The sequence below is a fragment of the Alloprevotella sp. oral taxon 473 str. F0040 genome (genome assembly GCF_000318095.2).
In the GTDB taxonomy this organism is placed as follows: domain Bacteria; phylum Bacteroidota; class Bacteroidia; order Bacteroidales; family Bacteroidaceae; genus Alloprevotella.
In genome coordinates this window covers 624,048-673,420 of sequence record NZ_KB290717.1, presented here as the reverse complement: position 1 = coordinate 673,420, position 49,373 = coordinate 624,048, and the positions used below count along the sequence as shown (strand labels likewise).

At 45.0% G+C, this 49,373-nt stretch carries 29 protein-coding genes and 1 pseudogene; 16 read left to right on the top strand and 14 right to left on the bottom strand.

From position 1 onward, the window contains the following. From HMPREF9999_RS08325 to HMPREF9999_RS08300, 6 genes are all read right to left on the bottom strand, one after another. Positions 1–2,122 (bottom strand): Ig domain-containing protein (locus tag HMPREF9999_RS08325; protein WP_009752277.1); only part of this gene is annotated, 2,122 nt, incomplete at its 3' end. Positions 2,123–2,794: 672 nt separating this feature from the next. Continuing rightward, positions 2,795–3,856 carry a relaxase/mobilization nuclease domain-containing protein gene (locus HMPREF9999_RS08320; protein WP_009752276.1) on the bottom strand — a complete coding sequence of 354 codons (1,062 nt, stop codon included), beginning with the start codon at positions 3,854–3,856 and terminating at the stop codon, positions 2,795–2,797. Further along, entirely contained in the window at positions 3,846–4,271 is a 426-nt protein-coding gene (locus HMPREF9999_RS08315) for a plasmid mobilization protein (RefSeq protein WP_009752275.1), read from the bottom strand. Before HMPREF9999_RS08315 ends, HMPREF9999_RS08320 begins: the two co-directional genes overlap by 11 nt. Positions 4,272–4,630: 359 nt before the next feature. Next, complete coding sequence (locus HMPREF9999_RS08310) at positions 4,631–5,101, bottom strand: DUF3408 domain-containing protein (protein WP_009752274.1); 471 nt, start codon at positions 5,099–5,101, stop codon at positions 4,631–4,633. A gap of 4 nt (positions 5,102–5,105) precedes the next feature. Further along, on the bottom strand, positions 5,106–6,098 hold the full coding sequence (locus HMPREF9999_RS08305) for a toprim domain-containing protein (RefSeq protein WP_004344883.1): 993 nt from the start codon (positions 6,096–6,098) through the stop codon (positions 5,106–5,108). A gap of 236 nt (positions 6,099–6,334) precedes the next feature. Further along, a complete protein-coding gene (locus tag HMPREF9999_RS08300; RefSeq protein ID WP_004344881.1) occupies positions 6,335–7,768 on the bottom strand; it encodes a VapE domain-containing protein in 1,434 nt (477 codons plus the stop codon). Positions 7,769–8,283: 515 nt separating this feature from the next. Here HMPREF9999_RS08300 and HMPREF9999_RS08295 point away from each other — a divergent pair. The 7 genes from HMPREF9999_RS08295 (at position 8,284) to HMPREF9999_RS08265 (ending at position 15,673) form a co-directional block, all read left to right on the top strand. Beyond that, positions 8,284–8,586, top strand: a complete 303-nt coding sequence (locus HMPREF9999_RS08295) for a helix-turn-helix domain-containing protein (RefSeq protein ID WP_009752272.1) — start codon at positions 8,284–8,286, stop codon at positions 8,584–8,586. 12 nt (positions 8,587–8,598) lie between these two features. Continuing rightward, entirely contained in the window at positions 8,599–8,889 is a 291-nt protein-coding gene (locus HMPREF9999_RS08290) for a helix-turn-helix domain-containing protein (RefSeq protein WP_004344878.1), read from the top strand. A gap of 284 nt (positions 8,890–9,173) precedes the next feature. Then, positions 9,174–11,573, top strand: a complete 2,400-nt coding sequence (locus tag HMPREF9999_RS08285; RefSeq protein WP_004344877.1) for a T9SS type A sorting domain-containing protein — start codon at positions 9,174–9,176, stop codon at positions 11,571–11,573. A gap of 59 nt (positions 11,574–11,632) precedes the next feature. Further along, the gene (locus HMPREF9999_RS08280; RefSeq protein WP_021583969.1) at positions 11,633–12,694 is read left to right on the top strand and encodes a radical SAM protein; all 1,062 of its coding nucleotides are present in this window, start codon (positions 11,633–11,635) and stop codon (positions 12,692–12,694) included. 5 nt (positions 12,695–12,699) lie between these two features. Further along, complete coding sequence (locus HMPREF9999_RS08275; RefSeq protein WP_004344873.1) at positions 12,700–13,761, top strand: Gfo/Idh/MocA family protein; 1,062 nt, start codon at positions 12,700–12,702, stop codon at positions 13,759–13,761. Positions 13,762–13,765: 4 nt separating this feature from the next. Then, positions 13,766–15,025 (top strand): methionine adenosyltransferase, encoded by a 1,260-nt coding sequence (metK, locus tag HMPREF9999_RS08270; protein WP_004344871.1) that lies wholly within the window; start codon positions 13,766–13,768, stop codon positions 15,023–15,025. Between the two features lie 9 nt (positions 15,026–15,034). Beyond that, the gene (locus tag HMPREF9999_RS08265; protein WP_004344870.1) at positions 15,035–15,673 is read left to right on the top strand and encodes a hypothetical protein; all 639 of its coding nucleotides are present in this window, start codon (positions 15,035–15,037) and stop codon (positions 15,671–15,673) included. A gap of 283 nt (positions 15,674–15,956) precedes the next feature. On the opposite strand, the gene HMPREF9999_RS08260 is transcribed toward HMPREF9999_RS08265, so the two are convergent. The 6 genes and pseudogenes from HMPREF9999_RS08260 to HMPREF9999_RS08235 form a co-directional block, all read right to left on the bottom strand. Further along, a complete protein-coding gene (locus HMPREF9999_RS08260) occupies positions 15,957–16,382 on the bottom strand; it encodes a hypothetical protein (protein WP_004344869.1) in 426 nt (141 codons plus the stop codon). Beyond that, the gene (locus HMPREF9999_RS08255; RefSeq protein ID WP_198144638.1) at positions 16,379–17,701 is read right to left on the bottom strand and encodes a site-specific integrase; all 1,323 of its coding nucleotides are present in this window, start codon (positions 17,699–17,701) and stop codon (positions 16,379–16,381) included. The genes HMPREF9999_RS08260 and HMPREF9999_RS08255 overlap by 4 nt, the downstream gene beginning before the upstream one ends. Before the next feature lie 65 nt (positions 17,702–17,766). Next, positions 17,767–18,996, bottom strand: coding sequence for a site-specific integrase (locus HMPREF9999_RS08250; RefSeq protein WP_004344866.1), 1,230 nt, complete (start codon positions 18,994–18,996; stop codon positions 17,767–17,769). Between the two features lie 1,011 nt (positions 18,997–20,007). Then, a complete protein-coding gene (gene glgP / locus HMPREF9999_RS08245; RefSeq protein WP_009752270.1) occupies positions 20,008–22,647 on the bottom strand; it encodes an alpha-glucan family phosphorylase in 2,640 nt (879 codons plus the stop codon). A gap of 22 nt (positions 22,648–22,669) precedes the next feature. Continuing rightward, positions 22,670–24,324 (bottom strand): annotated as a pseudogene (locus HMPREF9999_RS08240) (glycosyltransferase). A gap of 285 nt (positions 24,325–24,609) precedes the next feature. Next, complete coding sequence (locus HMPREF9999_RS08235; protein WP_009752266.1) at positions 24,610–25,569, bottom strand: M23 family metallopeptidase; 960 nt, start codon at positions 25,567–25,569, stop codon at positions 24,610–24,612. A 485-nt stretch (positions 25,570–26,054) separates the two neighbouring features. Between HMPREF9999_RS08235 and HMPREF9999_RS08230 the strand changes: the two genes are divergently transcribed. The 5 genes from HMPREF9999_RS08230 (at position 26,055) to HMPREF9999_RS08210 (ending at position 34,249) form a co-directional block, all read left to right on the top strand. After that, positions 26,055–28,001 carry an ABC-F family ATP-binding cassette domain-containing protein gene (locus HMPREF9999_RS08230; RefSeq protein ID WP_009752265.1) on the top strand — a complete coding sequence of 649 codons (1,947 nt, stop codon included), beginning with the start codon at positions 26,055–26,057 and terminating at the stop codon, positions 27,999–28,001. A 151-nt stretch (positions 28,002–28,152) separates the two neighbouring features. Continuing rightward, positions 28,153–30,177, top strand: a complete 2,025-nt coding sequence (locus tag HMPREF9999_RS08225) for a M13 family metallopeptidase (protein ID WP_009752264.1) — start codon at positions 28,153–28,155, stop codon at positions 30,175–30,177. Positions 30,178–30,332: 155 nt separating this feature from the next. After that, positions 30,333–31,337 carry a homoserine O-acetyltransferase/O-succinyltransferase family protein gene (locus HMPREF9999_RS08220; protein ID WP_009752263.1) on the top strand — a complete coding sequence of 335 codons (1,005 nt, stop codon included), beginning with the start codon at positions 30,333–30,335 and terminating at the stop codon, positions 31,335–31,337. A gap of 153 nt (positions 31,338–31,490) precedes the next feature. After that, positions 31,491–33,128: an ABC-F family ATP-binding cassette domain-containing protein gene (locus HMPREF9999_RS08215; RefSeq protein ID WP_009752262.1), complete on the top strand. Its 1,638-nt coding sequence runs from the start codon at positions 31,491–31,493 to the stop codon at positions 33,126–33,128. Positions 33,129–33,139: 11 nt separating this feature from the next. After that, a complete protein-coding gene (locus HMPREF9999_RS08210; RefSeq protein ID WP_009752261.1) occupies positions 33,140–34,249 on the top strand; it encodes a nucleotidyltransferase family protein in 1,110 nt (369 codons plus the stop codon). 156 nt (positions 34,250–34,405) lie between these two features. Here the strand turns inward: HMPREF9999_RS08210 and galE are convergent, their stop codons facing one another. Next, a complete protein-coding gene (galE, locus tag HMPREF9999_RS08205) occupies positions 34,406–35,446 on the bottom strand; it encodes a UDP-glucose 4-epimerase GalE (RefSeq protein WP_009752260.1) in 1,041 nt (346 codons plus the stop codon). 334 nt (positions 35,447–35,780) lie between these two features. Here galE and HMPREF9999_RS08200 point away from each other — a divergent pair, with 334 nt between their 5' ends. Both HMPREF9999_RS08200 and HMPREF9999_RS08195 read left to right on the top strand, forming a co-directional pair. Further along, complete coding sequence (locus HMPREF9999_RS08200) at positions 35,781–38,573, top strand: PD-(D/E)XK nuclease family protein (RefSeq protein ID WP_044063286.1); 2,793 nt, start codon at positions 35,781–35,783, stop codon at positions 38,571–38,573. Between the two features lie 13 nt (positions 38,574–38,586). Then, a complete protein-coding gene (locus tag HMPREF9999_RS08195; RefSeq protein ID WP_009752258.1) occupies positions 38,587–39,252 on the top strand; it encodes a B3/4 domain-containing protein in 666 nt (221 codons plus the stop codon). Positions 39,253–39,384: 132 nt separating this feature from the next. Here HMPREF9999_RS08195 and HMPREF9999_RS08190 read toward each other — a convergent pair whose 3' ends face one another. Next, positions 39,385–41,538: an elongation factor G gene (locus HMPREF9999_RS08190; RefSeq protein ID WP_009752257.1), complete on the bottom strand. Its 2,154-nt coding sequence runs from the start codon at positions 41,536–41,538 to the stop codon at positions 39,385–39,387. 1,435 nt (positions 41,539–42,973) lie between these two features. On the opposite strand from HMPREF9999_RS08190, the gene HMPREF9999_RS08180 reads away from it, so the two are divergent. Together HMPREF9999_RS08180 and HMPREF9999_RS08175 are read left to right on the top strand one after the other, a co-directional pair. After that, entirely contained in the window at positions 42,974–47,899 is a 4,926-nt protein-coding gene (locus HMPREF9999_RS08180) for a DEAD/DEAH box helicase (RefSeq protein ID WP_009752254.1), read from the top strand. A gap of 40 nt (positions 47,900–47,939) precedes the next feature. Then, on the top strand, positions 47,940–48,854 hold the full coding sequence (locus HMPREF9999_RS08175; RefSeq protein ID WP_009752253.1) for a hypothetical protein: 915 nt from the start codon (positions 47,940–47,942) through the stop codon (positions 48,852–48,854). Positions 48,855–49,373 lie beyond the last annotated feature (519 nt).

Below are 49,373 nucleotides of genomic sequence, written 5' to 3'. Positions count from 1 at the left end.
GGACTTCCCACACGATGGTACTCGTAGCTTCTTTAGGAGACACTTGCGCCGTTAAGTTGAACTCGCTATTAAGCTGTTGGGTCAATGTCGCAGGCAATTCGATGCGTGCCACATTGGGCGCAAGCACAGTCACTACACATTGTGCCGTCACTCCGCCTGCATCCTGTGCACGCGCTATGATGGTCGTCTTTCCTGGTTTGATGGCGCGGAATTTGCCATCAGCAAGCATGGCGACAATGTTCTTGTCTTGGACTTCCCACACGATGGTACTCGTAGCTTCTTTGGGAGAAACTTGCGCCGTTAGGTTGAATTCGCTATTAAGCTGTTGTGTCAATGTCGCAGGCAATTCGATGCGTGCCACATTGGGGGCAAGCACGGTTACTACACATTGTGCCGTCACTCCGCCTGCATCTTGAGCATGCGCAGTGATAGTCGTCTTTCCTGGTTTGATGGCGCGGAATTTGCCATCAGCAAGCATGGCGACAATGTTCTTGTCCTGGACTTCCCACACGATGGTACTCGTAGCTTCTTTGGGAGAAACTTGCGCCGTTAGGTTGAATTCGCTATTAAGCTGTTGTGTCAATGTCGCAGGCAATTCGATGTGTGCTACATTGGGGGCAAGCACAGTCACTACACATTTAGCCATAGCTCCTCCTGCATCCTGTGCACGCGCTATGATGGTCGTCTTTCCTGGTTTGATGGCGCGGAATTTGCCACCACCCAGAGAGGAGATAATGGTATTGTCTGCTACTTCCCATACGATGGCACTGGTTGCTTCTTGGGGGAAAGTCTTCGCTTGCAGTGTAAATTCGTTGTTGAGTTGTTGTATTTGATTCTCAGGCAAGATGATTTTCTGCACATTCGGAACGGGCACTGGATCTTTAGGGAATGGTTCAATTTTGTCTCCGACTACGCAACGTTCTGCATTGATGATCTCTCTGGTTTTTGGGTCAATTACAAGAACGATGGCGTGGACTTTCGTATCTTTTTTGACAAAGCGAAACCCTTTGTAATAAGGCAAATTTCCAAAAAGATGGGTGTGCTCGAAAGACTTATCAAGCGACATCTTATTGGGAAGGCTGTTTATAATGCCATTGTCGATACCTGTAGCACTAAGTACAACATCATTAAATGGCATGCCTCTAACTACCCGATCTGCATGATAGAAGAATTGCATTTCAGGTACACTATTGGCCCACTCTGAATCATGAGAAAAATTGTTGTACTGAAAGAATGAAGGGTCTTTTAGATTGTCGGCGGTCAGCGCATAGGCCAAGCGGTAGGGGTTTTCTTCTATTGGGCAGCGAAATGTGGTAGAACTGCGCACTTCTATAGATTTGCGATCTGCAGACCAGGCAGCCTGTATTTTGACCTCTACAGGTGTTTGCTGGAATCCCGACACTTGCTCTACATCATTTAGCAAACCGAAAGAGTATTGATTGGTACTACTTTTGCCCATATAGGCAGAAACTACGTCTTTGCCATTCAATACAATTTTGGGGCGACCTGGAAACTTTCTGAATACATTATAGTAATCTCCAGCCCCCAATAAGTGGTCAGCATGTGCAGCTAGGCCAATAACACGGTCGGAAGCAATATGATTGAGACGTTCTAAAGATGCTATACCACTTGGGCAATGTGGGCAATCCATTGCTGTTAGTTCTTCGACTACGGCCTTACGCCATACTGCGCGTGACAAAGTGAATCGCTCACTTCCGCTTGTGGCGAAACCATTACGATTAGGTTGACCATTGACTTTGACTATTGTTACTGAGAATGCATCAAAGCCTGGTCTATTAGCCGCTGGAACTTCAATGTCAATAGAGACATTTTCATCGTAGGTCAATGGTTTAGACAATTCTATATTGCGCTCTTCGCTTGTGGTTCCATTCAAATATAGGGTATAGCTGATACTCTTTACCGGGTAGTTGCGTTCCCAATTGTTTAATAAGACACGGGCTTTCCCTGTTTGACCAGAAGCTACATATACTTTGTTAGAGACTGAACAACTGACGTTTTGGGCTTTAATAGGAGAAATGAGCAGACAAAATAATATTATCACGGCAAAACGAATGCGTGATGAATATAAACGATGCAAAAGGCTCTGCAAAAAGAGTTTCATAGTGAATCTGGAATGATTGTATTGATGCAAAGTTAGCAATTTACAGAAAAATGGAGCTTCTTGATGCCATGTATAATCTCTGTTTTTTTATTCTTTTAGCAGTAGGACTTGCGATTTTCAAACGGTGTAGGCTATGCAGTTCCTTTCGATTATAAGGGTGAGGGTTCTAAATTCTTGGTGATTTGAAGGTTGCGAAAGTATCCTCAGAGTTTGGGAATCAATCTTCCTAGTTGTCGATCAAAAGGTCGGAGTTTTTCTCAAAATCGTGGGAGAAATTCTGAATTATGTCGGATGTTTTTTGGGAAAAAGTCGATGTTTCTTGACTTCTACTTGGAGAAACTATGAATAGTGCCCTAAGGGGCCGAAACACGCCTGTGGTTTTCTTTAACAATCGTGGAATGGACAATCTCCCTCGCGCGCGTACGTACAGCAATTTCGCACTTTTTGCTTTCAAAGATAATTATAAAAATATATCTGTCTGAAAATAAAGAAGTTACCTTGTTTGTACAACTAAACTGGTAACGATTTGGAAACGAGCGAACTACTTGGCTTCGCTGTTTTCTGCCTAACAAAGAACGCTTGTTATTCTGTTTGCAAAGATAATACTTTGTTACCGAATAGCAAGCGTTTTTGATGAGATATTCTTTATTATGCACTTTTTGTATGCTATGTTTATATTCCCCTTCCACGTTTCTTCTTTCTGTTAGCTTGGTATCTGAGTTTGCGCTGCCATGCAGCTTCGGTTAAGTCATTGCCTTGTGTACTTGGTGTAATTAAATCGCCTAACCCTTCCACCACTTCATCGGCTGCGCTAACGATGGTGTCTGCCACTGCACCAATGGGATTCTGCACTTGTGAGGTATCATTGTCTCGTGAGATAGAGGAGCGGCTTGGAGGTACAAGTTGGTAGCCTGTATCAGATTGTTCTTTCTTTTCTGTAGGCTCTTGTACTGTTAGATGTGGTTTCCTTGATTCTTCCTTGTTGGTTGTTTCAAAGTTCTTCTGCAAGGAATGGTAGCCGAACTCCCTGCCGATTTCGGAAGCCTTGAAGGATTGCCCTGCGTATGAGAACTTCAAGCCATATACCTTGCCCTGCTTGTTCTTCATACGCTTTATGGTAATGCCGTTTTTGTTCAATTCATAAAGGAACATGGAATGCCCCGTGACACCTGTTCCTTTGTACTTGTCAAGCAAGGTGTAGCAAATCTTCTGCACCTGCTGCTTTGTTTGCTCTCTTGTAGGGCTGGCTTTTTCCTTTTGGTGTTTCCTTTCTGCCTTGACCTCTTTTGCAATGGTCAAGCCTTTCTCCCTGCTGATTTCCTCTGCCACCCTTGCAGCCCTATTGCTCACAAAGGTGGTATCATAGACTTCTCCATACAGACTGATACGGTTAGCAATTATGTGAATGTGTCTATTATCGGTGTCCTTGTGCGTTACTGCCACCCATTGGTGGTTGTCAAGTCCCATTTGCTTGGCAAACAAATGTGCTATCCACATATATTCGGACACAGACAGCTTTTTCTCGTCCTGCGGTGCGATGCCAATTTCGATACGGAGAAACTTGTTCCTGCAACGGCTGTTGTAGTTACTGACCACTTTCATTTCCTCATAGATAGTCTTTGGATCTCTGCTGCAAAGATTGTGGAATGCAAGCCGACTACCGAGTTTGCCTTCCCTGAAAATATAGTCCAAAGCTGTGCTTCCGTGCGCTATCGCCTTGCATTTACCTATCATTTCTTGTTAGATTTAAGACCTTATATATTTCATCATCCACCCGAAAATGCGGGTCGTAAAACCGCTTAAATGCCTCTTTGGCACATAGCGAAAGGTTCTTGGTGATATGTAGCCAATCCTCGTCCTTGAGCTTGATGAGATTGGAAATCTGCCCATAGAACCTTCCTGTATGTTGGAGAATGGCAATGGCTTCCCTCTCATTGTCTGTCATCTTGGGAACGGCTGTTACTTCTCCGTTAAGGAGTATTTCCCGACAATAATCGGAGAATTTCCGTCCCGTGCTTTCCGCCCTTGATTTGATACGTTTCTTCTCTTCACTGGTACATCTTACCTTGATGAACTCCGTTTTGTTCATCCGCTGTTCTTCTTTATCCTGTTGCTGCCATCGGGCAGCTTTTCCTTTATATCTGTTCATATAAGTTTCCTTGAAAGTTAATCATTGTAGATGATTCGTTGTTGCTTAATTCCTGAACGCTGACCGATGAGAACGGAGTGATTACGGTCTTATCTCCCCGACAGTAGGACAAGGGGAGCAAGCGCAGTTTGTGGGTACAAACTGACGTCTTGCTGGTGTCAGCTAACGAAACGTTTACGCATAAAGCGTTTTGTTGCTTGAAAGCGAATGCCGTGCATTCCATGCATAACTGTATTCGTGGCATTCCCACCGTTCAGTATGTTCAGTAAGTGTCCGTTGGCATGTTCTCTGAAAAGGTTGAGGGGTTTGAATGGAATGCTTGTCCCTTTCCTTAAAACCCTCGACCTTGTTTCTGTGACTCACAGCCTTCTCCATTTTTCTATGTCCTCACCGTATTCCTTCAGATGCAGGCGCACGATATTCTCCACGAAACTTGAGAGGTTGCTGCCCCTGTCACCCAGCCTGCGCACGATGAAGTCGGCACGTTCCTGTGTCTCCCTGCTCAGATAGACCGCCTTTCGGTCACTCAACTTGGTCGGCACAAGATAGGCTTGCTTGTAGGATTCGAGTGTCTTTTTCCTCATCTTGGCACTGACGCGTCTTTGAACGGTTACGTTCTCCGTGTTCAGTGTATGCTCGGATTGCTCTGAAGCGATGTCCGCTTCTCCTTGAGTAATACGGTCCTTCTTCATTTCTGCGTTTGTTGTTGTTTCCTCCACAGGAACGGATTGTGCTTCCGTCTGTGAGATTACCTCATTGTCCATTTTATCATCTTGGCATTCCAAGAACCATGAAAGGTCTTTGTCATTCATCATTGTTTTCTTTTTCATTTCTCTATCTCATTTTATGTTTGACTTGTTTTGATTTATTGCTTTGATTTTGTTCTGTAACCGACATGTGTGCCAGTATCTGCTCTTTATGATTCTGTCGCTCACGGACACGACTGACATGAAAATCGTTGAGATCCTTGAAGTCTTTGTAATGTATGTTCATGTCCTCAACATGGAAGCCTGCCTTTATGAAATCTTGAACAGCCCTCCGCCCAGCATCGTCATTATCAAGGAAGGTACGAATGGAAGATATTCCCTGCGCATTCATATACCGAATTGCTTTGGCGGTATTGCTCACGGAGTTTAGCACAAGGCAGGCACTTGTTACTTCTTCTTTCATTGAAAGAAAAGAAAGAAAATCCATAAATCCCTCGAACACACAAGTTGGCTGCATTTGGTTTATTATCTTGTCGGTGAATATAGGAGTAATGTCCTTCGGAGCTATCGTTCCCTTGAACGTGCCATTGTCCCGAAGTTCATGCCCTCCTGATTGATTGGCAAAGCCGATGGATTGATAGCGCCTGCCCCTTACCTCATAGCTGATACATTTAAGGAAAGGCTTTGCCTTTTCCAAATCAATGCAGCGTACCTTTGTAAGATACTCCTGCAAATGTGGCGGTAGGGTGTCTGATATACTTATCAGTTTCCTTGTCTCGTTTGCAGCCATCGTTGGTTGGAGATTGTTTTGTGAGAAGTCTTTGTGAGAACTATATACTGTATTATCGGGAGCGTTCTGCCCCAAGTGGTGGATGGCTTCCGATAGCGTGCAGCCCTCCAAACGCATACAGAGGTCGATGATACTTCCGCCCCTGCATTCGGCATAGTCTATCCAAAGGTTCTTCTCTGTGTCCACTTTGAAACTCGGATGTGTTTCTGCACGCAGCGGTGAGCGGTACAACGCATAGACTGATGTTCTGCGTACAGGCTTGATGCCTTTACTTTCAAGATACTCCACGATGGGGTATTGCTTGATGCGTGATAAATCTTCTTCTTTCATTGTGATATGTTTTAATTGAATGGATTGAATAATTTGTGTTTGAATGACAATGGTGTATTTGAATGATATTTGAATGGTAGGTGAATGCTTATTGAAAGAAAATCTTTTTTCAGAAGTTTTTCCCCTCCAAACTTTTTCATCTTTCTTCTTACTACATACTATTTTGACATAAGTAGTTGATTTCCAATATTATTTTTTAGTCCCAAGTTATACTACCAACCTACTACATGTGCCTACTACATCTGATAGTTGCAACTGCCTAATAAAGGACAAGGCAATATCTTCCTTACCTTATATACATAGATGGGACTGCCACCCTCTCGCCTCTTGCTCACTTTCTCAAAGCCTGCCCTTTTCAGGGCTTCGCCCATGTGCTTTAAGGACAAGGGATGATGCGTGTAAAGTCCCAAGTAGGTGATTATCTCTGTGGTAGTCATATAGGTACAGTTGGGACTATCCTCCGTAGGTTTCTCAAAACAGCGCAACAGTAGTTCCATTTCTGCCGTCTGTACTTGGAAATCCTCACTCTCCCTGTATAGTTCCGTTATCTCTTCATCGTCAAACCAATAGCGGAAACCTATGCTCAGCAAGGCTTTCGCTTCCGCATAGACATTATCCATAGAAACAGCCTTTGCTCTCTCAATATCTATGGAAAGCACTTCAAAGGGCAGAAACCGTCTGCTGCCTGTGGGGTCGGTAAGGAAATCGTTACCATTTACCGATGCAACGAAACTCGCCAAGTGTGGGTGTTCCTCCACATACTTGTCGTAAGGCATACGGTACTTGACCATCGGACAGGTGATGAGGTTTTTCAGTTCGTTCTCGTCACGCTTGTTGAGGGCTTTGAGCTGGTCGTCAATGTTTACGATGAGGTTTTGCCCTATATAGGTAAGCGTGTCCTTCTCTTGCGGATATATCTTTCCCGTGTAGCTGTAACCATGCAGGGCAGGTGGGCAGAGCAAGTCAAGGAAAGTTGTCTTGAACTTGCCCTGCTCGCCTGTCAGTACAAGACAGGTATGGTTACGGCATTCACGGTCGTCCATGGCGTTGGCGACCACTGCCACGAGCCATTTGGTAAGGTATGGCAGCCACTTGTCAGAGTTGCGCACAACTACGCAACTTGCCAATTCGGGAATGGCTTTCAGTGAAAGGGAAGAAATATCACAATGGTTATTGTGTTCATTATTACCATTACCACTACTGCCATGACTACAACTATCGCTATTGCCACTATAATTACCTCTGCTATTACCAATATCCACCAAAGGCAATCCATTGAAATACTCCTGTATGGGATTGACACGTGGAGAGAAGCTGCTCTCTATAATGGAATAGAGGTTGTCGGAAGATGTGATAATCCCCACATCGTTGTCAAGTTCCCTGCGGAGCGTGTTGCTTTCATAGCGACCCACTTTTGAGAAGTGAGCATCTTCCTTACTTCGGTATTCGGTTCTACCTAACACCGTGTTGTACCTAAACTCATAATAAGAGGAGAGATAGGTTTCTATCTCACCATTTTTGGAGGAAGTCTTCCTTTGCTTGGGCGTATTATTTTCGTCCACTGAATTGCCTTTATCTGCATTCCTTTTCATTATATGCTTGGTTTGGTTTCCGAGAGTGAAGTTATGAAGAGAACTGGAAAGTTCCAAGCATTCGGAGAGTGCTTGCATAATGTTGCGTTCATTCGCAATAAAGTTCGCACGGATTTTTGAAGAGACAGGAAAAGAAATAACTGATTTAAGCCCGAATTAAATCAAAACAGGGGATAAAATAGCAAGGAAAGATAGAGGTAGAAGTGTACCCTTTTGCACACGTTTGCGGTATTCTGCACCGATATTGCAAACAATAAGAATCAGCACAGAAATAGGGTAGCTTTTGTCCACACCAAGAGTGCTACAAGGTGCCACTTAAAAGAAGTATGATAGAATAGGACATGCACCGCCCTATCTTTGCGCCAAACAGACGGCGAAAGAAGAAAACAGGGAAAGAATGCGCAAACGGCTGCCGATAAAATGCGTTAGTTTTTCCTTGAAGTTCCCGATATTTCCCTGCTGTTCCCTGCTGCTTTGAAGTGTGACAAACTCATCATACCTTTGCAGGCATAAACGTGCAGTGAAACGTAGAACAGACAAAGGTGTTGTCAATACCAATAAGACAGAATTACAAACAAAATAACAATAAAACTATGGGATATTTTATCATTACGGATTCAAATTGGGCAAGGTTGAGAAACGAGATACTCAGTCTTGCCGAGACCTGCCACAAGGCATTCGGAGAACAGAGCAGACACACCGATTGGCTGCACAACGGCGATGTATGCAGGTTGCTTAATATCAGCAAGCGTACATTGCAGCACTATCGGGATACAGGTGTGCTGCCGTTTACGCAAATAGGGCATAAGTGCTATTACAGGCGTGAGGACGTGGAGCGGCTGTTGCAGACTAAATCGGAGAAGACAAAAACAGACAGATTAAAGAATAACAAATAAGACAAGGGTATTATGGAATCAGTAAAGGACTTGAATATGGAAGCGGATGATATGCAGGTGGTGCTGTCCGCACTTGAAGGAATGAACAGACGGATAAAGGAAGTGGCACAGACACACAAACCGCTGTTTGGCGGTGAGCATTTCCTGACAGGCAAGGAAGTATGCGAACGGCTGTATATCAGCCCTCGTACCTTGCAGGACTATCGGGACAGGAAAGTTATCCCCTACACGCAATTCGCAGGGAAAATACTATACAAGGCTTCGGATTTGGAGAAGTTATTAGAAGAAAATTCCATTGCGTAGATGTTATGAAATATTTAAGGGAAAGATACAGCCTTAATTATAGAAATATTTTGTAACATAATGTTTGGGTCAGGAGGTATTTCTCCTTGACCTTTTCTTTTTTTATAGGAATGAAACACAGTGCCATCAAACGCATTAACAAACTCCTTTCTTCGTAATTCTGTTTATATGTACCTAAAACGCAGTATTTTTCTCAGAAATCATACTAAAAACTTGGAAATGTCACACAAATTCCCTAAATTTACACCGTCTAATTTAGTATAAACCCTTTTAATAAAGAACTTATGAAAAAAGGTATTACTACATTGTTAATTTTATTTGCAACAACAGTTGCTGCTTTCTCACAAAGTGTGGAGAGCATTAGTTATTACGAGAAGAATCCAAGCTTAGGTGGCGATGTGAAGATTCTCAAGTGTACAAAATCAATTACAGAGGCTCAGACTTTCACCACCTTTGAAGTCGAAGCTCCAGTTTCGGGGCTTCATTATGCCAACTTCTGGGTGTTAGGGACGAAGAAAGCAGATGGCACACTATCTGTTTACAAAGTAATGGTAAACAACGAGTTGCAAGATGATGTCTTAGCCCCTGTGTCAAACGACTGGCAGGCGATAGGCTTGAAGAAGTCTTCAAAGGTGTTCCTGAGAAAAGGCAAGAACACCATCTCTATTGTTGGGACTGCTCCTGACGTTCCAGAGGTTGAATTTGTCAGACTTTCTAAGGATTTGGGAAATTCTACCATTTCGTCTCAAAATTACAATGACTATAAGGTAGAACTTAAGACCTTATCTCATGAGAATGCACTCAGTAATGCAGAACCGTCTTTGAATTTCTGTGGCAGAGACACATTGGCTATACCTTTGTTTGCAAAAGCAAGAAGTGTTTCCTACGACTCTCCTTTGTATGATTTTGAATACATTAGAAATTGCAAAATAAAGTACTCTTTTTTCAAGACAGTTTCTTTCCAGAGAGGACAGCAAATATTTATAGCGACAAACGGAATTGACAACTATGACCATGTTCTTGAGTTGTTCAGTGCAAACAATCCTGAGCGATACACATGGAATGCACATTCCAACAATCAATGCCTTGCTTCCTTGAATGTCAACATTCCTGAGACGGGACTTTACTACGTCAGAGTACGTTCATGGCTCAATGCCACAAGCGGACTTGCTAATGTCAATATCAACGGAGAAAATTATTACAGCAATGTCCCTTTGTTTAGTTTGGGAATAGTATGTAATCAAGGAACAGATCAAGTATATAACACTTTTGTATGCTCCAAGGGAGGTGATCCGATGGTTTGGATAGAATCTTACGGAAATCCATCTGGAATTATCGCTTACAATGATGATTATCAAGGGAATGGAGACTTTGATTGGGGAAGATGGGCGCGAATTAACAAAAAGTACTCAGTAGCAGGCAATGCCGTTTTGTTGTCGCAGTACAGCTCTTATCAGCCAGAAGTTCTTTGCAATGTTTACATAAAATGTAAAAAAAGCAGCGTAAATAACGTTACATATGCTGGCTCTTTTCCTTACTTGAAGGAAGACGATGCGATTATGTCCGCTCCCGAGTCTCGAACCTATAACTGTATAAGCTGGTCTGGAGGAATAACATCCTATTGGGAATGGCCTCCTTCGACGCATTCTAACTTCTACGACCCTGACCCGTTGAGGGCTTTTGACAAATTCTATGCGTCAAGAGGACTTACAAGGGTTGGTGCAAATGCTGAAAACGGGACAGTTGCTTTATGGGCTATCGTGCGGAATGGAAAAAGAGAATATACACATGCTTCTGTTCGGGATGGGGCTGATGGCAATTTGCATGGATATGACTGGGAAAGTAAGCCTGGTGCTTTGGCACGAACTTTCCATCCTAGAAACGGAGTGAGAGGTAATTCCTATGGGGAAATCGTAGAATATTACCGTAAAGACACTTCGTTGGGAACAAAACCACAGTTAAGTGCCGATGCAAAAGTAGCACAGGTTTCGTTTACCGATTTGGAGCAAGGTCTCATTGAAAGCAGAATTGCCTTGCTGCCTGCTGGAACAGAAAGCAAGTTCAAGAGTTTAGTTGCACTTTGGGATAAGGATATAAACCAATCTCCTTATAGCAGTTTTGAACAATTAGGAGAATATGACAGTTATCGTCAGCTTAAATCTTATTGCGCATCTGTTCCGTCCAGTCAATTCTTGGTATATAAGGAACTGGGAGAAGGCAACATCTTTATGACTAAACTGTTGGAAGATTTGGTACCACAAATTCCAACAATCAAAAAAGAGACAAAATTTGGGGCTAAGCCTGTGCTGACCGCTCCTGTGGTCATTACGGAAAGCGAGCTGGTTTCTCCTTATGCAAACACGATGCTATATGTGAAAGGATTGCTCAGCGGTATGGATTTAACTCCTGTGGTTCAAGAGGATTCAGCCAATCCTACAAAAAATGGCAGCAGCTTTGGTGTAGAAGTCTCAGGGAACACTCTTAGCATAAGCTACACCCTTGAGAATGATTGTCAATTCTCGATGACTATAACAGATGTTTATGGGCATGTTGTTACCTCTTATAAACAGAATAAGTACAAGGGTTCTTATTCATACAAGGCGACATTGCCTCATAGCGGTACATACGTTATAAGTTATAGTGAAAATAACAAGACAAAACAGCAAAAGATAATCGTTGAATAATTCTTTTTCTCCGCATACCAAGTTAACTTGGTATGCGGAGAATACTATAAACATAATCAATGTATAACGTTTTAGACTATCTCGTAACTGGAGGTGCATTTGTAAAAAACATAACAGTACCTACAGATAAGACTTTATCATCCTTGATGATTTATTCCACATCACTTTGTCAGTCACGGTGTAAACATTGCTCTATTTGGAAAAAGCCAATAGAGCATTTGTCATTATCGGACATCATTCGGATAATGTCGAGCAAGTGCGTAACAAAACGGACAACCGTCGGTCTGGAGGGGGGGGAATTTATTTTACATCCTGAAGCTGATGCAATACTGAACTGGTTTCACAACAACCATACAAACTACACCCTGCTATCAAATTGCCTTGCACCCTCTAAAGTTATCGAAGCTGTAAAGAAATACAAGCCCAAACATCTGTATATTTCCTTAGATGGGAACAAGGAAACATATAAAACTCTAAGAGGGCGTGACGGATATGACAAGGTCATTCAGGTGGTGGAAAGCTGTAAGGACTTTGTTCCCATATCGTTCATGTTCTGCCTTACTCCATGGAACACGTTTGAGGACATGGACTATGTTATTCAGCTTGCCAAACACTATAACATTGATGTCAGAATAGGCATTTACAATACGATGGATTTCTTTGATACCACCGAGGACCTAATGGAGGTCGGAAATGACTACATAAAAAAGATTCCGCAATCTATCCATAAAACACAGGAAAATTTTGACTTTGTGGCTCTGTACGATGAATGGAAAAAAGGAAATCTGCGCCTAAGATGCCACAGTATATACAATGAACTGGTAATCCATTCCAATGGGAATGTTCCCCTGTGCCAAAATCTGGATGTGATTCTCGGCAATGTTCACAACAATACTCTTGACGAAATCTTCAATTCACAAAGGACTGCTAAGATTCAATGTGAGTATTCCCATGACTGCAACAAATGCTGGATTAACTACCATCGTAAATTTGACATAATACTTCTCCGTACAGCCGAGAGGTTTTTCCCTAAAAAACTTATCGAAGCGTTTTACGGGAAATATCAGTGGACTGCTGATGAAAAATGCACGTACCGCAAATATTTCAAAGGATTAATATAGCCTAAATGACAGACATTCAGAAAATCATCAGACTTTACAAGCGCAGAAGGGATAATAAATATCTCTCCGACTGTTATGAGAAGAACTATGCTATAATTGGTTTTGGAAACCACACCATCCACAACCTTTTCCCCGTCATCCAATTTCTACAAGTCAACGTGAAGTATGTGTGCTGTTCTTCCACGAAAAAGGCAGAACTGATAGGGAAAAAATTCAAGGGCATAATAGGGACAACATCTATAAAGGATATTCTCAATGACGAGACAGTCGCAGGAGTGTTTGTGTCAGCCACACCTGCGTCACATTTTGAAATTGCATCAGAAGTTATAAAATCGGGGAAATCTCTTTTTATAGAAAAACCTCCCTGTATGTGTTTAAAGGAACTAAACAGCCTTATTGACAAGCAAAGGTTATTTGGATTTAATACCACAGTTGTCGGAATGCAAAAAAGACATTCTCCGCTTGTTTCCAGATTGAGAAAGGAAATAAAAGGCAGGGAATTAAATAGTTACAGCCTACGTTACCAAACGGGATTGTACCCCGAAGGCAATGAGATATACGATTTGTTTATACACCCTATCGACTTGGTCGTTTTTCTTTTTGGAGGGGCTAAGATACTGGCGATGCATAAAGTCAAAAGTACAAAAAAAGGTGGTGTGACCTACCTGCTGATGCTGGAACATGACAATATTATTGGTACTTTGGAATTATCCACACTTTATTCTTGGAAAGATGCTAGTGAAAATGTCAGAGTGAACACGCAGGACGGAACGTATGAAATAGACCAGATGGAGCGACTGTCATTTGTGCCATCAGTATGTACCATAGGTGGAGTACCAATCGAAAAAGTGCTCCCCACCAAATTATCCAACGAGTGTCTTTTATCAAGAAACAACTTCAATCCCATTTTGGCAAACAACCAGATTTACACACAGGGATATTTTAACGAGATAAAGATGTTCGTGGAAATGACGGAAATGAAAAATGGTACAGCAGAAGAATATACGGATTTCATGACGCTGCGTTCCACATACGCTATATTAGAAGAATTAAACAATATAAGATAAAAAGATGAGACATTTATTTACATCGGAGTCCGTTTCAGAAGGACATCCCGATAAGATTTCAGACCAGATTTCAGATGCGTTGCTTGACTATTTCCTTGCTTATGACAGAAATGCTCACTGTGCAATAGAAACATTCGTAACGACGGGGCAGGTGGTCATTATGGGTGAAGTGCGTTCCAGTACATACATCGACCTTCAGAATGTTGCCCGCGAAACAATAAACAAGGCTGGTTACACAAAAGCTGAATATCAGTTTGACGGTGATTCATGCGGTATCCTCACGGCTATTCACGAGCAGAGCGATGATATAAACAGAGGCGTTTCCAATAAAGATACGGACGAACAGGGTGCAGGTGACCAAGGTATGATGTTCGGCTATGCTACCAATGAAACCGAAAATTATATGCCAGTTTCTCTTGATTTGGCACATCTCATTATGAGAACACTCTCCGACATACGCAAGGAGGGCAAGGAAATGACTTATTTACGCCCCGATGCAAAAAGTCAGGTAACAATAGAATACACCGAGAACAAAAAACCTCTGCGCATTGACACAATAGTGGTAAGTACTCAGCATGACGATTTTGACGTGGACGACAAGAAGATGCTGGACAAGATTAAGAACGATGTGATTAACATTCTTATGCCTCGTGTCATTTCCCAATGTGATTCCAAAATACAAAAGCTGTTCAACAGTAACATAAAGTATCTTGTAAATCCAACAGGAAAATTTGTTATAGGAGGTCCGCATGGGGATACGGGGCTTACTGGGCGAAAAATAATTGTGGATACATATGGGGGACGAGGAGCACATGGCGGAGGTGCTTTCTCTGGAAAGGATCCAAGCAAGGTAGATCGCAGTGCTGCTTATATGGCACGATATATTGCCAAAAATATGGTAGCAGCAGGGGTTGCGGACGAAATTCTTGTGCAGCTGGCTTATGCCATCGGTGTGGCTGCTCCTGTCAGCGTATCGGTTGATACATATGGACACAATAATGTCGGAATGTCGGACGGAGAAATTGCACAGAAGATTTTTGAAATGTTCGACCTGCGCCCTAAAGCCATTGAAAGGCAGCTTAAACTAAACCAGCCGATGTACACGGAAACGGCAGCCTATGGTCACATGGGACGGAAAAATGAAGTTGTGAACAAAACATTTACAAGCAGGTATCATGGAACAAAAAACATTCAGGTGGAATTGTTTACATGGGAGAAATTAGACATGGTGGATACGATAAAAGATAGTTTCCGCATAAAATAATTAGGGACGATGATAAGGACTAAGGGACTCTCTGTCATGTTGCTTATTTTGGAATTGCTTTTGGGACTCGTGGAATTTCTTTGTCTCTCCGGGTGTGGAAACGACAGGGAAGAATATGAGTACATCTATTACCCTGAAGGCACTTCATGGAAAGAAATAGTGACAGACCCTTTCCGTCCTTTTTTCTATCAGATTTATCTATATACTGTCAGGGAAGACACCATCATTAAGGGAGTCGAATACAGGAAAGTTTATGTAAATGGCAAGAAAAATGCCGTTTTCTACCTCCACGAGCAGGGAAAACAAATTTTTTATTACGACAAGTTCATTCCCAAACCCTTACTTGTCTATGATTTTGAATGGAAAATAGGCAAGCCTGTTTCAGCATTTTTGGTTGATGACAGAAGTTTCCATATAATTGATACCATCAGGCAAATCAGCAGAGAAAAGTTGTCGCTTCATCAGGAATACAAATACATAGACACTCCGCTGGGCAGATATGTAAACTCTATAGGATTTGTTGACCAATCTCTCTTTCCGTATTCGATGTCCAAAGCAAGGGAAGGTTTCATTATTAAGACAATATATTTTGAGCGAGGGGAAAATGAGATGTTTAGTAACCATAATTACGACTATTTGTGGCAATAGAATTGTTGCCTTCAAGGAATATGCACGACAGCTAAGAAAAACCTTCTTGTATTTGTCAATCTTATCTACATAGCCATATCCGAAAGTTCACAATCCTCTCTGACCGCATTCCACGGCTAAAAAACATATCCTTTCCGTTCATGGATTGGTAGTATGTAGTCATACCGTAGTTGCACATATAGTCATCTACCAACTACAACGTAATACCTTCTCTGTCACTGTGTTACCTTGTTTTGTAGTAATGTAGTAAGATAACAGTGAAAGAAAAAGGATTGGTACATATTCAGCTATTGACACCCCTGTCATATATGATGATAGGAATGACAGAACTCCTTGGATGCATCAACTCACTGCACACATGCTTTCTGAACAGGTGGGCTTCTACGCTGTCAAGCAAGAAGGAAAGGGCGATAATTGTAGGTAATGGGTAGAGCGGTGCGTAGCCCCTTACCTCCTTATCCGTGACTATTTTCCTTTCGTCTGCGTCCCTTTCTTCTGGATGCAGGACGGATTCTTCGGTTATCGTCCGAAGTCTGCCATTGACTTTTCTCCATGTAACTCCGAAGAACCTTGCAAGCTCGCCCTCGGTCATGGCTACTTCGCCTTTTCCCCTGCGGATAACCTGCATACCATTTCCCCACTCGAAGTAGCTGCGCCCCGTGTCCAGACGGATTGCAGCCTTGGTCTTTATTCCATCTTCCGTATTCATGCCGTTTCCTCCATGCTTTTGTTTCTGCCTGTGTTGGCAATAGCCATTGTACCTATGGTAATAGTTTCCTTTACCGTTACCTTATCATCCTCTTTGTTCTTTTCCTGATGTTTGGCGATGAGTCTGTCCATATCCTCTGATATCTTTTTGTCCGTCACCTGCGCATAAACTTGAGTGCTTGATATGGAGGCATGCCCCATCATCTTGGCTATGCTCTCAATGGGAATACCTGCGCTTAGGCTCATCGTGCCGAATGTATGTCTTGCCATGTGGAAGGAAAGTCTTTGGCAGATACCGCAAGCCTTTCCCACAATACTCAGTTTGGCATCCATGACACTGCGGCTGCAATCACGGTGAAAGACAAGGTGATCCCCTTTTTCTTTCACCAGCAGATATTCTTCACTTCTTTCCTGCTCTTTCTGGCAATGACTGATGATGGCTTCCGCTATGGGATGTAACGGCACGATGAACTCAACCTTGGTCTTCTGACGTTCCTTTCTTATATACATCTGTTCGTCCGCTGTCGTTTGGATATGCTTGTTTTCTAAATTCTCCATGTCTGAGATAGCCAAGCCTGTGAAGCATGAAAAGACAAACATCAGTCTTGCCAGCTCCGCTTCCTTGTCGTTCATCTTCATTGCCATAAGTTTCATCACATCGCTCTTTTGCAGAAAGCGTATCTTCTTTTCCTCTTTCTCATACTTGGTATTCTCAAACGGATTGCAGCGGATAATCCTCTTGCTGACCGCACGGAACATCAGTCGGCTCAGCCAGCAGAGGTTGCTGTTGATGGTGGATGCTTTCAGTCCACGCTTTTTGAGAAAGAAACGGTATTCCTCGAACAAGTCCTCTGTAATTGTTCCGATGGATATGTCTTGTACTCCTTTGTTTTCTACAAATTCACGGAGATTTCTGTCAGAATAAAACAAATTCAGGTAAGTTCCCTCTGCCCTTGATCTGCCAACACTTTCCTTGACTGTTTGGAGTTCCGCCCAGCTCATGGCAAGGAGCGTGGTCGGATTGGTGGCAATACCCTGTAAGCGGTTCTTGATAAGCTCCACACTTACCACTCCATCCTTTACAAGAATGTCCCGATAGGTCTTTTCCACCAAATCCCTGAATTCTTTGATTCTTTGGTTTGTCTTCTTGTTGGTTGTCAAACCCTGCTTGGTGTTCCACTCGACAGGATGGCACTCTTCGCCTGTGGTAATGGCTGTGTTCTTTCCGTCGATGGTGATACGGCAGAGAATGGCGGTATTGCAGTCTGCCTTTGTTTTCTGTCTGTTAATATAGAACAGTATCTTGAATGTACTTCTCATAATGGTCTTGATTGAATTGTTCATGTTTTATTTAACGATAAAACAATGTTGAATGAAAGAAATGGTCAGATAGCCAACTGCATATCTTCAGTGAAAGAAAGGAAACGGTCAAATTCCTCAAAGAGTTTCCGCGGTGTTACCTTTGCATAACGCTCGGTCATGCTCACGTTGGAATGCCCCAGCATCTTGCTTACCGTTTCAATAGGCACACCCTGTTCAAGCGTGATGAGCGTGGCAAATGTGTGCCTTGCTGTATGTGTGGTAAAAGGAAACGAGATGCCAGCACGAAGCCGCAGGGCTTTCAAATAAGATTGGTAAGTGGCATATCCCATGAAAGGGAGCAATGTTTCCCTTTCATCGCTGTGGAGCTTCTCCATCAGCCATATGGCTTCAGGCAGCAGTTTGACACGACAAGGCACACCTGTTTTTTGGCGGTTGAACTTCAGCCAAAGGCTACCCTCGTCATCACGCACAAGATGGGACTTGTCCAGTTCCATCAAATCACAATATGCAGCACCCGTATAACAGGCAAAGAGGAAAATATCCCTTGCCGTTTCCATTTCCTCCTCCAAGTCCTCCAAGTGGAGAGTCTTTAACTTCTCAAATGCCCCTCTGTCAAGTGCTTTGGGGAGTTTCTTGTTACCCTTGCTGATTTTGACTTTGTCGAAAAGCAGGATGTCTGCCAATCCCTCACGGTAAGCCAGCCTGCATACCGTCTTCAAATGGGTGGCGACATTGTAGAATGAGCTTTCCTGAAATCCACACTCCCCTAAGAAGTACTGCTGAAACTCATGGATGAAGTTCTCTGTCAGTTGTGAGAGGGCTAAGTCAGAAACCTTATACTTCTTTTGGATGAACTCCTGCAAGTGGATTCTCGTGGAGTGATAGTTTGCCATTGACTCTTTTCTGATGTCTACACCGACATGACTTTCTTTCTCCTTTATGAGCATATCAAGTCTTTCGATGAGCATGCACCGTGTCTGCACACTTCCTTGAAACTGTTTCTTCACATCGGTTGCGTCAAATGGGCAACCTCTTGCAAGCAAAGACTGATAGGCTGACTGAATGGACAGCAGCAAATTCTCCAACCTGCCATTCACTTCCACCGCCTCACGACTTTTTCCGTCCATTCTGCTCTCACGGGGATTCCACAAGTCAGGATTGCAGGAGAGCTTGCAACTGAACTGTGCGATGGAACGCCCAATGGTTATCCGTCCCATAATCGGAGCCTTGCCCGACTTGTCCAGACCGCTCTTTTTGAGGTAGAGCAACACCTTCATTTTTTCTGTTTTCATACGCTTTGATGTTTTGTGGCAAAATTACCAATTTCAAAGCGTTTCTCTCTTATGCAGAAAACTGCCGACCGCAGCAACAGCCACACGAGTAAAAATAATTCAGTTACCGAATATTACTCCATCGTTACCTATGGCAAAATCGGGTAACGCTCTGGTAACTGAACTTCTGCCTAAATCTGCATATTATAACTCTTTTTGAAAAGAGCACTTCTATGCAAATTATTTCGTTTCCTGCTCATTATCAGTCAGTTTACACCAACTTCGATATTTCTTCATTTTCGTTGATTAGTTGCTACACCAACCTTCACACTTTGCTTTGTAATAGCTTGAAAAATAGAGCGATATAGCAGTGAATTTAGGGGATTTTAAAGAATGACGAATTACTAGTTTGAAAATGTTGGAAAAATGCTTGTTTCTCTCTTTGAGAAGAAAGGGGAGTTTTTTTAAGAAGTAGGGAGACGATGGCTTAATCACACTATACTTTTGGGGATAGAAGTAGACTTTTTCTGTACATCGCATTTTGGATTGCTGAATAGCTCTGTTACTAGTTGATAAACAGTGATTTATGATAGGGCCTGTGAAGGTTGTGAAAGCAAAAAGTGCGAAATTGCTGTACGTGCACACGTGACATGCGCACGCGAGCTGCATGCAATAATCAGAGCTTACTGATGAGGTGAGCGAATAGCACCTGGGTAATCTTCCCCATTGGCGAGGAAAACTGTTGCAATGCGGTAGGTTAGTTAATCGCAGTTGCCAAGTCAATGGACTAATAGTTTTTTCTGTTTGAAGTGAACTGGTGATAGAATAACGAAAACTGCCCTGATAATATAAATAACTTTAATTTTCAGCGAAAAGCAACGAATGTTATATTTGAGAGTTCCACTTTTGTGTTTTATTAATGCTGTATATAATAGGGGCATGAAAAAGAAACTCCCCACTGCGTGGCAGTGAGGAGCAAAAGGGGATGTCCTGTGCGAGAGAAGTGGAGTTGCTGTCGCACGGAAAATTAGATTAGTTGAACCAACGAACGTAGCAGAGGTCTTGACGAGAAGACAAGTGCTTGTTTTTGGGGTACATGCGGAAGGCAGTGCGGAACGAACCAGCCACGTCGATAGCGGTCTTGAGTTCGAAGGTGTAGAGATTGCCTTCGTTCTTAACTACCTGCATGGGGTAGGTCTTGTAGATTACATCATTGCCAGTTTCAGGATCTTGACGCATCACTACGAGGTCAATGCCGATAGCATCGTCCAAACCTTGTTCGTCAACAACGTGGCGCACGGTGAATTCAGTGTCGCTCACGAGATTGCCACCATAGAGGCTGTCGCAAAGCTGAGATTCAACCACACGGATATTGTCCCAACGCTGGGTCACGGCTTCCTTCCAAGCTGCGATTTCACGAGCGAGGCGGTTGTTTTCGGCTGAGATGATGGTGTAGCGGTCGCGGAGAGGGTTGTAGAAGCGATCGTAGTAGTCATCGAGCTGACGCTTCATCGTGTAGTGAGGAGCGATTTGCGCGATAGAGTTCTTCACGGTCTTCACCCAACCTTCGCTGTAGCCCTTAGATGCGCTGCGGCTGTAGTAGAGAGGAATGATTTCGTTTTCGAGCAAGCTGTAGATGGTAGCTGCGTCGAGTTTGTCTTGCTGACCTTGGTCTTGGTAAGTGCGCACATCGGTGAGTGCCCAACCTGCACCTTCGCGGTAGCCTTCGTACCACCAACCGTCGAGTACAGAGAGGTTTACAACACCATTCATGAGTGCCTTCTCGCCAGAAGTACCAGAGGCTTCGAGAGGACGTGTGGGGGTGTTCATCCAGATGTCCACACCGCTCACGAGGCGACGAGCCAACTCCATGTCGTAGTTGTCGAGGAAGATAATCTTACCGATGAACTCAGGACGTTGAGAGATGTCGTGGATGTGCTTGATGAGACCTTGACCTGCACCGTCAGCGGGGTGTGCCTTACCAGCGAAGAGGAACTGCACAGGGTAGTCAGGGTTGTTGACAATCTTAGCCAAACGATCGAGGTCGGAGAAGAGGAGGTGCGCACGCTTGTAAGTCGCGAAACGACGAGCAAAACCGATGATGAGGGCGTTGGGGTTGATCTTGTCGAGGAGTGACATCACACGTGCAGGGTCACCTTGGTTTTTGAGCCAGTTGTCGCGGAAACGATCGCGGATGTAGTCGATGAGCTTCTTCTTGAGGGCAACACGAGTTTCCCAAACTTCCTTGTCTGAGACCTTGTAGATGTTTTCCCAAAGAGATTGGTTGCTCTGATCCTTGATGAATCCCTCACCGAAATACTTCTTGTGAAGATTTTTCCACTCGCTAGCACACCAAGAAGGGTAGTGGACACCATTGGTGACATAGCCCACATGGCTTTCATCGGGATTCACATTGTAAACTTCCGCATACTCATCGTGAGTGAGAATCTTGTGGTCGCGGTGGCATTCAGCAGGGAGATAGCCAGGCCAGATTTCTTGGAACATGAGCTGTGACACCTTACCATGCAACCAGCTTACGCCATTGACTTCTTGACAAGTCTTGCAGAGGAAGGTGGACATGCAGAAACGTTCGCCCTTGTCGTTGGGATTTTGGCGACCAAGACCCATGAAGTCGTCCCAGCTGATGCCAAGGCGGCCAGGGAATTGACCAAGATACTTACCACAAAGGGCTTCATCGAAGTAGTCGTGTCCAGCAGGCACGGGAGTGTGCACAGTGTAGAGTGAGCTAGCGCGAACGAGTTCGAGAGCTTCGTCGAAGTTGAGACCACTTTCTACGAAATCAGCGAGGCGTTGCAAGTTGGCAAGTGCTGCGTGACCTTCGTTGCAGTGATATACGTCTTTTTCGATGCCGAGCTTCTTGAGTGCGAGGATACCACCAATACCGAGGAGGTACTCCTGCTTCATGCGGTTTTCCCAGTCACCACCATAAAGGGCGTGAGTGATTTGACGATCGAACTCAGAGTTCATCTCATTGTCAGTGTCGAGAAGATAGAGAGGGACACGACCTACATTGACACGCCAGATGAGGGCATGAACTGTGAAGGTAGAGAAGGGAACATCTACGACTACTTGATTGCCGTTGGCATCGAGCACGCGCTCGATGGGCATGCGGTCGAAATCCTGAGCTTCGTAGTTGGCAATTTGCTGACCATCCATAGAGAGGGTCTGTGTGAAGTAGCCATAACGATAGAGGAAGCCTACGGCACACATGTCTACGTTGGAGTCTGAAGCCTCTTTTACGTAGTCACCAGCGAGTACGCCAAGACCACCAGAATAGATCTTCACATTGTGGTTCATACCATACTCCATGCAGAGGTAAGCCACAGAAGCGCGTTTAGCATTGGGCTTCTCATCCATGTAGTCACGGAAGAGTTTGTACACTTTTTTGATGCGTGCCAAAACTTCTTTGTCTTCGCTCAGTTCTGTGAGACGCTTGTAAGAGATGCGATTGAGGAGCTCAACGGGATTTTGATCTACTTCATCCCAAATTTTAGCATCTAAGCTGCGGAAAAGATCGAGAGCTTCTTGGTTCCAGCAGAACCAAAGGTTGTGTGCAATCTCATCGAGGGGTTGGAACGCAGCGGGGATGTGGCTCTTGACAGTCACATTCTTCCAACTAGGTTGGTTGGCGTTCGTGATTTTTACGTTCATGTTGTGTATATGTTGTTATTGCTTACTTGTTGAGGGCAAACTCATAGGCCTTATGATAGTAGGCTATGAAGTTTTCCCATTGTGCCTTGTTGGCAAATTTTGCGGCATTGCGACGCATCTTGTCGCGAGCTGTCTTGGGGGCAGCCAGAAATTGCTGAATGACTTGGCTAATCTCGGCAGCGCATTCAAAATAGTTATTGTCGTCGCGGTGCAGTACGCTCACGCCATCTTCTAGGGTGCCAGTGTGACCGAGCACACTATCTACCCATTGTCCAAATCCACTGAGGTCAGTGGTGATGCAAGGAGTCTTGAACGCTACGCTCTCAAGGGGAGTGTAGCCCCAAGGTTCGTAGTAGGAGGGGTAGATGGTGAGATCGTTGGCCGTGAGCAGGTCGTAGTAGTGAAGGTCGAAGATACCATCATTGCCATCAAGATAGCAGGGCACAAGGATGACTTTCACGTTGTTATTCGCGCAGTCTTCAAAGCCCATGCTCTTGATGAGATTGACGATGCGGTCTTCGTTGAGATTATGAAGGTCGTGACTGATGATAGGGGTGTGGAGCGGAGTGTCAATGGCAGCCGCTTTTTTGCCCTTGAGTTGAAGGCGTTCTTGCACGTCCGTACGAGGGCCTAGAAGCCAGCAGGGGACTTCAATGAGCGAGAGCACTTGTTGGTTAGTGCCGCGCAGTTGTGCGTTAAGCTGCTTCATTGCTTCCATGTAGACATCGAAGCCTTTGCAGCGAAAATCATTACGACCTGAGGTGGAGATAATCAGTGTGTCGTTGTCAAAGGTTTGTCCAGTCAAGGCTTGCGCCACTTGGAAGATACGCTGACGAGCTTGGCGACGTTTGCTCGTGAAGGCTGCACCCTTGGGCACGAAATCAAGCTCAAAACCATTGGGAAGAACCACATCAGCAGGTTTGTCGAGCAGTTGAGCACATTCGCGGTCAGTGAAGTCAGACACGGTAGTGAAACAGTGGGTGCGATGAGCACTTTGCTTTTCGATACTATGCTTGGCTTCCATGGAGAGTTCACTCGCCATCTGGTCTCCGTTATAGCCTTCAAAATAGGCATAGAGCAATTTGTTGTTCCAGCGATGGAACGACCGATGCTGGTGGCGTGTGTGGTGAAGATGGTGCGCACCTCTGGGCAGTTGTGCTGGAGGAAGAGCATACCAAGGCCAGACATCCATTCGTGAGCTTGATAAATCACGCGTTTGTCGGCAAAGGATTGTTTCGTAATTATTTCAGCTACTTTACCTGCCGCATACGAAAACATGGAGGCTTCATCGTAGTCACCATAGGCGTGGAGGGAGTCCACTTGGAAAAGTTCCCATGCACGACCATAAATCTCATCTTTCTGTGTGAAGAGCGGATGGAAATCTACAAGCACGGTGAGGGGTTGTCCTGGGATGTCCCAACGACCGATGCGAATGGTCAAACCGCTGTCTTGAAGACTCTTTTTCCAATCCTTGTGGATTTTTTTGTCTTCGATAAAAAGAGGGTTATCCTTTCCTCCTTGACCGAGATCAGGTCCAATAAAGATGAGGTTATCTTGAAGTTGCTGTTGGAGCGTCTTTGCGCGAGTCGAAAGCACGGTGTAGATGCCACCGACTTTGTTGCAGACTTCCCAGCTCGTTTCAAATACGACGTCGGGAAGTATTGTTGTTTGATTCATGATGGGTTAATTCATTGTCTGCTGCAAATATAGTAAATCTAGGTGTACTTGACAACTAAAACCGCTGCAATTTGCTGTAATAGTGCTATTTTCTAGCGTTTTGCAGTTTGTAATATCCTATTGTGTAAAGTTCATTTTGCAGCTAGTTATAAGGAAAAACACCACTCGACAAATGATTGTCAAGTGGTGTTTGCAATTTGATTTTCTCGATTCTTTAGATGAAGATGAACTTCTCTCTATTTGAAATGTAATCTGCTAATACAGATGTAGTTTCTTGTTTAAAAGTTAGTAGCGGAGGATTTGTCCTGTGTGAAGCACTGGTTTTTTGCCAAGATTGTTGAGATGAGTGATGTTGTCTACAGAAACACCAATTTTGCGTGCAATGCTGTAGAGTGTGTCGCCATTCTTTACTTGGTAGAAATTTCCCGTAACTTGTGGCTGTGGCTTGGTGCGAGCTGGTTCGGTAGGAAAATCTTTACGACTGGGATTGTCTAATTGTGCTAAATCCTCGTGGCGGTTGGAGCCTCCCACTTGGCTGAGCAGACCACCTTCGCAGTCGCTGCGATTAAAAACAAAGTAGTCGGCTGTGACATCTTGATTAGGGAAGTCAAAGAGTAGGGTAGGGTTGATAGCGACACCGAGGAAGCGCGTTTCAAAGTGGAGGTGAGAACCGAAAGAGCGGCCTGTATTGCCTCCGAGTCCAATGGTTTGACCTGCTTTAACGATTTCACCTACTTGAGCGATGCTCTTAGAGAGGTGACCATAAATAGTCTCGAGTCCGTTCTTATGACGAATGACCACGTAGTTGCCATATCCAGAAGCCTCATAACCTACGATGCGTACTTTTCCATCAAAGGCGGACACAATGGTGTCGCCAGTGTAGACTTTGATGTCAAGTCCTTTATGGAGACGACGGAAAGTGGGGCGATATCCGAAACGAGAGGTGACCATACGGCTTGGGGTGGGCATGTGAAAGCCACGCAAGTCAATACGATGTGTTTCGGGAAGCTCCACCCCAGAATAGCAGTGGACTTTTGATGTGTTCCAAGAATTGTAGAGGTCGTTGCTCTCGTAGTTAGTGAAACTCGCTTTGTGAATTACACGATTGATTGTGAGCGAATCTACAGCTTTGATACGTCGGTCAATAGGGGCTTGACGTGCAATAAGATCTTGCGCAGCTACTGACAAACAACTGCTTGCTATAAGGATAAATAAGAGGTAATATCGAGAAAAAAGAGGTTTCATTGGAACGGATAATAAGTTTCAATTCTGCAAATATATTGATTTCCCTACATTCTGCCAAGCAGATATTCTATTTTTCAATGTTAAAATCTTACGTGTGTCCTAATATGCAATCTCTTAGCATACAGTATCGGGTGAAAAGGAAGTGCTTCTTTTTGAACGCAATATTTTGTTGCTATTTAGAGAATGATTGATTCTTGCGAATGAATACCTGAGTGGGAAAGGGCGTTCTAAAGCATCATGGAGCTTGATGTGAGGGGATGAATTTGCTTTGGAGAGGGAGCCTTAACGAATGCTTCAAAAGTATTCGTCTCTGAGAGTGACTTGAAAATGAAATGAAGCGGGCAGAAAAATAAAATCGACAATGATAATAACGGACTATGCCCTAGAAAATTGTCCAGTAGTTGAGAATTTTGTATTTTTGCAGCTAAAGTAGTCGATTCGGTCTGCTAAAAGTAGACAAACAACTTGTTTGTAATGATAGTTGAATGATTTCAGTTGAACACCTCAAAGTTGAATTTTCCGCTAAGGCTCTCTTCGATGATGTGAGTTTTGTGGTGAACAAGCGCGACCGCATAGCATTGGTCGGTAAAAATGGTGCTGGCAAAAGCACGATGCTCAAAATTATCGCTGGATTGCAGCAGCCCACTGATGGGCGAGTGGCAGTGCAGCGAGAGGTCAGTGTGGGCTATTTGCCGCAGGTGATGGTGCTCAGTGATGACACCACCGTGGTGGCAGAGGTGGAGAAAGCCTTTGCGCATCTTCATGAACTTCGTGATCATGTGGCTCAACTCAATCAGGAATTGATGGAGCGCACGGATTACGAATCGCCAGATTATATGGAACTTGTCGAGGCATTTAGTCGCGAGAACGACCGATTGCAGATGATGGGTGCGCAGAACTATCATGCCGAAATCGAACGAACTCTCTCTGGTTTGGGATTTTTACGCAGTGATTTTGAACGACCCACTCAGGAGTTTTCCGGAGGATGGCGCATGCGTATCGAACTGGCAAAGTTGCTCTTGGCGCGTCATGATGTCTTATTGCTCGATGAGCCTACTAATCACCTCGACATAGAGAGTATTCGCTGGTTGGAGCAATTTTTGGCTCACAGTGGATGTGCTGTGATTTTGGTGAGTCACGACCGCGCCTTTATCAACAATGTGACGAATCGCACGCTAGAGATTTCTTGTGGCAAGGTGGTGGACTATCGTGTGTCGTATGATGAATATGTGCAGCTCCGTGCTGAACGCAGAGAGAGCCAGCTTCGTGCTTATGAAAATCAGCAGAAAGAAATTGCGGATTTGAAGGATTTCATCGAAAGATTCCGTTATAAGCCTACCAAAGCTGTGCAGGTGCAGAGCCGCATCAAACAGTTGGAAAAAATAGTTCCCATTGAGATTGATGAAATTGACACTTCGCGCCTTCATCTTAAATTTCCACCATGCTCCAGGAGTGGTGACTATCCAGTGATTTGTGATGAAGTGGAAAAGCACTATGGTGAGCATGTTGTTTTTGAACAAGTGAATCTTACCATCAAGCGTGGAGAAAAAGTGGCGTTTGTCGGTAAGAATGGTGAAGGCAAATCTACGCTCGTGAAGTGTATCATGGAGGAGATTCCCCATGGAGGAGTGTTGAAGATTGGACATAATGTACAACTCGGTTATTATGCGCAGAATCAGGCACAACTGCTCGATGACGAACTCACCGTTTTTGACACGATAGATCATGTGGCAAAGGGAGATATTCGACTGAAAATCCGTGATATCCTCGGTGCCTTTATGTTTGGTGGTGAGGCCTCGGAGAAGAAAGTAAAGGTACTTTCGGGTGGTGAACGTAGTCGTTTGGCCATGATAAAGCTCCTCCTCGAACCTGTGAACCTCCTGATTCTTGACGAACCGACGAACCACCTCGATATGCGCACCAAAGATGTGCTTAAAGAGGCAATTCTGGCATTTGATGGCACGGTGATTGTGGTGAGTCACGACCGTGAATTCCTTGATGGATTGGTGACCAAGGTGTATGAATTTGCAGGTGGAAGAGTGCGCGAGCACTTAGGAGGTATTTACGATTTCCTTCGTCAAAAAGAAATTACGAGTCTTGACGAAATAGGCACGCAACTTTCCAACAATGGCACCTCACCTTCTGCCTCTTCTTCGACGAATGTGAATAACAACGCACCTTCGGAAGGGGCTTTGAGCTATGCCGAACAAAAAGAAGCTGCTAAGCAGCGTCGTAAACTGGAACAAGCTGTGAAAGAGGCAGAGAAAAACATCGAACAGCTTGAACAGCAGATTGCTGAAGTGGAATCGCAACTTTCCACTCCTGAAGGAGCAGCAAACGTGGAACTCTTCACGCAACATGGTGAGTTGCGTAAACAACTTGCGGCGGCTGAGGAGGTGTGGAGCGAAGTCGTCGAGGCACTCGGAGATTAATGCACCCAAAGTAGCATGGGGAAGCTAACGCACTCCCTGAGGTACGAATGGCGAAGGGGGATTGAAGCAACTTGCTTTGTGTTTTTATTCTTACTCTGCTCGTAACGTTACACAATTTATAAAGTATCTACTCATAATTTCTTATACAGTTATGCAATTAAAACAAGCTTTGCTCTCCGCAGCTTTGGTGGCTACTAGTGCTTTTGCGCAGACCACACTGAAGGGCTACGATAAGAGCAATATGGATTTGTCGGCTCGTCCTGGGCAAGACTTCTATGAATATGCTGGTGGTGGATGGATGAAAGCTCATCCCCTCACGGCTGAACATGCTGAGTTTGGGCAGTTTCATGCCCTAGATGAGGCGAATCGTAAGCGCATCCTCACGCTTATCGAAGATCTTGCAAAGCAAAAGGCCGTACAAGGCTCTTTGCCTCAGAAAATCGGTGGACTCTATCGCTTGGCAATGGATAGTGTGCGCTTGAACAAAGAAGGTGCAGCTCCAGTTCGTCCTGTGTTGGCTACTATCAATGGGGCAAAAGACAAGCGCGAACTCTTCATGACGATGTCGAGGTTGTCGCGTTTGGGACTTTCTCCCTTCCTCGAGATTGGGGTTTATGCCGACATCAAGAATGCCAAAATGAACTTGGTGCAAATCAACCAAGGTGGTATCACACTCGGCGACCGAGATTACTATGTCAATGATGATGAAGCGACGGTGAAAATCCGTGAAGGATATAAGAAGTATATCCAACAGTTGTTTCAACTTGTAGGCTATTCTTCGGCTGATGCGGCAAAGAAGATGCAAGATGTGTTGGCAATCGAGACACGCATCGCAAAGGCTTCTTTCTCTAGCACAGAGTTGCGTGATGTTGAGGGTAATTACCACAAGATGAGCTACGATGATTTGCTCCGTGATTTCCCTGGTTTCGACTGGAATGCTTATCTCTTGCAGCAGAATTTCCCTGCAATCACAGAAGTTTCTGTCAATCAGCTCGAACCCATCCATGAAGTGGAGAAAGTGTGGAGTGAGAGCTCTCTGGAATCTTTGAAAAATTATCTTGAATTCCAGGTACTTGATGATGCAGCTAGTGCTTTGAGCGATGATTTCCGTCGTGCTAACTTCGATTTCTATGGCAAAGTGATGTCGGGTTCTCAGCAAGATCGTCCACGTTGGAAGCGTGCCGTTGGCACAGTGGAAAGCGTTTTGGGCATGGCTGTGGGAAAGATGTATGTGGAACGCTATTTCCCTGAATCTTCCAAGCAGCGTATGCTTCAACTAGTGAAGAACCTTCAAGTGGCTCTCGGTGAGCGCATCGATCAACAAACATGGATGAGCGCAGCCACAAAGGCACAAGCTCACGAAAAACTCAATAGTTTCTACGTCAAAATCGGTTATCCCGAAAAATGGCGCAGTTATGATGGCTTGAACATTGATGAGTCGCTCTCTTTCTATGAGAACCTCCAACGCGCAGCTGCCTTTGCCAATGATGATATGATTCAGCGCAAGGTGAACAAGCCTGTGGATCGCGATGAATGGGGTATGACTCCTCAAACTATCAATGCGTATTACGACCCCACCACCAACGAAATTTGCTTCCCTGCAGGCATTCTTCAACCTCCTTTCTTCATGGCAGATGGTGACGATGCTCTGAACTATGGTGCTATCGGTGTGGTGATTGGTCACGAGATAACACACGGTTTCGACGATCAAGGAGCACAATTTGATAAGAATGGCAACCTTCGTAACTGGTGGACGGAGCAAGATAAGAAGAACTTCGAGCAGCGCACACAACGCATGGTGAAGACTTTTGATGCAGTGGAAGTTTTACCAGGTTTGCACGTGAATGGCGCACTCACTTGTGGTGAAAATATTGCCGATCATGGTGGTTTGAAGATTGCTTATCAAGCTTTCCAGAAAGCGCAAGCACAAAATCCTTCGACTGTGAATGATGGTTTCACTCCCGAACAACGCTTCTTCTTGGCATACTCTTTGGTGTGGGCTGGCAATGCGCGTCCAGAAGCTTTGCGCAACCGCGTACGTACCGACCCTCACTCTCCTGGTCGTTGGCGTGTGAATGCTGCTTTACCCCAAATCGATGCGTGGTATAAGGCATTCAATATCAAGAAAGGTGATAAACTATTTGTGCCCAAGTCAAAACGAGTGGATGTGTGGTAAGGCTTAGCTTTAGTTTGTAGCCTAGTCGTTAGGTTAGTCTATTAGCTAAGTTTACATATCCCAATAAAGTTCACATATCAGTAAGGTGGTCAGCACACTCCTTTGCAGCTGACCACCTTTTCTTTTTCTTTCCTCATTTCTCATTTCTCTTTCTGATGCTCCACGTAAATAGTTTGATTCCGGCCATTGAATCCTTAGCGAGTTTAGGATATTCTCTCAGAGTAGGGCACGAACCCACTTTGCCTACTGTGGGTTTACTCAATCTTATGCCAAAGAAAGCAGAGACTGAGCAAGATTTTTGTCGCATGCTTGCAGCTTCGGGCATTAATCTTAATCTTGTGCTATTGAAAATCCCAGGGCAGCAATATAAAACCACGCCACAGGAATATGTTGATGCGCACTATGTGGATTTTTCTCCTACAGGTTGTGACAGAGTGTTGAGAGCGGAAACTAAAACCTCGAAGAGTTCTGCCGAAAGTGTTGCGTGTTCTTCCTATTCCTCTGACACTCTCAATCCATTTCACATAGACGCACTCATCATCACGGGAGCACCTTTGGAACAAATGCCCTTCGAGGAGGTACGCTATTGGGGTGAGTTGCAACATATCTGGGATTGGACAGCCAAGATGAACATTCCAACGCTCAATATTTGCTGGGCAGCACAAGCCGCACTCTATCATTTTTATGGCATTGACAAACGTCCACTTTCTCAAAAATGTTTTGGCATCTTTATGCAGCGCAATCTAGCTCCGCATCATCCTTTGCTGGATGGTTTAGATGAAACATTTCCCATGCCGCACAGTCGTCACACCGAAATTAATTGGGGAGATGCAGAAGTCGAAGCCGCATTGTTGGGAAGTGATCATCAATTTCTTCCAGAAGGTTTGGAGGTGCTTGCAGACAGTGAAGTGGGGCAGAGTATCTTTATTGATGCCGCACGATACCAAACGTTTGTTACTGGACATTTGGAGTACAAAGCCGATACTTTAGACGGAGAATACCGTCGTGACTTGGCTAAGGGGGTGATGATTGCGCCTCCTCTCCACTATTATATAGAGGATAATTCTGAAAAAGGCATTGACTTCTCTTGGCAGCAAACGGCCGAGTTTTTCTATCGCAATTGGATTATTGCTAACTTATATGCAACTTCCAAGGGATAGAGTCGGTTCTTTTAGCTTAATGCCTCCATGGTATTGAGCAAAAGCCCCGATTGCATTGACCGATCTATTCCGTCGCATTTGGCGAAGCGAGGAAGAATGAGTAACTTTGCAGCCGCATTACATATAGACTATCGCAGTATAATATAGATATTTATGATTTCAGTTGACGGTTTAACCGTAGAATTTGGAGGAACAACCCTCTTCAAAGACATTTCATTTCAGATTAACGAGAAAGACCGCATCGCGTTGATGGGGAAGAACGGAGCAGGCAAAAGCACACTCTTGAAAATTCTTGCAGGTGCACGACAACCTACGCGTGGACGTGTGAGCGCGCCTAAAGATACGGTAATTGCCTATCTTCCTCAGCACTTACTTACAGAAGATGGTCGCACAGTTTTTGAAGAAGCTTGTTTGCCCTTCGAGCATCTCAAGGAGATGGAAGGTGAAATCGAGGAACTGAATCAAGAACTCATGACGCGCACCGACTATGAGAGCGAAGAATACATGAGTCTCATTGAGAAAGTGGCTGCGATGAGTGAGAAGTTTTATGCGATTGATCTTACTCACTTTGAGGAAGATGTGGAGAAAATGCTTCTCGGATTAGGATTTGAACGTGCTGACTTTCAACGCCCTACAAGCGACTTCTCTGGTGGTTGGCGCATGCGCATTGAGTTAGCAAAATTGCTCTTGCAAAATCCTGATGTGCTCCTGCTCGATGAACCCACTAACCACTTGGATATCGAAAGTATCGGATGGTTGGAGAATTTCATCATGACTTCTGGCAAAGCAGTGGTAGTGATTAGCCACGACCGTAAGTTTGTTGACAACATCACTACGCGCACCATCGAGATTACTCTCGGTCGCATCTACGACTACAAGGCAGGGTATTCGCAATACCTTGAACTGCGTAAGGAGCGTCGTGAGCAACAACAAAAACAATACGAAGATCAGCAAAAGATGATTGCTGAAACCAAGTTGTATATTGAGCGATTCAAAGGCACTTATTCCAAAACGAACCAGGTGCAGAGCCGTGTGCGCATGCTTGAAAAACTGGAATTGGTAGAAGTAGACGAAGAAGACACTTCGCGTTTGCGTCTGAAATTCCCTCCTTCTCCACGTTCCGGCAGTTATCCTGTGACGATGGATGCAGTGGGCAAGACCTATGGCGACCACGTGGTATTCAAAAACGCTTCGCTCATGGTAGAGCGTGGTGACAAAGTGGCTTTTGTTGGACGAAACGGTGAAGGTAAATCCACGCTAGTCAAGTGTATCATGGGACAACTCGAACATGAAGGTACTCTTACCCTAGGGCATAACGTACAGATTGGTTATTTTGCACAAAACCAAGCGACTTTGTTGGACGGAGAAATCACCGTTTATGACACCATCGACAGTGTGGCAAAGGGAGAAATCAGATTAAAAATTCGTGATCTACTCGGAGCCTTCATGTTTGGCGGTGAAGAAGGAACCAAGAAAGTAAAAGTGCTTTCTGGAGGTGAACGTACGCGTTTGGCAATTCTCAAACTGTTGCTTGAACCTTTCAATTTGCTCATTCTTGACGAGCCTACCAACCATCTTGATTTGCGTACAAAAGACGTACTCAAACAAGCATTGCAAGACTTTGACGGCACACTCATTGTGGTGAGTCACGATCGCGACTTCCTCGATGGATTGGTAACCAAAGTCTATGAGTTTGGGGGAGGAAAGGTGAAGGAACATTTAGGAGGCATCTATGACTTTTTGGAAACGAAGCGTTTGGAAAACCTCCAAGAACTTGAACGTAAATCGTAATATCTAAGAGTATGTCTAACCTTGCTCTTCCTCACACATACGAAACCCTTTTCTCTTTGTTACGTAATGCTCTTCACAGCGATGAGAGCACCCCAAGTATTTCCAATTTCTCGGCAATCATACGTGAAGCACGTCGTCAAACAGTCGATGGGTTGCTTTATGGGCTAGCAAAGATGGAGGTAATCCCCGAAGAGCGTGCAGTACTAATGCAATGGCTTGGAGGTTGGCCAATGTTAGAGAAGGTGAGTCATGAGTTTAATGCCGAGGTAGTAGCTTTGGCCAAGATTTTCGATGCAGCTCAGATTCGTTATGTAGTGCTCAAAGGACAAGCATCTGCTGTAGTTTATCCTCATCCTTTGTTACGCCGTCCTGGAGATATTGATATCTATGTTGCTCCTCACCATTTTAAAAAAGCTACTGAATTGCTTCTTCATCGTGGATATGTGCCTGATCATCAAACGGATCTGCACGACACTTTTAGAAAGGGAAATATAGAAGTAGAAATGCATCGTGCACTCCAACCTATGCAATGGCCAGGCACAGCAAGAAGATTGCGACAAATGGTAGAGCATGAAGTCGACGAAGTGAGTGAATGGCAGCATTACGTTGAAATCAACAACTATAAAGTAGCTGTTCTTCCTCCCCACCTTAATGTAATTCTGCTTACTGCTCATGCTTTAGTGCACGCTAGTCATGGCGGTGTAGGATTGCGTGAAGTCGTAGACTGGATGTTGGTACAACAGCATTTTCACGAAAAGCTTGATGCATCATTGCTCAGGCAAGGCTTGCAACAGCTTCATCTCACGAGATTTTATCGGATGCTTTCCGTAATATCAATGGAGTATCTTGGTGCAAATGCAAGTGCTTTGTTGCATTTCCGAGGCAAACCTTATGATTCCGTTGATTGTCAACGAGCGCAGCAATTGCTTCAGTGGATTATGAGCACAGGCAAGCATGGTTCTATCCGTAAACAAGAGATAGGGTGGAAAGGAAATTTACAATATTATGCAGAGTTCCTCACAAACACTTTCCGTTTTTACTCATGGTCACCCACAGAGTTTGTGGCTAGTCCTCCTCAAATGCTAAAACGTGCCTTAAAACAAGTCTGCCGTTGGAAATAGCCTTTCTTATAAACAACAAACAACAGAGTCCGTGTTATAGATTGATTTGACACGGACTCTGTTGTTTCTAGGCATGGTCTATTTCGACCATTTCGATAGGGAGGAATTATAACTGGTCACCCTAAAAAAAAACTAAATACTTTAAGGAGCGATAGACTACATCACGCCATCAGCGCGAAGTTTCTCTTGCCACTTCCAAGCAGATGAGAGCGCTTCTTCGAGCGTGTGAACAGCCTTCCAACCGAGCACCTTGTTAGCTTTGTCCACATTACCCCAAACCTGTTCGATGTCTCCAGCACGACGAGGAACAACCTTGTAGTTGAGCTTCACGCCAGTGCACTTTTCGAAGGTGTTGATGAGTTCAAACACACTCACACCCTTACCAGTACCAACATTGAAGATTTCTACTGGTTCTTCGTTTTTACCTTCTACGATGCGAGCCATAGCAGCCACGTGAGCTTTCGCGAGGTCAACGACATAGATGAAGTCGCGGATGCAAGAGCCGTCTGGGGTGTTGTAGTCGTCACCAAAGACAGCAAGTTGTTCGCGGATGCCGATAGCCGTTTGAGTGAGATATGGAATGAGGTTGGCAGGAGTACCATTGGGCACTTCACCAATGAGGGCCGTGGGGTGTGCCCCGATAGGATTGAAGTAGCGGAGGATAATAGCTGAAATCGGAGCACCGCTGTGGATGAAATCTTGGATGATTTCTTCATTCACTTGCTTCGTGTTACCATAGGGAGATTCAGCCTTCTTGATAGGAGCTTGTTCGCTCACTGGGAGATCCTTAGCATCAGGCTGGCCATAAACAGTGCATGAAGAAGAGAAGATAATCCCCTTCACATTGTACTTTGGCATCAGTTTGAGCAAGTTGATAAGGCTCAGAAGGTTATTCTCATAATACTTGAGAGGTTGCTCCACAGATTCACCTACAGCTTTAGAAGCTGCAAAGTGGATGATACCTTCAATGCCAGGATATTTTTGAAAAACTCCTTCGAGAGCAGGAAGATCACAGCAGTCCACTTCCTCAAAAGCAGGACGCACGCCACTAATTTTTTCAATACCTTCCACAACTTCAGCTTTAGAGTTGCTCAAGTTGTCAATAATAACCACTTCGTAGCCTGCGGCTTGAAGTTCAACTGTGGTGTGCGAACCAATAAAGCCCGTACCACCAGTGACAAGGATGGTCTTTTTCATATCATTAATATGTGTCGTTGAATGACTATTTTACAGTGAGGTGGTGACAGTCCAGCCCCATGCCTTCAAGCCACGTATGCTTGCTTTCAGAGGGAGAATGGCATACGCTATATAGGCTTGAATTATACAGCAAAGGTACGACTTTATTTCATTTTGTATATCGAATAATTAAGTTTTTTTCGGCTTCTTCATGCAGATTCATTCACTTTTTTGCTGATGACAGTTCGTTCCCAAAAATGAGAGCAGAGAAGGTTTGTCTATTATGCCTAGAATACTTAACTTTGCTATTGTTATATTTCTCACGAATCCTCTATTCTTGCATATATACATTGCTATGCCAGCATTCCTACAAATTGTTGCAAAAGATCTTCTTCAGAAGTTTGGTCATGATCTCAGCCAGATTGTGGTGGTGTTCCCCAATAAGCGCGCATCGCTCTTTCTGAATGATTATCTTTCTGTCGATGCATCACAGCCTATTTGGGCACCAAGGTATATCACTATCAATGAACTTTTCCGTTCTCTGGGTGATACTCAAATCAATGGTCCTATTGATACCATCTGTCGCGTGCATCAGCATTATATGCAAGCCACTGGAGATATGGTTTCGCTCGACAATTTCTATGGATGGGCCGAACGACTGCTTTCTGATTTTGATGATGTTGATAAAAACATGGCAGATGCAAGTGCGCTCTTTCAGAATATCCGTGATTTACGAGAATTAGAGCGTACAGACTATTTGACGGAGGAGCAGACTGAGGTGTTGAAGCGATTTTTTAAGGAGTTTAATCCCGAGCATCAAAGTGAGATCCGCGAGCGATTCAGCAGATTGTGGAATGCACTCTTGCCCATTTACGAGCAACTCAATGTTGAACTGGCTGCCGAAGGATTAGCCTATGAAGGAGCAGCCTTCCGTCGTACGGTAGAACGTCTAAAATCAGGAGCTGTCACTCCACCTGCTCATGTAGATAAGTACGTATTTGTGGGGTTCAATGTGCTCGATCGAGTAGAATGGCAACTATTCTCACAACTCCAGCAGATGGAGAAAGCTCTTTTCTATTGGGATTACGACAAATACTATTTGCCCAGTGAGAAAGAGCGTTTCTTGTCTGACGACGATCGACAACTCACTCCCGAAGAGCGACGTTTCAGTCAGCTGCTGTGGGAAGATGCCGAAGCAGGTTTGTTCTTGCGACAAAATCTACAACAGTTTCCCAACGCGCTTTCTGAAGAACATTTCGACAATCTTCGTCACATTCAATATATTGAGATGGTGGCAGCTTCCACCGAAACAATGCAGGTGCAGAGTGTGTCGCCTTGGCTTAAGGAAAATCTCACTCCCGATGCGAAGCGCACTGCTGTAGTACTCTGCAATGAGTCTTTGTTGCAGCCTTTACTTCATACCTTACCGTTCAATGTTGAGGAAGTGAATGTAACCAAAGGGTTTCCGCTGAACCACACGGCTGCAGCTACTCTCGTGGAGAGAGAACTAGGTAAGATGGAGCGACAAGCCCAAGCCCCTTCCACTGTAGAATCGCTCAGAAGTTTGGTAAAGGCTGTGGAAACGACAGCTCAAGCTTTGGTGGTTAAATCAGATTTCGACAACGAACGTTTTGAACACATCTTGCAGTCAGAAGCCTATGCCCAGATGAATGCCTTGCTCAATCGTCTGTTACTGATCGCAGAGAGTGGGCGTTTGATGGTGAATCCCACTACGTTGCGACGTATTGTCCGCCAGATTGTCCGCCAATCTGTTATACCTTTTGCTGGAGAACCCGCAGTGGGATTGCAAGTTATGGGTGTGCTTGAGACTCGTTGTCTAGATTTCGACCATATTATCATGTTGTCTGTCAACGAAGGAGTATTGCCACAGAAGTCTAGTGACAACTCATTCATTCCCTATCTCTTGCGCAAAGCTTTTGGACTCACCACACCCGAGCGCAAGACTGCAGTCTATGCCTATTATTTCTATCGTTTGATACAGCGTGCCAAACGCTTGCGCCTCCTTTATAATTCTTCGTCCGAGGGAATCGTGGATGGTGAAAAATCTAGGTTCTTAACCCAACTCATGGTGGAATCTCAGTTGCCCATCCAGCATATTGCACTTTCCAGCGATCCAGCTTCATTGCACGATACTCCCCAACCTGTGGAGAAGCCTGCTGATTTAATAGAACTTTTAAAAATCAACCATAAGAAAGAAAAGAAAGAGCATGTATCTCTTTCACCTTCCGACATTAACAGCTATCTGCGTTGTCAACTTCGCTTCTATTATGAACGAGTGCTCCGCATCCAGCAGCCAAAGCCCAGTGAAGATGAGGTGCAACCTAACACGTTAGGTACTATCTTCCACACTGCAGCTGAGTTGATTTATACAAACCTCCTCGAACAACGAGGCGGAAAAGGGGACAGCGACTACTTTAAGCACTTGGTTGCTCATCCACTACTACTACAAGGTTATATTAGAGAGGCTATCGAGAAAGAGAATGTGAAGTGTACTCCTCTGTTGCTCAACATTATTGAAATTTTCCTACAGTCGCTTCTCGAGCATGATGCTAAATACCCTGATTTTCGCATTAAAGCCTTGGAGAGTTATCAGTCGATGTGGCTCAATCTTCCCTCGTCAGCTCCTATCTCGCAAGTTGCTATCGGAGGTATCATCGACCGATTAGATACAATCATCCATCAAGGGCAGGAATTCCTCCGTATTGTTGATTATAAAACTGGAGGAAAAGTAGAGGAATCCAAAGATTTAGACGAATTGTTCACCACTCGAGGAGCCAAGCAAAAGCATTACATGCTGCAAACTTTCATCTACGCGGCTATACTAGAAGATGAGTTTGAACGTCAGCAAAAGGGAAATAGTGTGCCTCATTTACCCACTGAGCTTTCTCGTCTTCCCATAGCTCCATCGCTATTTTTTGTTCACAGACTCCGCAAAAAGGATTATTCGCCTTATTTGCAAGTGGATAAAGAGGAAGTATTAGATTTTCAGGCTAGATTTCCAGAGTTTCGTGAACGACTAGGCGAGTTAGTGGCAGAAATCCTAAATCCAGCTCTACCCTTTGAGCCCAATACCAAAGAAATGCAGATGTGTAATACTTGCCCTTACTATTCTTTGTGTTATCAATAATAAGACCATTTATATGCTTACTATATCCGTTTCTTCCGAATTTTCTGAACGAGTGCCCCAGTTCAGAGGGGCTTTTCTAGAGGTGACTGTGCAGAACTCTGCCACTTCTCCCAAACTTTGGGCTGAAATCGAAGCGAGTTGCGAGAAATTGCAAGCAGATTTCACCACCGAAACCATCAAATCACGTTCGAGCATAGCTGCCACTCGCGCAGCTTATAAGGCTTGTGGCAAAGACCCTTCGCGCTATCGCCCTGCGAGTGAGCAACTTTCACGACGCGTCTTACAAGGGAAAGGTTTGTATAGTGTAGACACTTTAGTCGATCTCGGTAATTTAGTCTCTATTTTTAGTGGTTATCCCACAGGGCTGCTTGATGCAGATAAAATAGTGGGAACATCTGTGGAGTTGGGCATAGGCAGAGCAGATGAACCTTATGAAGGCATTGGTCGTGGAAGGCTCAATATCGAAGGACTTCCCGTCTATCGCGATGCTGTGGGAGCTATAGCTTCGCCCACTTCCGACAGCACACGTACCATGCTTTCACCCACTACGCAACGTCTACTTTTCATTATCAATGCTTATGATGGTGATGAGCAACTGCTGCAAGAGAGTATCGACTTGGCACTTGATTTACTCCAACGCTATGCTCATGCAGACGAGGTAAGAATCGTGAAGTTCTAGTCTCTTCAGTTCTAGTTCTGCTTAAATTCATCCCCCTCAACACCTATCAGTGCTGAGGGGGATGTCTGTATAGAGAGGTCTATGTCGTTTCTTAAGTTAGAACTGTTTGTGTCGGGAGCTGAGAAGTAAAGATTATTCTTCTTCCTTCTGAGCGTGTTCGGCTATCAGTGCCTGCTGGATGTCGCCCGAAACAAGTTCGTAGCTCGCAAACTTCATGATGAAGGAAGCTCGGCCACCAGTGAGGCTTGAGAGAGCAGTAGAGTAGTTGCTCATTTCCTTGAGAGGCACTTTGGCTTGCAACTTCTCATAGCCATTTTCAGAGCTCATGCCCACAATCATTCCGCGACGGCCTTGTAAGTCGCTCATCACATCGCCCATCTTTTCGGAGGGTACGAATACTTCCACATCGTAGATAGGTTCGAGAATCTTCGGACCAGCTTCGCGGAAAGCAGAAGCAAAGGCATGACGACCAGCAAGCATGAACGAAACTTCGTTACTGTCTACGGGGTGCATCTTACCATCATAAACGATGACGCGCACATCGCGAGCATAAGAGCCAGTGAGCGGCCCTTGTTCCATACGACTCATCACACCCTTTAGGATAGCAGGCATGAATCGAGCATCGATGGCACCACCAACTACGCTGTTGATGAAGACGAGTTTGCCACCCCATTCGAGAGAAATCTCTTCTTTGCCACGAGGAGTGATGCGAATTTCTTGACCATTGAAAGTGAAGCAGGTGGGGTCTGGCATACCTTCAAAGTAGGGTTCTACGATGAGGTGCACTTCACCAAACTGTCCTGCACCGCCCGATTGTTTCTTATGACGATAGTCTGCGCGCGCAGCCTTCGTGATGGTTTCGCGATAGGGGATACGTTGTTGGTAAAACTCGATTTGAATCTTGTCGATGTTTTCCAAGCACCATTTCAGTGTGCGGAGGTGGAATTCACCTTGACCATGCACGAGCACTTGTCGCAACTCCTTGCTTTGCTCCACCACCCAAGTGGGGTCTTCTTGGCGCAAGCGAGTGAGCGCAGCCATCATCTTTTCAGTCTCTGCTTCATTCACCGCACGGATGGCGCGAGTAAACTTAGGATTAGGATATTTGATGAAGTTGAAACGATGCTCACAACCCTTACCATTGAGAGTGTTGCCGGTGCGCACATCCTTGAGTTTCACTGTGCAACCGATGTCACCAGCAGAAAGTTGACTCACCTTTTCACGATTTGCGCCAGAGCACACGAAGAGTTGAGCCATGCGTTCCTTAGAACCGCGGTCGGCATTCTGCAAGTCGTCGCCTTCTTTCACCACGCCGCTCATCACTTTGAAGTATTGCACTTCACCGATGTGAGGTTCAACACCAGTCTTGAAGAAATAGATGCTTGTAGGCCCGTCTTCCACTGGAGCAACTGCTTCACCACGAGAGTTGTAAACGACTGGCATTTCGTCTACGTAAGGTACCACATTACCTAAGAATTCCATCAAGCGACCCACGCCCATATCTTTGGCTGCACAAACGCAGAATACGGGGAAGATGCTACGAGTCACCATACCCTTGCGGATACCTTCACGCATTTCATCTTCGGTGAGTTGTTCTGTTTCGAAGAACTTCTCCATGAGTTGTTCGTCGTTCTCTGCAGCAGCTTCTACGAGCGCTTTGTGGAGCATCGTAGCCCGTTCCATTTCTTCTGCTGGGATTTCTTCGATGACGGGGGCACCGCCTTCTTCCTTCCACGTGAGTTTTTTCATCAAAATCACGTCGATGAGACTATTGAAACCAGGGCCAGTGGCAAGAGGATATTGCACAGGCACTGCTTTTTCACCATAGATCGTTTGAAGGTCATCGAGAATGGTGTCGTAGTCGCAGTTCTCGTGGTCAAGTTGATTGACGAGGAAGATAACGGGCTTATTGAGTTTTTCGGTGTAGCGGAAGTGGTTTTGTGTACCTACTTCAGGACCGAAAGCACCATTGATGAGAAGGATAGCAGTGTCGGTCACATTGAGTGCGGTCATCGCTGCGCCCACGAAGTCGTCAGATCCTGGGCAGTCGATGAGGTTGAGCTTCTTCTCGTTCCATTCCACATGAAATGCAGTGGCAAAAACGGAGTAGCCATATTCTTGTTCGACTGGGAAGTAGTCGGAAACGGTATTCTTCTGAGTGATACGACCGCGACGTGGGAGAGCACCAGCATGATAGAGCATGCATTCTGTGAGCGTGGTTTTACCAGAACGGTCGTTGCCAAGTAGGGCAATGTTTTTGATGTCGTGAGAGTTATAAACTTTCATGCGAGGTAAAGATTTAGGCGGTGTGCACAGACTTGAGGAAAGGCACATCGTGGTGGGTAAAGATTGCCCGATTGAGAAAATCGGAGGTCAAAATAGGGAAGAGCTAAGCCCTGTTTCATGGTGGTTGCGATGGGATAGCTCCGTTTTCGACCGAAAATTACGAAGAACATCCGAATTGACCAATATTTTCCATGAAAATTTCAAACTCTAGATAGCATTTTGTTGGTTTGAGGTGATTTCATCGAAAGAATTGGGTATATGTTGAGGTAGAATGAAAAGAGATTGGAGTGGAAGAAAGATGTCGCTCTAGCGTATCATCTTCATTTATATATGGGTGAATGAAACTAAAAACTAGGATCCAGAAAATATAAATGATGTTTATATTTGCTGCTCTATAACGACTTTTAGCTTTTGCCTCAAATCTCGCCCCCGTAGAAGGCGTTTTTTAAGAAAACGCCAGCCAATCCAAAAGTTGAGACTAGGCGGTGCGGAAAAGGGGTGACAAAGGTTGAGCGATGTTGTCTTTTTCTCATGCGTGCGTGTGACGCGCGCGCATTCCCTGGGAATTTTGATTTTTTGCTTTCACAACCTTCACGGAGAGGGCGGCTTTTACCGTCATAATACCATGTTCCCTATCAGGCTCATGGATGGAAGAGTTTCCTACCTTTGGAGCATTGGAGGAGCACCTTTTAGCGCTATTTGCTGCTTGTTTGATGAACTTCGTTCCTAATAAGGCTGTAATCATCAGAATATGATTGTTTTACAGAGGATTTTGTGAAGGTTGTGAAAGCAAAAAGTTGAAAATTGCAGTGGGTGCGCGCGTACGCGCGCGCGAGGGAGCTCTTTTTAGATTGTCCGATGTGCGATGAACACCCTCTTTTTTCCTCCTTGGTTTTCGAGCGCGTTTTTTGGTGATTTTAGCGTTAGAATTGTTGTGTGATGAAGCTGTTTGTTTAACCCAAATCACCGATTTAGGTTTAATGAAGTGCACCAATTTCGTGAGACTCCTCATTGCATCATCTAGTAAGGGCTGGAAAAATCGTGCGACGTATGCTGAAAAAACTCCCACGTTTTTTGGAAAATCTCCGACATTTTTCCAAAAACGTAGGAGATTTTCTTCTATAGCTCGTACGTTTTTAAGTCGAGAACGAACGGAAAACAAGATGTCAACACGAAAATGAAAGATCGCAGGAAGTTATCTTATCAACAACTAGAGTCACCATAACGGCTAATGACCGATTGGGGATAATAGGAAACAATAGGGATAAAGAAGGAAGTCGGAAATACTTAGCCGTTTATTCGTTATACTCATTTCTTATCCTTATCTTTGTCACAATATTCCAATTTATAACACAAAAGGACATTGTTTCTGCCACGCTAATGTTCTCGTCATAGGACATTGAGGTAGGGATTATTTTGCTCGAAGCGTTACAACATGAACAATATCTACGACATACTTTCGCATTTCAGAGAAAAGTCTTTCACCGAAAAAGAAAAAGGCACGCAGTTTGAACGGCTTATGCGCGCATGGCTACGCACTGACCCACGCTATGCCGATCGATTTGAACACGTCTGGCTCTGGGAAGATTTTCCCGCTCGACAAGACTTCGGAGGGAAAGACACTGGCATCGACCTCGTGGCGAAAACCCACGATGGCGACTACTGGGCGATTCAGTGCAAATGCTATGCGGAAAATGCCGTCATCGACAAACCTTCGGTCGATTCGTTCTTGGCAACATCGAGCCGCACCTTCAACAACGAGGTGACGTTTCAAACTACTTCCTTTGCCCATCGACTCTGGATTTCCACCACCAACCACTGGGGACCCAATGCCGAGGAAGCCATTCAAAACCAAAATCCACCCGTGTCGCGTGTCAATCTCTACGACCTCGACCATTCCTCTGTCGACTGGGGCAAACTCTTTGAAGGACTAGAAGGAAAGGCGGCTTTGGCTGGAAAAAAACAACTCAGAGCGCATCAGCGTGAAGCCCTCGAAGCAGCACATCTGCACTTCCAAAACCACGACCGCGGTAAACTCGTCATGGCGTGTGGCACCGGCAAAACTTTCACCTCGCTCAAACTCATCGAACAAGAACTCCAAGGCAAAGGTTTGGTGCTCTTCCTCGTGCCCAGCATCGCCCTCTTGGGACAATCGCTCAACGACTGGATGGGAGATGCCGAAACGCCCATCAAAGCCATCTGCATCTGTTCGGACAGCAGAGCTTCACGCAAAATCAAACGTGGCAATGCGAGCGATGAACTCGACGACTCCACTGTGGACCTCGCGCTGCCGGCTTCCACCAACGTCAATTCCATTGTCCGACAACTCGACGCCTGTCGCTCCCACCAAGGGCTCACCGTGGTCTTTTCCACCTATCAGAGCATCGAGGTCATCGCCACCGCGCAAGCCCTCCTCTTGGAGCAAACCCACGGCGCGTTTGGCACTTTCGACTTTGTGGTCTGCGACGAAGCCCACCGCACCACAGGACTCAAAATAGCGAAGCAAGACGAGAGCAACTTCATCAAGATTCACAACGATGACTTCATCCGTGGCAAGAAGCGACTCTACATGACTGCCACTCCGCGTCTTTACACCGACGATGCCAAACTTCGTGCCAACAAGGCTGATGCGACACTCTGTTCCATGGACGATGAGAAAATCTATGGACAAGAATTTTTCCGCGTCAATTTCTCCTATGCCGTGCGACATGGCATCCTCACCGACTACAAGGTGCTGGTGCTCACCGTGTCGGAAGACATGATTCCCGACACCCTCATGCAGCAGGTTAAAGACCTCCAAGCCAAAGAACTCAACTATGACGACACGGGACGTCTCATTGGCGTGATCAACGGACTCTCCAAAAAGATTATGGGCGACAAAGGCGTCACTTGGGATGCCGACCCACGGCTCATGCGCAGAGCCTTGGCGTTCACCCACAAAATTGGCAAAGCCGACGAACCTGGCAGCTCGCGCAACATTGAGCACGTGTTGCCCCGCATCTCCGCCCTCTACAACGAGAGTCTCTCCGACCAAGAGCGCGAAAGCGTGGTGCACATCAAGGCGCGCCACGTGGATGGCAGTATGGGGGCAGCCCAGCGCAACGACGCCTTGGCGTGGCTGGCAGAAGACACCACCGACCCACAAGAATGTCGCGTGGTCACCAATGTGCGCTGCCTTTCTGAGGGTGTCGACGTGCCTGCCCTCGATGCTGTGCTCTTCCTCTCTGCCCGCAATTCGCAGGTGGATGTGGTGCAAAGTGTGGGACGCGTGATGCGCTCCTTCCGTCGTGGAAAGCCCGACGAGAAAAAATATGGCTACATCATCATCCCTATCATCGTGCCAGAAGGCACCACCCCCGAAGAAGCCCTCAACGACAACAAGACGTTCTCCGTGGTGTGGTCCATCCTCAATGCCCTCCGTGCCCACGACGACCACTTCAATGCCCACGTCAACACCATCGCGCTCAACAAAGACAAAGGGGCGAAGGTCACTGTCGGGCTGCCTGGACTGGGGCAAACCGGTGTCGGTGGCAGTGCGCTCAGTGGCGACGCCAACGACGACCACGATGCGCAGGAAATCTCCAACCAAGAGATTGCCCACCAACTCGCCCTTCAATTTGGTGCCACCCAACAGAGCATCTTTGCCAAACTCGTGGAGAAATGTGGCGACCGCCTTTATTGGGAAAACTGGGCTGCCGAAGTGGGAGAAATTGCCAAGAAATACATCGCCCGCATTGCGCGCCTTGTCACCAGCAATGGGGGAAAATACTCCTATGAGTTCGACGAATTTGTCGTCACCCTCCGCCACAACCTCAATCCGGGCATCACTGCCGAACAGTGCATCGAGATGTTGGCGCAGCACCTCATCACGCGCCCTGTCTTTGAAGCCCTCTTTGCCGACTACCAATTTGTGAGCAACAACTCCATCTCCTCGTCTATGCAGTTGATGATCGACTTGCTCGAATCGGAAGCCGTGGACAAGGACCTCACGGTGCTTTCCAACTTCTACGAATCGGTGCGCACCAACGTGGGCAAAATCGACAACCTCGAGGGGAAACAGACGGTGATCAAAAATCTCTATGAGAAATTTTTCAAACGCGCCTTCCCCCTCACGGTCGAAAAACTCGGCATGGTCTACACCCCCGTGGAGTGTGTGGACTTCATTCTCCATTCGGTGGACGAGGTGCTGAAATCGGAATTTGGTGCAGCCCTCACGCAAGAAAACGTTCACGTGCTAGACCCCTTCACCGGCACTGGCACATTCATCACGCGCCTTTTGCAGTCGGGACTCATCCGTCCGGAAGATATGGTGCGCAAATACACGCAAGAGATTCACGCCAACGAACTCGTGTTGCTGGCGTACTACATTGCGGATGTCAACATCGAGAGTGTCTTTCAAGAGGTGTGTCCGCAGTCGGAATATCTGCCCTACAATGGCATCTGCCTGACCGACACCTTCCAACTGGGGGAAAACAGTGATGGAGAGGACATCTTCAAACATTTCTTCCGCCAAAACTCCGAAGCGGTGGAAGCGCAGCGTCGCACACCCATCCGTGTCATCATTGGCAATCCGCCCTATTCCGTGGGGCAGAAGTCTGCCAACGACAATGCGCAAAACCAAAGTTATCCCATCCTCGACCAACGCATTGCCGAAACCTATGTGGCGGGTTCTACTGCCACCAACAACAATGCGCTTTATGACAGCTACATCCGCGCCTATCGCTGGGCAACCGACCGTCTTTCTCCCGAAGAAGGTAGTGTGATAGCCTTCATCACCAATGCTGGTTGGATAGACAAAAGTTCAACAGACGGCTTCCGTGCTTCTCTTGAAAAAGAATTCGACAAAATCTATATCTTTAATTTACGTGGCTCTATCCGAGGCAGAAGGGGAGAAGCAGTCAAACGAGAAGGGCAGAACGTGTTCGACATTATGACGGGCGTTGCCATCACCTTGTTGGTGCGCTATCCCGAAGCCCAGCGTTCAGACAACTGCCAAATCTTCTATCACGACATTGGCGACTACCTCAGTCGCGAAGAGAAGTTCCGCAAAATCACGCAAGCCCAATCCTACCGCGGTTTAGACTGGACACTCATCACGCCCAACGAGAAGCACGACTGGATCAACCAACGCGATGGACTCTTCGATACGCTCCTGCCACTTGCTCCCGAAAAGAAGTTTGATGCAAAGGCAAAGAGTGTGTTTATAGGGATTTCTAATGGATTTCAAACAAACAGAGATACTTGGGTCTATCAATACTCTCAAAAAGCACTCGAGAGCAATATGCAAGCGATGATAGCCTTCTATAATGAACAATTAGGGAAGGAAGAACCTTCTATGGACAAAACCAAGATAAGTTGGACAAGAGGATTGAGAAAGACTTTTGAGAAAGGTATTGTACTATCGCACCACCCAGAAACGGTGCAAATAGGTTTGTATCGCCCATTTTCCAAATCCTATGTCTATACAGATAAATTTTGGGTAGAATATCCAGCCACCAAAGAGCGTTTCTTTCCCACTCCCCAGCACAAGAATCTTGTGATTTGTGTGAGTGCAGCTGGAGGTAGAGGGGATTTTTCAATGATTATAACCAATCATCTTCCTGACTTGCATATTATGAGTGATGCCATCCAATGTTTCCCTCTGTATTGGTATGATGAAAACAAGGGTGAGCAGGAAGTGTCGCTCTTTGGTACGACCAACGAGGAGCGATGGACAAAACGTGATGGCATCACCGACTGGTGCTTACAAGAGGTGCGCAGCAGATTTGCGGGAGCGAAAAGCATCACCAAAGAAGACATCTTCTATTATGTCTATGGATTGCTTCACAGTCCGCACTATCGAGAACGATTTGCCGACGACCTACGAAAAGCGCTGCCACGCATTCCCATCGTGGAGCGTGCCGAGGAGTTCATCGCCTTTGCCAAAGCGGGACGGGAGTTGGCGCATCTCCATCTCCACTATGAGGACTATGCCAACCTTGCGGGCGTGGAAGTGGAAGAAACGGACTACTCCGCTACCGATGAATTTGCTTTCTATGCCGTGGAGAAGATGAGATTTGCCCCAAAGGACGAACGACACACCATCATCGTCAATCCGCACATTGCCATCCACAACATTCCTGCTGAGGCGTATGACTACGTGGTGAATGGCAAAAGTGCCATTGAATGGGTGATGGACCGCTATGCGGTGACGACGCACAAAGACAGTGGCATCAAAAACGACCCTAACCTCTGGGCACGCGAACAGGGGAAACCGCGCTACATCCTCGACCTCTTGCTCTCTATCATCCACGTGAGTCTCGAAACTCACCGCATCGTCGCAACATTGCCTAAGTTGATGTTCTGCAATGGGAAACAATAAATTAAGTAAAACGACGTTTATCAGTTAACACAGCTATAAAATGAGTACAAAACCAGTCAAGTTAAGAGCGTTTAGAATAAACCAGACAAGCGAACTCTCTACAGAAGATCGTTCACTGATAAGTCTACTTCAACAAGTTTTCACTCCTGCTTCTATTGTCCAAGACCGAACAATGCAACTTAATGAGGTTGAAGACGAAGAAGATGTTCTGCCGTTCTTTAAATGGAACTCTGAAAAAAACTTTGTATTTGGAATGATCATGAGAGTTCTTAAAAATGACATAACACAAGGGATTCCAAGTGACTTATACGATAGAGAGTCTTTTTCTATCTCAGATATTGATGGAGCAGAAAGTGTAGATACTTGTAAGAGCTTTTATTACATAGCTCTTAATGAGAAGTTTCTTGTCACAAATCTACCTGGGAATTTGCCTATAAATAGGGTGGAAACGTTTATTAACTACCTTGTTAGCGAGCAACGAAGAGGAATTTATAAGTTTGTACCAGTTATGACAATTCCTGAAGAACTTCCCTTGTCTCAAATTAGGAAAATTGTAATTGGGGAAAACATCTCGTTACATGCCTCTACAGAAGGCATTGGAAGTTCAATAAAGACATTGTCAAAAGAGGTCATTGCTCATCTATTAGGTGAAAATCCTAACATTACCGAGCTTACTGAGAATGACATCATACAAGCAAACTTAGTGCTGAAGTTCCGAAAGAAACCGACAGATATGCCCAAGGAAGAGTATGAACAACTACTTGGACAGATGGCGCGCCCTTTATTAGATGATAGGGGAATTTGTATTGAAACTAAACAAGGCAAAAAGATTTCAGGCGAAATGATTCGCCGGGAAAAGAGAGTAACCGTGGACATAACTGTAACGGGTAGAGTTAATGAAAAGAACTTGATGCAAGAAATGGAACTCTTCATCACTGAATTAATGAGAGAATGATACGTGCCATAGCATATAGAACAATATTGTCTTTACTTGTTGGGATATTTATAGCTTTTACTATTAATACCCCACGAGAGAGTATTTCGGATACACTATTCACTGTACTCGGAATTGTATATTCTATTGTTATGAGTTTGCTTATTACATTCTCTACTACTAATATCAAGAAAACTCGATATAGAAAGAAGATTAAAGCCTTGATTAGAGAGAAAATAAGATTTACTACTGTAGACTTTTTCTTACCAGTATTATTTTACACATTAAGTTGTTTAGATAATCTATCTCTATATTGGATTAAACCAAATCACTTTTTTATAGGCTCTATCGTAATTTCCCTAAGTAGTCTGATACGAGTATTCTTTTACATCAGAAAACTTAATGACGATATTGAGGAGAAAATATTTGAAGAGCAAAGAACAAATCCTTAATAAGCTGACATAGCTCAGGGTCTGCCGCTAGTGTCCCATATTTGTGTGTAAGCCCCAAAGTTCTTATTTTTGTGGTGAAAGAAAAAAC

Bases quoted from the DNA above. Each gene is read 5' to 3' on its own strand.
- HMPREF9999_RS08220 (WP_009752263.1), top strand. From the start codon at position 30,333: ATGCTCCACGTAAATAGTTTGATTCCGGCCATTGAATCCTTAGCGAGT.
- HMPREF9999_RS08265 (WP_004344870.1), top strand. From the start codon at position 15,035: ATGATAAGGACTAAGGGACTCTCTGTCATGTTGCTTATTTTGGAATTG.
- HMPREF9999_RS08315 (WP_009752275.1), bottom strand. From the start codon at position 4,271: ATGAACAGATATAAAGGAAAAGCTGCCCGATGGCAGCAACAGGATAAA.
- HMPREF9999_RS08215 (WP_009752262.1), top strand. From the start codon at position 31,491: ATGATTTCAGTTGACGGTTTAACCGTAGAATTTGGAGGAACAACCCTC.
- HMPREF9999_RS08210 (WP_009752261.1), top strand. From the start codon at position 33,140: ATGTCTAACCTTGCTCTTCCTCACACATACGAAACCCTTTTCTCTTTG.
- HMPREF9999_RS08285 (WP_004344877.1), top strand. From the start codon at position 9,174: ATGAAAAAAGGTATTACTACATTGTTAATTTTATTTGCAACAACAGTT.
- HMPREF9999_RS08310 (WP_009752274.1), bottom strand. From the start codon at position 5,101: ATGAAAAAGAAAACAATGATGAATGACAAAGACCTTTCATGGTTCTTG.
- metK (WP_004344871.1), top strand. From the start codon at position 13,766: ATGAGACATTTATTTACATCGGAGTCCGTTTCAGAAGGACATCCCGAT.
- HMPREF9999_RS08275 (WP_004344873.1), top strand. From the start codon at position 12,700: ATGACAGACATTCAGAAAATCATCAGACTTTACAAGCGCAGAAGGGAT.
- HMPREF9999_RS08300 (WP_004344881.1), bottom strand. From the start codon at position 7,768: ATGCAAGCACTCTCCGAATGCTTGGAACTTTCCAGTTCTCTTCATAAC.
- HMPREF9999_RS08260 (WP_004344869.1), bottom strand. From the start codon at position 16,382: ATGAATACGGAAGATGGAATAAAGACCAAGGCTGCAATCCGTCTGGAC.
- HMPREF9999_RS08175 (WP_009752253.1), top strand. From the start codon at position 47,940: ATGAGTACAAAACCAGTCAAGTTAAGAGCGTTTAGAATAAACCAGACA.
- glgP (WP_009752270.1), bottom strand. From the start codon at position 22,647: ATGAACGTAAAAATCACGAACGCCAACCAACCTAGTTGGAAGAATGTG.
- HMPREF9999_RS08235 (WP_009752266.1), bottom strand. From the start codon at position 25,569: ATGAAACCTCTTTTTTCTCGATATTACCTCTTATTTATCCTTATAGCA.
- HMPREF9999_RS08195 (WP_009752258.1), top strand. From the start codon at position 38,587: ATGCTTACTATATCCGTTTCTTCCGAATTTTCTGAACGAGTGCCCCAG.
- HMPREF9999_RS08255 (WP_198144638.1), bottom strand. From the start codon at position 17,701: ATGAGAAGTACATTCAAGATACTGTTCTATATTAACAGACAGAAAACA.
- HMPREF9999_RS08225 (WP_009752264.1), top strand. From the start codon at position 28,153: ATGCAATTAAAACAAGCTTTGCTCTCCGCAGCTTTGGTGGCTACTAGT.
- HMPREF9999_RS08180 (WP_009752254.1), top strand. From the start codon at position 42,974: ATGAACAATATCTACGACATACTTTCGCATTTCAGAGAAAAGTCTTTC.
- HMPREF9999_RS08250 (WP_004344866.1), bottom strand. From the start codon at position 18,996: ATGAAAACAGAAAAAATGAAGGTGTTGCTCTACCTCAAAAAGAGCGGT.
- HMPREF9999_RS08200 (WP_044063286.1), top strand. From the start codon at position 35,781: ATGCCAGCATTCCTACAAATTGTTGCAAAAGATCTTCTTCAGAAGTTT.
- HMPREF9999_RS08280 (WP_021583969.1), top strand. From the start codon at position 11,633: ATGTATAACGTTTTAGACTATCTCGTAACTGGAGGTGCATTTGTAAAA.
- HMPREF9999_RS08295 (WP_009752272.1), top strand. From the start codon at position 8,284: ATGGGATATTTTATCATTACGGATTCAAATTGGGCAAGGTTGAGAAAC.
- HMPREF9999_RS08230 (WP_009752265.1), top strand. From the start codon at position 26,055: ATGATTTCAGTTGAACACCTCAAAGTTGAATTTTCCGCTAAGGCTCTC.
- galE (WP_009752260.1), bottom strand. From the start codon at position 35,446: ATGAAAAAGACCATCCTTGTCACTGGTGGTACGGGCTTTATTGGTTCG.
- HMPREF9999_RS08190 (WP_009752257.1), bottom strand. From the start codon at position 41,538: ATGAAAGTTTATAACTCTCACGACATCAAAAACATTGCCCTACTTGGC.
- HMPREF9999_RS08320 (WP_009752276.1), bottom strand. From the start codon at position 3,856: ATGATAGGTAAATGCAAGGCGATAGCGCACGGAAGCACAGCTTTGGAC.
- HMPREF9999_RS08305 (WP_004344883.1), bottom strand. From the start codon at position 6,098: ATGAAAGAAGAAGATTTATCACGCATCAAGCAATACCCCATCGTGGAG.
- HMPREF9999_RS08290 (WP_004344878.1), top strand. From the start codon at position 8,599: ATGGAATCAGTAAAGGACTTGAATATGGAAGCGGATGATATGCAGGTG.